Source organism: Escherichia sp. E4742, from assembly GCF_005843885.1.
Classification (GTDB): domain Bacteria; phylum Pseudomonadota; class Gammaproteobacteria; order Enterobacterales; family Enterobacteriaceae; genus Escherichia.
Map to the genome: position 1 here is coordinate 2,127,247 of NZ_CP040443.1, position 57,671 is coordinate 2,184,917.

The window sequence follows — 57,671 nt, forward strand, 5'->3', positions numbered from 1 at the left end:
GATTTCTCAACGATCATGCGCCAGGTTTACCGTTTAATCCTCGATTATTTCTATATTAAGCATTTGTTGAGTGTGACATCGCTGGAAGTAACTCCAGATGAGGCAACGGTACTGAAAATTGTGGCGAGCCTTGCCGAGAAAACCTTGCATTCGCCAATTATCAATCAGCGGATGGATAAAGCGATCGACATGATCAATGCCGGGGACGATCTCTCCTGCCTGCTGTTGATTCGTTAAATTCGCCTGTCGGGGATTGGGTTAAGCGTTTGTCTGACATCTCGCTTCCGCTGTAATAAATATTAAGAACAACTTCGGTAAAGCAGGTTGAATCATGAACAGAAGAAATTATCTGCTTTAAACGGTATTACAAGGGATTGGTGAACGTCAGAAGAGGCATTTTGGCGGAGATCACAGGAGTCGTATTTTATAGTTAACTGCTTTGTTATAAAATAATTTTCTTTACTGATATTTCTAGATGCCCCCTGTTATGCCCCCAAATGATTTTGATTGTGAAGAAGGAAGGATTCAGTGCTACTTTGAGATTCCTGTCACTATAGTAAAGCAGCAATATCTCGTCTACTGAACCTGTAAGTTAGCCTTACAGGTTGTGAGGGGCCTGCTGCAATGATTATGTCAGAAATTAAGTTATCTTGTAGGTAGCGATTCTGGATAGTGTTTCGCAATAATATCATTAAGCCTGTCAACCAGTTCTGGTTTTCTGAACGTGATGTGCGCGGAGCCTTTCTTAAAGTATCTGATGCTGAACATCTCATCTTCATAGCTCTCTTTACCCTGAACAGACTGGATGTGATCATCCAGATGAATAGTGATGTTTTCCCGGTTGTCGGGGATCGGTTTGCCGCTGAACAGATGCAGCATTCTTTCCAGGTCGGCAAGTCGATCGGCCTGTGGGCCGTTGTTCAGATGAAATCCCCATTTGTCCCACCTCACCAGATTGTTGACGATAATTTTACTGCCAAATTTACAGGGTGAATTGTTTTTGTAATCCCAGCTCAGTCCCCTGAAGACGTTGATCACCCCTCGCTCAAACACCTCATCCTTACTCCGGTGCAGTCGTTCGAATGTACTCAGGATATTCGCCTCGCTGATTTCCGGAAAGTTATCGTATTCCAGTGACCGATACCATGTGTCCCGGGCCTGCGCATCCATCAGACTCAGCATCCCGGAACGTTGCATCAGGTCACGCCAGATTTCGCGGTCAAGGTTGCGGGTGATGGCTTTCATTGCTGTTTCAGGTTTCTCCATGAACCAGCATCCGCAGCGAAAATCCTGTTTCATCGCCCAGTCCCGGGCGCTTTTACCACCAATGCTTTTTGTCAGTACTGAGATTTCAGTCAGTTGCCGGATAAGCGTTTCGGTTTGTTGCAGTGCTGCATTCCGTACCGTCACAACGTGTCGGATACTGGTGGAGCAGATAACGTCCGTATGCCCGGTGACCACTTCCGGATGGGAGATTGTGATGTTTGACATTATCGGTTTCCCTTTTGGTTTATAAACGAAAACGCCAGCCGTATTCAGGCTGGCGTCAGGGTAATGAAGCGTGGTGAGTGATATTCACCGGTTCTGGTGCAGAAGCTGCAGATGACGCAGGGTACGGACATCCTCTCTGGCCTGTTCGATACAGGGCAACAGTGCTGCCGAATCCGTTTTATCCTCATCGTTGTCAAAGATAATTTCCGATTCGCAGTCAATATTGTCCTGCAGCCACACAATCAGAATATCCAGCGCCGTTTCTGTGGTTAATGATTCCATACTGTGTCTTTTGTCCAGGTTACCAGTTGAAAGTGGGTAACCCCGGCAGACATCCGGCACTGGTATCCAGATGAATGAGACTGACGCCATAACGCCGGATAAGTGTGACAACCAGACGGCGGAACGTTTTTGACAGCCCCAGGCGTTTAAGCCGCAGAACCGGGTATGACCACGCATCGGTACGTAACAGATAGCCGCTACCTGTGAAATGAATCCATTCTGATTCACCGAAGTCACTGGTCTGGTGTGACAGCGAGTACAGCCAGGCGTTGTCCTTTTCAGTGATATGTGCGGTACTGCAGCGTATGCCGGAAAGAGTCGTAAACGGTGGTGGTGTGCAGGTTGACTGTTGGTCGGATTCCTCCACCACGCGGAGTGAATAATCGTTTTCAGCGACTTTGTTAATCAGTTCAGCGAGCTCAATACCATCGACGTCAACGACAATTCGCCCCATGTTCAGTGCCTGCACGTTAATGCTGTCGGCTTCCAGCGTCAGGGAAAGTTTCATCGTTTCACCTCAGTATGCTTACCCAGGGTAATGTTATTTACCGTTCTGTAATTGTCGCGGGTCATCAGGCCGGTCGCCCGGCGAGCCCGGAGGATATCGATGCTGTTTATTAACTGAGAGCGGGTACAGGTGCTGAATTCCGGCTGGTCGGTTCGTACCAGCGCGTATTTTTCAACGAGAAAGTTCACCGCATCACACAGTGAAATACCTGCCTCAATATGCTGCTCAATCACACGTTCATCAGCGAACGGTGTGTCATTCAGCGTAAGGCCGTAATGCTGGTCCAGCAGTCGGGTGAGCAGTGTCTGCCAGATGGTGACGGGAGACGGGCAGCGCGATGCCTCCCGTACGTGTGTATCGGGTAATGTTTTCATACTGAAGATTTTCCTGATATGCAGATATAAAAAATGGGAAAGTGGCGTGGTGAAAACACCAGGCCGGAGCAGAAGATTATTCTGATGATTTACTTTTTCGTTTCGGGCGTCGGATAAACAGCCAGATAAACGTAACCACAACTGCCGAGGGTATCGGCTGCGCAGGTCAGCCCTCTGGCATACAGCGTGACGGTATGCTGATGGTGGGGATTCAGTTCACCGCTGGTGAGCATGAGTTCCAGTTGTTTCATCAGCAGCGGAAAGGCCTGGTCCAGATGGTACGCATCCGCGTCGCTGAACCGGCCTCTGATACCCGCACGGTCGGCAAGGTAATGCAACCGGTTACCCTCCTGCACCAGACGGGCGCCGAAACAGGGCGTCACGGTGCAGGGGAGCCCCCACCAGGGACGGTCGTGATTGTCGTCGGGAAGCATTGTCCCGGAGAGTATGTCTGACACGATAAAATCCTCACAGAAAATCGGTTAAGAATGGTCCGGTGGTGGCGATAATTCGGCTCATCAGAATGTCCGTCCTGATTCAGTTCAGGGTGACGCTCATCAGCCGGACATACGGGCCAAAACTGTCCTTACGGCGTTCAGCAAAAACGGCCAGCACACCGGGAATATCCTGCACTTCACGACCGGTATACGCCTCAGCACTGCCGTACCAGCGGTACTTACCGGTACAGAACGGAAAAAGACGGGATGCAGGATTTTGTTGATGAATACGCATGGCTTCACCACGGGTGATAATTTTCATGGTGGGATACCTCTGAAGACAGAAGATAAAAGTGAAAACAAGTGTGATGTGGTTGTGACGGTGACGGGTTAAAGCAGACCGTGTTCCGCAAAGGAGAAAACCTGGCTGCCACCGACTATCAGATGGTCCGGTACCCGGATATCAACCAGGGCCAGTGCCTGAACCAGACGTTCAGTAATAAGCCGGTCAGCCTTACTGGGGGTGACTTCACCGGACGGGTGATTGTGTGCCAGCACCACGGCAGCGGCATTGTGGTACAGGGCGCGTTTAATCACCTCCCGGGGATGGACTTCCGTGCGGTTGATGGTGCCGGTGAAGAGGGTTTCACCGGCAATCAACTGATTCTGGTTGTTCAGATACAGCACCCGGAACTCTTCCCGCTCCAGTCCCGCCATGTTCAGAATCAGCCACTCCCGTGCCGCATGCGTGGAGGTGAAGGCCACGCCGGGTTCATGAAGATGGCGGTCCAGGGTTTTCAGGGCCCGCTGAATGAGGCTGCGCTCGCCGGGCGTCATCTCTCCGGGCAGAAAGGAAAGCTGCTGCATTGTGCCTCTCTCCATTCAGTCGATGATGCGCATAATGGCGCTGCATTCCGGATGCTGCAGGGCGTAATCCCGCAGCCGGTAATAATGGACCGTCATGGCATAACATTCCGTACGACAGGCGTGATGGCTGTACGCCATCAGACAGGCGGCAATGCCGGCGGCTTCCGGACTCATTTCAGCGCGGTTACCGTTCATGGCATTGAACAGTCCCCATGTTTCGTCATCATCGTCATCCGGTTCGGGTGCCATAAATGCCCCGCCGTTGTTCAGGGTGTACAGATTCCAGATACCGCCACAGTAGTCTTCGCACAGACGGTCCATCCAGCCGAAGATACGGGGCTCCAGGGTCACCCACTGTGGAATGAGGCCAAAATGCTGCGGCCAGAAGCTGATGCGCTGTTCATCAGGGACGAGGGTGGCAACCAGCTGAGGTTGGTTATTCCCTGGTGCTGTAGCTGAAGAAAGATCAGTTGTGTTCTGAGAAACGACTTTCATGTGTGAAATCCTTACAATGTGAATAAATGAGAGGGAGTAAAGGTCGGGGGGCTGACAACATCACGTTCATCACTGACCGAGAGACCCGGTAATTTCAGGGATGAATGCAATTCGGCTGAAATTCCGGACAGCCGTACGCGTAATCGTTCCGGTCACAGGCGGATGGTCAGATGCCATTGCCTGTACTAAGTCTGCACAGCCTGAGTTCTCCGGGACGATAAAGCAGACGGGTACACCAGGCGCACAGGTCATCATCAGAAATGGAACGACACCCCGGCAGCGCCTCCGGGGCGTCGGGTGATTCAGGGACAGGCTGCATCAGCGCATGCTCTCCAGCAGCGTTTCTGCCATCACCCACAACGCGCGATTGAGCTTAATGTCAGTGTCGATGCTGTGAATGGCTCGGGTATGGATACGTTTTCCTTTTGCACTGTGCCCGGGAATGCCGCCTTTCATCAGATTTTCCTGGATGGTCTGCCAGGCACTCCACAGGTCCTTACCGTAATCCTCCCTGCGTCGTGGTGTCAGAATGTCGGCAGTGGTGACGGGCTGATGTTCGTCACCATAACGGTAAGTCAGGGCTGCCTGTGCCAGCGCCTGACGTGCCGGTGGTGGCAGAACCAGCGACTGCATGGCATCACGCTTTTCCTCAATCTGGTCAAAAACGCCCACCACTTCGTAAGCCCCTTCGATAACTTTTTCCACCACGTTTCCCCGGTGTGGTACCCGGACTTCTCCCAGAGACTGACCACAGACAAGGCCATTGGTACAGATGGCACGAAAATATCCGGGTAACATCTGGTAGCTGGATGAACCGTCATGAGAGTTGAGCAGAATAATTTCAGGGACATGCTGACCGGTTATCTCTCCGTCCCGCCGCAGACGCAGCATGTGTTTTGTGTATTCCCGGCGACTCTGGTCACGCACACGGGTCTGGCAGGCGAAGAATGGCTGAAAGCCTTCCTGCTGCAGTTTTTCCAGGACGGTGATGGTGGGAATGTACGCATACCGCTCACTGCGGGAGGTATGCCGGCCTTCACCGAAAATACTCGGTACGTAGTGCATCAGCTCTTCGTGTGTCAGCGGACGGTCACGGCGTATCTGGTTTACATGACCAAAATGACTGGCTAATCGCATAATTGCTCCTTATGAATGATTAAGCGGTATAAATGAAAAAGCCGCGTCTTCCGGAGAAGGCGCGACCTGATGGGTGAAATGAATGGCGTTTATTGTCTGAGAAGCCCTTCACTGGCGAGCCACACATTAAGCTGTTTTCCGGCGTTAGACTCAAAATTCCAGCACCGCCAGCGCAACTGACCTTCAGCATTACGGATAACCAGCCGGAAATGCGTTCCCTGGTCATCTTCAATAAACACATTGCTGTAAACCGTTGTGACGGCAACCGCCTGTTCGCGTGAGAAAGGGCCTTCGGGCAATAAACGTGATGTACAACCCGGCATATCTGTTACTCCCTGAAAGTAAAAGGCCCCGGTCATAATGACCGGGGCCTGAAGGGGAGTGACCTGATTATCAGAAAGTCACATTCAGCATGGCCTGACCGTTATAGCCTTCAGCGCTGCTGCCGCTGACACTGTGGGCATAACCGGCCTGAACGCCCAGGGTGATATTTTCCCGGACACGGGCTTCCAGTCCGGCCTGCAGGTCCAGTGACGTGCCATTCTGGGACGGTGAGAACGTCATGTTACTGCCGGCTGCGGCTGTACCCATGCTCATGTCACCCCGGGAGCTGAAGGTGCGGATAACAGAAGGCTGTACCCACCAGTTCACCGGCAGTTCACTCACACTGTGTTTTGCACTGTCGCGCAGGGTGTCACGGGATGAGGTGCCTTCACCAAAGCTCATATCGTTGTGGCTGCCCAGACGGAAGCCGGCACGCACATGTTGTGCACTGCCATGCCCGAACTTCACATAACCGGTGTTATCCTGGCCGTCATCCAGGGAGAGTCCCTGCCAGGTGTACTGCAGTTGTGGCTCCAGCATCAGATTGTCAGTGATACTGAAGGGCAGACCGGTTTCCAGTGAGCCCAGCCAGCCCCAGCCCCGGGCGCGGAAGTCGTTATTGTCCGATGACGCTTTCATGCTGTGGCGGGTTCCCTGGGCCACAATGTCAGCCCACAGGCCGGAGGGCGTGTGTACCAGATTCAGGTATCCGCCCAGGCTGCCGGCATCATCCCGGACCGTGCCGGCGCGGGAGCCGTCATCATCCTTAACATCAACGGAAGAATGGCCTGCAGCACCATACACCCCTGTCGTCAGAGACATACCGGCAACCTCTGTTCTGAGCAGGTCACCCTCCAGACGGACGAAGCCATAGCTGCCGCTGCTTTCCGGCGTGGCCCCACGGGCAATACCGCCGTTGTTATCGTGACCGAGATGACCGCCCTGAATGCTGAGACGGACGCTGTTATTTTCACCGCTTACACCGGTCTGATGGCTGCGGGAGCCTGCCAGAATCCGGTCATAGTCCATTGCCTGTATCAGCATGGAGGCATACAGGGGGACTTCAGCACGATAAGCATTTTCACTGCGCAGGTACCAGTCTTCATCGCTGTCACGGTTCAGAGTGTAGTTAAAGGCGCCGGCCTGAAGCGGGCGACTCAGGGCAAACGCACCTTCTTCTGTGGTGGCACCATTCTGTGCATCCACAACCCGGATACCCTGTCCGGAGGTTGCCACCCCGAGGTTACTGTTTCCGACATTTGTAAACGCAAGCCAGGTTTTGCCGGTTGCCTGACCACCATTAATCACCAGCTGGTCAGAGGCATTGCTGCCATCAAGGCGAACACGCATATTGATGGTGCCACCCTGACCGGTGAGGTTACTGGTGGTCAGTTTATGGAACGTTACCGGGGAGTCGCCTTTTGCAACAGCACGGCTCAGCGCGGCTTCTTGTGTCATCTGATTATCAAAGTGAATCTCCCCTGCGTTAACAATATCGCCGGTACTGACCACATCACCATTCAGTACCATGCTGGCGCCTTTACTGAGCTGTGTTCTGCCACTCAGACTTCCCCCGGCTGCCAGTGTCAGTGTTCCACGATGTCCGACAGTGGTGTTGCTGGCCTGTCCCCCGGCATTAACCGTAAAGCTGCCGCCATTTTCCAGCAGCAGGCCGCTGGCCTGACCGGATATGCCATCAATACTGAACTTACCGCTGGCATTGGTCCCCTCAACAGTGGCACCACTGTCTGCAATCAGGGCACCACCGGATGTCATGGTGACACCTGTTGCCTTACCACCGGCAGACACTGCCAGGGTACCGCCGTCATCCACCAGTGTTTTCCAGGCTGAATGGCCCTCCAGTACATCCAGACGACCGCCATTTTCCAGAACGACGTTATCTGCCATGCCATTTCCCACGGAGAAATTCCCCAGACGGTTTGTGCCGGTGACAGTTGCAGCAGTACTGGTAACCAGTGCACCGCCCGTGTTCTGGATGACTGCAGTGGCTTCCCCGCCAGCATGTACCCTCAGTTCACCGTTCTGATTTATGGTGGTGTTACCAGCAGCGCCACCTGCCTTAACAACCTGCCAGCCCCCCTCGTTAATTACCGTGTTCAGCACCAGTCCGTCCTTGTGCACATACTGGTAACCGCCATTCAGTGTGGTATTCAGAGCCCTTCCGTGTACCGACTGGTCACCACCTGCGTAAATGAGAGTGTCACGGGCTATCCCGGAAGATAAGATAATCTGCCGTCCATTTTTGTTGATGGTGGTAGATTCTGCTGTTCCCTGGACCTTCTGACCCGTGTCCGAGTTGTCAGAATCCGGGCCGCCTTCTGAGCCGGTGTTGATGATGGTTCCTGTTGCCAGTCCGCCACTTTTAACGCTCTGGTAACCATCGCGGTTAATAATTGTACCGGTGGCAACCCCGCCTTCATGAACCCACTGCTCGCCTCTGTTAATCAGTGTGGTGTTCACCGCCAGTCCGTTCAGGCTCTGCCCCCCGCCGTCACGAATAACCGTATCACTGGCTGTTCCCCCCTCCAGCACTACCTGACGACCATTTGTGGTGACAGTGGTGTTTCTGGCTGTGCCGCCACTCTGTATCCATTGCCCACCGGTGTTTTCTTCACTGTCCGGCCCCAGTTCCAGCCCGGTACTGATGGTCATTCCGTTGGCTGAACCGAAGACAATCTGGTTGTCGTGATTTGCCAGTGTTCCGCCGTTCACGGTTTCTCCTGCCTGTACAACCGTGTCAGCAGCCAGTGCCGGAACTGACGTGACAGCCGCAAGAGATAGTGCAACCGCCACACCGGCGCGTTTTCCCCGTGAGCGGGCCAGTTCGGAAGCCACCACCAGGGTGCCTGTAATGTGATTCCATACCAGCCTGTAGCTGGTGTTCAGATGTCGTTTCATCAGCTTTTCCTTACAGAGGGTGAATAAAAAAGCCGGTACCCACAAAAGTGGATACCGGCAGGTACAAAATAGCATGGTCAGATAAAGTGGTTTTTCCCGGATATAAATGCTCCCCCTCTCTCATCCGCCAGAGAAGTATCAGTCCGTTGTGTGCAATTCCGTTCTGCATGATGAAGAGATTCAGCTGCCTTTACGCAGGCCATTAACCACTATAAACGATCGATAGTAACGATCGATACCTGTTTAATCGATCGTTTTATTCTATTGATAGCAGGACTGTCACGCAAGAGAAACAGGAGGGTGTGAGGTGTTTGTGTCATGTTTTCAGTTGGTTAACGCAATGTAATCATGCATTTCCCCTGGCAGACTGTTCAGAAGAAAATCCAGTTCCATACCGCGCGGGCAACAGAGACCACCGTGTCACGGACGGCACGCAGAACCGTGCGTGCAACAGAGGCAACACAGACGCTCTCCGCCGTGTCAAATATCCGGTCCACCGCACCGGTAAACTGTTCACGGGCCTGAGACCGGACAGACTCCGTGCGCAGCTCGTCCTGCAGGCGGGTCATCAGGGGGCTGGCGGCATGGTCGGGAAGCGCTGTCATGAGCGCACTGACCAGTGTATCCAGTTCCCAGCCAGTGCGGGCCGATACGGCAACAACCGGATGTACGGGCCGGAACAACCGGAATACCGCATCTGTTTTCTCACGAATGTTCTGTTCTTGTGCGGGAGAAGGCTGAATACCTGCCATATCCCATTCATGGCAGGGCTCCGTTTTGTCGGCCTGCGTCACCACAAACAGCACCTGCTGATGTCCCCGGTGCAGTATGTGTCGCCAGAAATACTCATCCATAGACAGGGCACGGTCATCGGCTTTAATCAGCCACAGTACCAGGTCCAGTTCAGGCAGAATGTCACGGTACAGGGCTTCATACTCTGCATCCCTGTCCCGGCTCTCGCCCACCCCGGGCAGGTCAGTGATAACCATGCAGTGACCATGGCCACTCAGACGGAAGCGCCGCACTTCCCGGGTGCCGGCGTGAACATCACTGACCGGGGTGACCTCCCCCTGAAACAGTGCATTACAGAGTGAGGATTTACCGGCCCCGCTTTTACCCATAATGCCAATCACGGGTTCGTGACTGGTGAGTTTGCGCAGATGTTCCAGGATGTGACGGGAAAGTGAATAAGGCAGGGAGGAGAGCGGTTTTTCAATTGCCTCAATGGCATCAGACGGATTCATACATGTATTCCAGGTGAAAAAAGACAAAACCCCGCGCACCGGAAAGGTGGCGGGGATCCCCGGAGATAATATCTGTCTGAAATTATTTTGAATGTGCTTCAGAATTTGTCGTCAGCCGGGTTTTCTGTTTCTGTGTGGTTGTGTTGCCTGCAAAAATGTTCCTGATAGTACTCATTAATCAGTTTCTCCAGCATATCTCCAATACGCAATCTGTTGTGTTCCGCCATTAAATCGAGCCGGGTTTTAGTTTCGTTTTTCAGATAAGTGTTGATTGCTTTTTTATCTGTACGGGATTTACGTAATTTTTGCTGATTCCAGGCTTTATTCAGATTAAGCAAAAACAAACGTCTGCTGTCAGGTGCATCCCAGACATCGAGAGCTGCCTGTAAAGCCAGAGCGCGTTCTGAATGGCTGACAGGAGAGAACCATTGAGTCAGTAGAGGACCTGTATTCCCGAAAGAACCGAATGTTCCGGACTGGTGTTTTTTCAGAGATTCCCAGGCCCACAATACAGCGTCCACATCGTTATCCGGCAACCATTTTAATGGTAACGGTCTGGCGAAGACTGTTTTCCATTTTTGTTTCAGATTCTCCATCAGTGTTTTTTTTCTGTGCATCACTGGAGGTGCAGGGAAAATAAGCTCATCCATAAATGCGATGATAAGGTTTATTCTGTCCTGATGATTTGTTGGTGACAGACTTAAATTTAAACGCTGATACCAGGTGGTGGAAAGACCGTCACGCAGGTTTTCATTGCTGTAGTCACACATGTATTTTAGCTCAATGTCATCCATGTTGTGGATTGTTGCCCATAACCAGAATGTGGCTCTCTCATTCTTTTTCAACCAGTTGAATGATTCATCGGGAAGAATATTTTCTTCCCGCTTACTCTCCAAGGCGAACATTAAGCTTTTTATGGCAAATTCATTGGGCGCATATTTGTGAATTGCGTTGTTTAATTCATATCTGCAAATTTCGATATCCTGACAGGGGATATCAGGAAAGTTATTAAATTCGGTTTTTAAAACTTTTGCATAAAATTTACACACCCGCAAATCCCGGGTTTTTACAGGTCCTGTGGGGTCGTATGGATATTCTTTAGCCATTATCTGATGTCTCAAACAAACTACGTAGTGATACTTTTAGTAGTGATACAATGGTTTTGTTGTGTTCGTCAAGTCACTTAAAAATCACTCTGGTAGTCATCCTGTAGTGATATTGTGTTAATCCAGGGGCTTTTATAAGGTTTTTCACAGGTTGTATCATGGTGCTCATTGGCGTGTTTTGCTGATGTTTTCGCTGTTGAAAGCTCTTTTAAGCAGGTTTTCCTGTTGTTTGTCAGGGGCAGAGGCGATATGAGGTGGTCAGCACCAACCATCTCTTCGGTAATATTCCGGAAGAGAGTTTTTTACTTTATCCGGTTGCATGGTGATGATGAGAAGTTGTGACAGTGTCGCTTCCTTATTGCCTGCAAAACAGGGGAGGTATCCGTATCGGAGGCTATTAACAGGAATGCGCAGTGTTACCGGGGGATGTATGTATTTTTAATGTACTTTGTCAGATTGATGTATTTTTGGGGCGTGATGAGTGTATTACAACGGAAGCGGTCCACAACGCAATAAAATGTACTGTTGCTTTCAGGAGGGTACAATACACTGACTGAAAACAGTGATGATATCGCCATAATTGTCTGTCCTGATTTATTAAGGTTTGGAGCGAATATTACTGTGCAGAAATCATGTTTTTATACACTTTAGTATACGGTCCGCATTTGAATGTTATCTGACGAACGTATTGGCGGAATTGCAGGAAATCCGGGAGAAACTGCTCAGGATAAATGTTCTGGTTACTCTGAATAAAAGACAAATTTTATGTTGTTATTTTTCAACGGAGCAAATTCTGTAAGGAGAAAGGAAGCGATGCTGTAAAGGAAAGATTATTTCTGTGCAGGCGTGAAAAAACGACTTACAGTTTTTTTCTGGTTAAGTAACTTTTGATGATGTCCCGGTATACATTCAGGGCACGACAGATAGTGCATTGGCTTTTTTATTATCCTTTGCTGGACTGGTATTCAGCACGTAAATCTGGATGAGAGGGGACATATCAGATGTAAGCGGGCGCATGTGATTATGCTGAGTGACAATTCAGAAATCTGAACGCAGAGAATTAATGAGGGGATTTGGCATTTTTTCAGTATGGACAGATGAGCGTCAACAGGCTCTCGTTAACATCTGCGTATTTTCATTGGTGGTATATGTAAATCATGTTGTCAGCGGATGTAGATACGCCAAAAAAGTTATAATGCTTCAGTGTGATACACATATTATTATTCAATGTGAGTTGGCCCCCTGAATCTCCAGACAACCAGTATCACTTAAATAAATGATAGTCTTACTACTGGTTTTTAGACCAGTCATTGGAGAACAGATGATTGATGTCTTAGGACCGGAGAAACGTTAACGGGCAGAGTTCCGCTGTGCTTTGCTGTCGGGGCAGCCGGGAGTATCCTCTGCTGCCCCGGAATTGTACCTTCCGGTATCACTAAAGGGCCATCAGTAGTGAGCAGTATCAACCGTTGTGCGGTATGCCAGAAGTACATACTGATCCATCAGATACGTCAGGGGTTCATTTTCAGTCTGTCGTTCGATGACCCATTCCGCCAGTTCTTTTTCTGATTTGCGCTTCAGATTCTCTGTCCAGTCTTTCAGGCTGTTGCCGATCATTAAGTCATACCAGCACAACCAGACCAGCTTGAGGCGTAGTTCGGTACCACTGAACTGACGAAAGAGGCTGATCAGTCTGTTTGCCAGAGAGTGCTGTCCCAGGCGCTCACATTCAGATAACAGAACACCTTCCAGCATCGGATGATGCACAAGCAAATGCTCAGTGGTACATAAACTCACCACCAAATCATCGTCCAGGGGCGGTATGGCTTTTTTATCATTACCGTTAATGATCCGGTGCAGGCTCTGGGGAACAATGGCGATCTCAGGTTTTTCACCATTGAATGATATCCATCCGGCCATCAGATTATGGAAGTAATAGATGTTCGGATGGCACATCCCCCAGGATACGGCGTGTCGGGTGAAGCCGGTCAGCCATTTCTGGTAGCTTTCGTGCAGCGATTCGTAACGGGTCTGATACTGTGGTTTCATTTTCATACTCCTTACGGGGTATAACAGGCAGCAGAATGCCCCGGCAGGCCGGAAATTGCGTCTGCTGCAGGTGAACGGATAACGGTTAAGAATTACGGACGGGATTGTGCAATACGCGCCTGCAACCAGGCTTCCACTTCGCTTTTCAGCCAGCGGGAACTGCGGCCCAGTTTGATGGGAGCAGGAAAGGCACCATCTTTGATGAGCTTATAAAACCACTTATCGGTTAAGCCGGTCAGTTGAGTGATAAATGCCATGTCGACCATCTGGTCATCCATCAGCGAAACTGGGGTATTCATGAAAATGTTCCTCCGGATGTTGTTAATCTCAACCGGCGTTGGTGATGAAAACAACGCACCACCTTCACTGGCATAACAACCGGGGAGAAACGTAAAAAATGAGTAGGGGAATGTTCCTGCCGGGAGATAAACAGGGAGCATGATGCTGAGATACCCGGTGGCTACCGCGAAACGATGCTTCTCGCGCGTACGCACGACAGAGGAGGTATGATTTTCGGGAGGATGAGGGGAAGAGCCGTCGTTCTGATAATTGCAGAGTTATTTACGGGGCGGTTACGGTGGGGCAGCCCGTGCTTGGTGGGCAGGCGACAGGTACCACCGATGGGATAAGGCTGTCTGATTGGTATTATAAATATATAAGAGAGATCAAATACATGAGTTCATATATGTGAAATAAACACTGTGAGTGTAATCAGTGGGCATGAGAGCGCAGTAGCAACAGATTGCGTTGTACCCACAGGGCTATCCCTGATAGCTGGCGTATAACCTGCGTATATAAAACGTACCTGCAACCCACGTGAACAGAGTGCATTAAGCATCCGCCTGAGCAGTAAGTGTATCCGACCTGGTGAGTGACAGTCTGAGAGAGCGGTTAAGTGCTGGCATGGGAGTAATGAGTTTGGGGAGGGTACCAGAATGCCAGTCTGGTGCGGTATGCTTATAGTATCACGTTAATTGCAGCATAAAGTGATGAGAGGCTAATGGAAGTTAAAACCAAAGAAGACTGGCTGTATCAGTTCCGTCGTTGTTCATCCCGGGAGACGCTGGAAAAAGTGATTTCCCACACTCGTTATAAACTTACCCCTGCGGAGCTGGAAGCCTTCAACTCTGCGGTCGATCATCGGCTGGCAGAACTAACCATGAACAAACTTTACGATCGCGTTCCGGCTTCTGTCTGGAAATATGTCACCTGAACGTTCGGCAATCACAGCGGTATTGCGCCAGGTGTTATTTGCTCTGTGACTCTTTTTGGCTCTTCTCAGGTTGTTAAAAGCTGAATATGTTCCTGTTGTCGGGAGCCAGGATAATACCGGGAACGTTAAGCGGTATAGCGACAACAAAGAATTCGAAATCAAAAGGGAATGGTGTCCGGAGGTGTGGGTGGTCATAGGCTGATTTTCGGGCATTACCGACCTCTGTTGAGGTTTTCTCGTATTTACCGGGGATCCGGTGCGTTACTGTCTGGCACAGCAAACGCAGAGGCGGCGGGGCGTTCTGCCCCGTTGATTCCGGATAATCCCTCCCCTGTAACCTACTGCAACAGTACAAATACACTGACGCCTGAAACGACAGCCAGAATCAGCACAAGCCACAATCCCTGCACACCGTTTTGCGTATCACCATAACGCCCTCCTCACAGTTTTATCCGTAACCGGCTTTTTGCATTAAAAAAACAACGCTGAAAATTCAACCGTCAGCCCGGAGACGACAGTTGGGGTATCACAGAGTGCCTGAGACATTGTCCGGTTGGAGATCACTTCAGGGACTCTGCACATTTTTTACAGCGTGGTTATTCCGTATGAACGAAACCATACGGAGATTTAACCATGACATACGAGTACAACCCCTTCTGGCAACAACGTATCCGTGAGACGGTGCTGCGCGCACTGGATGTTCATCCCCGCCTGACGGCATTGCGGGTTGACCTGCGTCTCCCGGATGTACCGGCAGCAACGGACGCAGCTGTGATATCCCGCTTCATCAATGCCCTGAAAGCCCGAATCGACGCTTACCAGAAGCGTAAGCGCCGTGAAGGTAAACGCGTACATCCCACGACCCTGCATTACGCCTGGGCCCGGGAATTCGGGGAGCTTAAAGGCAAAAAACACTATCACCTCCTGCTGCTGGTCAACCGGGATACCTGGTGTCGTGCCGGCGATTACCGCGCTCCGGGATCACTGGCCGGGATGATTAAACAGGCCTGGTGCAGTGCCCTGGGGGTGGATACCGGATGCTATGCCACGCTGGTGCATTTTCCGGCCTGGCCGGCGGTGTGGCTGGAACGCGATGATGATGCTGGTTTACGGGATATGCTGAAGCGTGCTGACTATCTCGCGAAAGAGTACACCAAAGTCAACGGCACCGGTGAGCGCAATTTTGGCTGTAGCCGGAGTTGAGCACGACTAGTGCGCCAATACCCGGCAAACCAAAAGCATGGGCTGTTGTCTGGCGGCAACGATGTATCCACTCGCCCACTGACTGTTTTTTACGCCAGAGCGCCATTGTGTGACAACCACAGTGCTGTAACAGCAACCAGCCTGCCTTACCCAAACCCCAGTCCAGATTTTAACTGAACCGCCATTCACACCCTGACCACGCTGTCCGTACCGGGACGGCTGTTGCCTGCGTGTCGTCTGGCGGCTGAGGAATATGACTATGTACGCAAAATCCTTTCTCGCACTTGATGGCAACGGACGTCTGACTGGTGCCCGTACCGCACAGATTGCGCCATACGATCGTTATACCTGCCATCTTTGTGGCTGTGCTCTCAGATACCATCCGCAATACGACACTGAACGTCCCTGGTTTGAACACACTGACGAAGGGCTGACAGAGCACGGTCATGAGTGCCCTTATGTCAGACCGGAGCGCAGAGAAATACAGTTGATTAAACGTCTGCAGCAATGGGTACCGGATGCTTTACCTGTAGTGCGTAAAGCCAGCTGGCACTGCAGACAATGTCGCCACGATTATTATGGGGAACGCTATTGTACACACTGTCATACAGGGCGTTTCAGTGAGGAGGCAGCAGCAGGATGAACGGTATAAAAACGGGGCTGGGGATCACGCCGGGTGAGCACATTATCAGTGCAGACTCTGCGCTCAGCAGAAATATCTGGCATTGTTTCTGCCTTTCCTGTCATGGCCGGTTGATTTTGCAGACAGATGCTCAGGAGACGTGGTTTGAGCACGATTTACATGCCCTGACCGCGCAACAGAAGGCAGCCTGCGTGGTGCTGAATCCGGAAAAATCCCATCCTTACATTGAAGATATGGCGATATTTTTATCACCATTATCGGTCGTGCTGGAGTGGCATTGTGTGATGTGCGAGAGGCTTTTTCATGGGAAGAAGTTCTGTGAGGCCTGTGGTTCGGGGATTTATTGCAGAGCGACATGTACGAAGTATGTTTACAGGTACCAGCCAGATTTGCACCGGGACCTAGAGTGAGGGAGATGCAACATAATTACTTGGTCATGCCAGTTATGCCCCTGCCGGATCCGTGCGTGGTCCGGCGCTTTGTTCCGCGGATGGTGGTTCACTGGCTGTGTCTGCTGATGATTCTCTTTATGCACCATTCTGACAGAAGAAAAGAGATACATCGACGAACATAATCACCTGATGGCAAATGTTTGTGCCATTCAACGAAGTTACACAGAATGGTCATTGTCACTGGTTATGGCAGAAATTGCCCGGTAATGACCAGGCAAACCATCTGTATTTCAACGGATTTTTACGAACTGATGAAGTTATGTCAGTTGAAACTTTATACGAGATTGCCTTCAGTACACGGTAAGTGTTAACGGAGCACCGTATTGACGGTTATTTATTGGTGAGTGCTATGTTCCATGGCTGGAGTTAGTCAATATGGTTGGAAGGCCATTCCGGCAGCACGCTCAGGATGTAGCAGATACGCTTCCGGATCGATGCTGTTCAGTCGGCAAGCCCCGATTAGTTCGTATAACAGTGTACCGCGCTCATACCCGATGGCGTACAGTTGACTGATACGTTTCAGGGGCTCTTCCGCTGTCGCACTTTTGGTACTGACGTATACGATACATCATGGATTTTGCGTCGGGCATGAGTCTGGCATCCCTATTCTGTCAGTGTGCCGCCTTCACGTTCGGCACTGAACAGCCGATCGTAACAGCTGAACGCATCTATCTGAGGGGGACCCCGGAATGGGCTAAGGTGTTGCTCCGTATGTTTTCCCTGATGGTCCGGTGAGTAGGCGAATTAGACTACTCAGTTCCAGCTGTTCCGTTTTTAATCGAGAGAGATGCGTTCATTACATTTTGACGGTGTTCCCCCGTCGATCACGGAAGATGAACAGGGGACCGGAGAAGGGATCCTGATCCGGAATATTTGTATCTGTTCTCCCTGTCCATTGAAGGACTTACGCAGCTCTGTCACTTTGGCAACCAGCAACATCTTTGTTCCGGATGGCACAGAGAGTATTGGGGCCTCACTTCCCGTTGTTATTCTTCAGCACAGCTGCTTTCTGGTTATCAACCAGCACCGTTTCACACTGCCACCGATGTAGCTGAAGGCGTGAACCAGTGGCTCGCTGGTGTGCTCTGCATCTTGCTTTGGAGCGGTGAATACATGGAAGCGGTAGGAGAAAACACCTGTGTATTTCCATTACCGTCTTATATCACTGGCGCAGACATTTTTAGCACGACCAGATGAAGACGGGGCTCCAGTGTGAAGATGCAAAGCCTCAGTAATTCAGATTCTGTGTTTCGTACAATAGCACCAATTAAAAATGCTCAGGCCATAAAAAGCCACAAACGCCAGTCTGAAGAGCTTTTGCGTTAATTACTTCAGAGTACTTGCGTTTCAAAACAGCACAGCAATATACATGATAAGATGTATTTGTTTTATTTATTAAATAATCATGATTAATTCACCATGAACTTCCGCGATAAAAAATTTTGGTTAATGCAGAAATAACGATCTTTATAACTATATATTTAGACAAGAACGGTGTTTTATCCTTAATTTGTGATTATTTGCAATTTTTTATTCTAACCTGATTGTTTTTAGCGGTTAAAAAGATCGCTGTTTTGGTATTTTTCAAAATAAAATGCTGTGTATAATGCGAATCAGAATAATGAGAGGGGGCTGTTAATTGAATGTCAGATGCGTTTAAGGAGTTGGTGATATGGTTGTAGCCAAAAAAGAACATAACTTATTCCTGCGTGTTAATCGTGATAAATTAATAGCACGCACTAAACAAGGATGGCTTGTTTCTGGTCTTATACCTGAAGCACAGTTTTGGTTGTTGATTAATGCCTCTTCAATACGTAGCGATAAAGTAGTTAATGCATTATTTGACTTTCTGGTGAACGGTCTTTCCCGAAAAGAGAGTTGTGCCAGATACAATGTAAATAGCGGGCATTTCAGTATTGGACTGGGGCGACTTCAGCAACTCAGTCATACCGCGGCAAAGCTGTCAGTGTTTTATCAATGCTGAAGAAATAAATCAGATATATTTAAATAACTCTTCATGGAACGAAGGTTACTAAATATCAGGTGAATGTGCAGAATCATTGAATATAAGAACTGGGCACTAATTTTTTTGCGGTTGGTTGGCGTTATTTTCTTCAAGCTGAAAATGTATTTCTTCTGAAGGAAATAACTCCAGCTGCGCTGGTTATTAATATTTAATAAAATTTCAGTTTAAAAGGGTTCTTTTTATGAAAAAATCTATTATTGCATCTGTTGTAGCACTGGGCATGGTTTCTGGTCTGGCGCAGGCCGCTGTTAACGAAGTTCAGTTCCAGGGTAATGTCACGACCGTAAGCTGCGACCTTGTACCTTCTGTTGATGGCTCTATGGATCCAAACGGTGTGGGTAAGATTCAACTGGGTGATGTTGCAGCAGGTGGTACAGGTAAAATTGTGAGCTTTGCCTTTAAACCGGCTAAAGGCACACAAAACGAGCAAGCCTGTGACCAGGTTGCTGGTGTTGCGGGTAAGACTCTTGATCTGACCTGGTCAGGTGCCAAGTTTGGTGCCAAGGGTCTTGGTGCGCTCGATGGTTCTGCCGCGTCTGACTCTAACGTTGAAATCAAACCGGTTAACAGCACCAACACTGCTGCCACTTTTGTTAAAGCCAGCGGTGAGAAAAACACCTTTAATACTTCTGTGCTGAAGAGCGGTACCGGTGAAGGCCTGAAATACGAAGCTGTTCTGAAAGCGGGTACGACTCCGGGTGAGTTTGCAGCTGCGGCCACCTTTAACGTGACTTACAACTAATCAGTGTCTGTCTCTGTTTAAGTGACACTGTAATAAAAGGGAGGATTTCCTCCCTTTTTATAACGCGTTAATCAAAAAAAACAATTCGCGTGTTTCTGTTATTTTGCTTATGCGAAAGGGGGGTGTTTTGTCTCGCCAACAGATACTGGGGTTATCTGCGCTGAGTCTGGCACTGTTTTCACAATATTCCATCGCCTCGGATTCAGTACCAACATCTCATGCTGATGATGATACTGAGCTGAACACGGCTTTTTTGCAGGGAACCAGAGTGGTGCCATCTGTACTGAAACCCGGTATGACGTTACCGGCGGGGCAGTACTATGTTGATGTGCTGGTCAATAACGAAAACACGGGGAAAGCCCGGCTGACCATCACACCTGAGGAAGAGCAGGCAGGAATGCTGTGCCTGTCTTCGGAATGGCTGAAAAGTGCAAATGTTCCGGTACGTCTGGACGGGTATGCCAGTGAATACAATGAAAAGGCCGGCTGTTATCAGCTTGCCCGTAGTCCGTATACCCGTGTGGATTTTAACTACGGAAATCAGTCGCTGGTCTTCAGCGTGCCGCAGACCAATATCATTGCCAAAACTGACCCGACCCGGTGGGATTACGGGGTCAATGCGTTTCGCCTCCGGTACGATGCAAACGTTATGGGACAGAGCAGTAACGGTACCAGTGCAAACGGCAGTGGGGACCTGAAGATTAACCTGGGGCGCTGGGTGCTGAGCAGCAGTATGAACGGCAGCCGTGACAGTAACGGTAAAACCGATTTTTCTGTCCGGGATGCCACGATGTCCACCGCACTGAGCTCTGTGCGCGGTGACCTGCGACTGGGGAAATCCTTCACCCGCAGTGAACAGTTTTCTGATTTTGGTTTTTATGGGGCGTCACTGCGTTCCAACAGCAATATGGTGCCGTGGGACGCACGGGGTTACGCGCCGGTGATTAACGGCGTGGCCACCACCACGTCCCGTATCACTGTCACCCAGAACGGGTACACCGTGTACTCCCGGGTGGTCCAGCCGGGGCCTTATGAACTCAGGGATGTCCGTCCGGTGGGGAACGGTGACCTGGAAGTGACGGTGGAGGATGCGAATGGCCGGAAGACGGTGACCCGTTACCCGGTGACCACGCTGCCGACACAGTTACGTGCCGGAGAGATGCTGTATGAGATGTCCGTCGGGCGACGTTCGTCTAGTGGCGACCTGGGTAAACCTTTCGGAGACGGGGACAAAGGGACATTCTGGCTGGGCAGTCTGGGATACGGTCTGAACAGCACCACGGTGAGTTCCGCCGCTATTCTGCATAACCAGTACCGGGCCGGCGGAATGACCCTGACCCAGTCCTTAGGGGTACTGGGGGCCATGTCTGTCGGTGGAGGCCTCTCCCATGCGGAGTATGACAACAAAGAGGTGAAGCGCGGGCACTCTGTCAGTGCCAAATACGCCAAGAGCTTTTCTGACACCACCAACCTGCACCTGATGGCCTACCGCTATCAGAGTAAAGGTTATGTGGAGTTTGCGAACTTCAATCCGCAGGAGCGTTACAGCCATTACAACCAGAAGTCCCGGTATGAGATGCACGTGACCCAGCAGCTGCCATGGAACAACAGTCTCGCGCTGTCAGCCTGGCGGGAGGACTACTGGAACCGTTCCGGGCAGGCCATCGGGGCAAACCTGAATACCGGTTTCACGCTGTTTGATGATGTGTCGTTCACGGTGAATGCGGGCTTTAGCCGTTATCCATACCAGGAGAAAGATGATTATTCCGTGTCGATGACGATGAGCGTGCCGTTCACGGTGGCCGGAGTGCGTCATTACAGTAACTCATCCGTCAGCCACAGTTCGGTCTCTGGTACCCAGTATCAGATGTCGGCTTCGGCATCGCCGACAGAACGGTTCTCATACGGTGCCAGTGCAACGGCCTCCGACAAAGGAACCCGCACTGCCTCAGCCAGCATGAACTATGGCTTTGATATGGTGCAGACGAACGCCGGCGTATCTCAGAGCCGCGACAGCACCAGTTACAACGCGGGCTTCTCCGGTTCGGTGGTGGCCACGGCAGAGAGTGGACTGCTGTTCACCCGGGAGCAGAATGACACGATGGGGGTGGTGCGCATTCCGGATGTGCCCGGCGTGCGGTTTAACGGTTCACCGGAGACCAACCGCAAGGGTTACACCGTGGTCAGCCTGTCTGATTACAACCAGAACAGCATCGACATTGATATGGAAGATGTCCCGGATAACCTGGAGCTGGATGTGACCTCCTACAGTGTAGTGCCGACGGAGAAAGCCGTGGTGTACCGCGAATTCGGGGCGAACTATGTCAAACGTTACTTCCTGCAGGTGAAAGACCGCCAGGGTCAGATACTGAGTGGCGGTGACGCGAAGACAGAGCAGGGGCTGAGTGCCGGTTTCATCACCCGTAACGGGGTGCTGTCGATGAGCCTGCTGATTGAGCCGAAAGAAGTGAAAGTGAGCCTGGATGGCGGCAGAACGTGCCGTATTTCCATGGCAGGCATTAAACCCGGAACAGAGAAAGTGCAGGAGGTTTTCTGTGAATAAGATGGTGAAGTGGGGGCTGACAGCTCTCCTCGCCTTCACCCTGAGCGGCCAGGCCCTGGCCGCCTTCACGGTGAGTGGGACCCGTTTTATCTATGAGGAGGGGAAAAAGAATATCTCCTTCGAGGTAACTAATAATGCCAGTGACACCTACGGTGGCCAGGTGTGGGTGGATAACGTCAGTGAAGGCAACGGGGCGTATATGGTGCCCACTCCACCGTTCTTTAAGGTGAGTCCGAAGCAGAAGCAGATTGTGCGTATCATGAAAGCGGACGGCGGCACCCTGCCGTCAGACCGTGAATCGCTGTTCTGGATGAATATCCAGGAAATCCCGCCGAAGCCGAAAGACGAGAAGAACGTACTGTCGGTGGCCATCAACACCCGGGTCAAGCTGTTCTACCGTCCGAAAGTGCTGGCGGCAGGCCGTAAAGGTGCAGAGAAGAATATAGAGGTGATTCGTCGCGACGGCGCGACGTACCTGAAGAACCCGACCCCGTATTACTTTGCTGTGACCGGCGTGAAGGCAGACGGAAAAGCCGTCACGCTGAGCGACAACGAAAGCCGGAAACTGTCCATCCTGGCACCGTCAGGTGAAGCCGCGGTCAGTAAAATTCCGGTCGGCACGAAGAGCATCAGTGTACAGGCCATCAATGACTGGGGTGGTGTGGAAGATTACGTCCTGAAGGGGTGACAACAGTGAGCAAGCTGAACGGGCTGATGAAGCTGGGGGCAGTATCCCTGCTGTCCCTGGTAATGAGCAGCCAGGCCATGGCCGCCTTTGTACTGAACGGGACGCGTTTCATCTACGAGGAAGGAAAAAAGAACACCTCGTTTGAAGTGACCAACCAGTCAGAGAACACGTACGGTGGCCAGGTATGGATTGATAACACAAATCAGGGGAATGACACCGCCTATATGCTCCCGGTGCCGCCGTTCTTCAAGGTGGCGGCAAAGGGGAAACAGATTGTCCGTATCATGAGGACAGACAGCGCCCTGCCATCAGACCGTGAGTCGTTGTTCTGGCTGAATGTGCAGGAAATTCCACCAAAACCGAAAGGAGAGGTGGAAGGTGGTGTACTGGCGGTGGCCATCAACACGCGGGTGAAGCTGATTTACCGGCCCGAAAGCCTGGTAGCCGGACGTGAGAATGCCGAGAAAGGCATGCAGATTGTCCGGCGCAACGGTGAAACCTGGCTGACCAATCCGACGCCGTATTACTTTGCGGTCACGGCAGTGAAAGTGAACGGGAAGAGTGTCAGCCTGAGTGAGGCTGTACAGGACCGCCTGGCTCAGGTGGCGCCGAAGGCCGAGATTTCCCTGGGCAGTGTTGCCCTGAACGGGGCTGTCTCGGTAGAGGCGGTGAATGACTGGGGCGGGACAGCGGACTACCCCCTGAAATAAGAGCAGGAAGAGAAAGAATGAAAACAGGCAAAGTCTGGCGGCATATCTGTGCAGGCATGCTGGCCGGTGGGCTGATGCTGCCCCTGTCTGTCGTCGGGGCGGTAAATGAGTCGATAAACATTCAGGTGACCATTAATAACCCGCAGCCGAGTTGCAGTATTAATGTGCCGGGAGGCGATATCCGGAATCTTGGGGCACTGAACCGGAGCGGAAAAGATCAGAGTCACAGTGCGTTCACGATAGAGGTTAACTGCAACGGCAACGTTAAGACCAGAATGAAAGCCAACGCCACCAGTGGTGCGGTGCAGAGTGATGGTACCCGTCTCGCAGTAAACATGGGGGGCTCCACGTCTTCAGCAGGGCCTTTTCTGAAGCTGAAAGCGGACAACCGTTTTGTGAAACTGCGGGACAGCGATAACGACTGGTTTTGTACTGCCGGGACGGCAGGCAATACACAACGCTGTTCTGTTACGCCAGTGACCGAATCGAGTAAGCAGACACCGGCAGGGGCAGGAAGTGCCACGGTAGCGTTTACCATTGATTATTTTCTGTAAGGAATAAGCAGGAGTATAAAAATGATGAATAAGTATATGAAGAAGTATAGCTGCCTGGCATTGCTGGTATGCGGTGGTATGGCCTTTCAGGCCGGTGCAAATCCGACGCGGGTTACATTTAATATGTCTGTTCCCACGCCGACCTGCACAATATCAGTTAAGAATAATGCGTCCAACACAATCGCTCTGGGAGAACTGGTGCGGGGTGAAATAAATAAAACTCACAATCCGTTTGTGATCGTTGCCGACTGCAATGGGATGGGGGGGACAGGAAGAAACAGTCTGACGGCCACCGCCCAAACCAACACACAGCAACAACTGATGAATAACAATGTCTGGGTTGCCGTGAAAATGGGAAACAGCGCGATTGACACAACACATGGTCCGCTTCTGCAACTGAAAGCATCAGACAATAAGGCGGATATCATGCTGAACGGTTCAAGACCGTTTTGCACCACATCAGGTGCATTAATGGAATGCTCCATCATACCCGTAACATCCGTGCATAACGGAGCCCCGACAGGCTCAGGCTCAGCTGTCGTGCAGTTTACGATGAATTACAGCGCATAAGGTTTCCGGCAATGAAGATATTCCAGAATAAACGATATCTCTGGCCGGGAATATTGCTGTGCGGGTGTATGACCTTTCAGGCAGGCGCCGTTGATGTTGAATTTCAGATGGCCTATACCCAGCCCACCTGCAACCTGACGTTTGATGGTGGCAAGAGTTCACTGGAGTATCCTCTGGGAACAATATCATCGGGTACTCAAAAGGACAACTATGTGCCTTTTACGATAAATGTCGACTGTCAGGGAAATACAGCAGTAAAAACGGCTGTCACAGCAAAAGTTATTCCCGGAGGGAACGGTTACGACAGTGTTTTACAGCCCGGGAATGACAGCGTCCGGATGCAGGTGGCAGGCGCACAGGGGGTGGACAGTAACTCCCCTGAACTCTGGTTACTGACAGAAGCCGGACAGCGGGTGAAGCTGACGGGACTGGAAAGCGATGCCTTCTGTACCAAAGGGGATACAACGGCTGCAACGCCCAATACCTGCAAGCTGAAACCGGTTGTCACGGTTCCGGCACAGTCTGCTACAGGGAGTTTTGGGGCTACGATGCAGTTTAACGTGGTGTATCCGCTGTAGTGGAAGACACCTGGCAACAGGCCTGGCAATGGCTGTGCCGTCGCCGGCAGAAGTCTCCGCCGGGTGCAGATATCTGGCACCTGCGTTTTCACCGGGAACGGGAATTATTCCGGCTTATCCGGGGGCAGGAGAGTCTGGTGCAGTGGTGTGCCCGGGATGAACTGCAGGATATCATCAGCCACTTTAGGGAAGGCTTGAAGAGCAGGCTCGGTGTTGTGGTCTGTCAGGAGAGTGGATGCGTGCCCGGGGGCAGAATATAAAGAACGGTGCGGGACTGGGAATACGTAACTGACGTATCGAATAGTGAATGGCACAGTGAACATAAACTAAGAACAAATAAATACGGAAACAAATGGCAAACTACACGTTTACGCTCCGGAGTGCACTACTTGTAGCGCTATCGATCGGGACGATACTGGACGCGGGTACTAACTGGGTGAATGCCGCAGTCCAAACTAACCGGATCGAACAAGAAGGACAGTTCGAATCGACGTATACCGTCAAAGTAAAGATGAACATAGTGCGGAATAGAGCGTACCAAGAAAACGGCACTGTATTAAACACGGCCGGGGATGTGACTTTAGTAATTAGGGACGGTGCAGGTGGAGCAAACACGGAGATCACGCCCGGGATATGTTGGACTGGTGCAAACAACATGGGCCAAACATGGGAAGCACTTGGTCAACGGCTTGTACGGCACGAAGGTCGACGGCACGTATATCGATGGTCTCTACGTCACATCGGAGCTGTAGGAGCTACAGGCGGAGGAGCAATGAAATGCGAATATACAGTAAAACTTAAGAACGCTAAAAACCCGGGGATTCAAGTTGTTGTGCCTGAATATTTGTTCGATCCGGCTACAGGCGGAAAACGTGGTGTGTCTAAAATTGTAGGAATGTGGGTAGGTGTGCCCGACAGTGCCCATCAGGTCGCAACTATCGGGACGCCAGGGGGGCAAGTTGACGCGAATACTCCTGACGTAAGGGGGCAGGCGTCGAATATGGGAGAACTGGCACCAGCTATGTCTACGACGGTGATCGCTCCACGAGTATCAGCAACAGTGCGATATGAAGACAACGTCGTGCTAAATGTGGGGGAGAAGAAGGACAACGTATTCGCGATAGACGGGGAAGGCGTCGGAGCCGTGCAATGGAAGTGGTCATATGTGGGCGACACTCGTCTATTCAATTTGGTGGACTCTCGCGGTACGGCTATTCAGCCTAATCAAGATGTTGGATACACGAATCCAGTAGGTGTGCACGCGTATACGTCCAGCAAAGAGTGGGGAAGTAAGACAGGGGCCGTGAACATCACGTATTGGCTACCTTAGCGCGTAAGCATACTGACAGTAGTGATGATGCTATCTGCGATACCCTAAGCCTGTGCCCTGAGCCTATTCCCGGGGCATCATTTTTATGGTGTGGGGACGGTGGCTTTGAGCGTGAGAGAGGGGGGGCGTTTGACTTTTAAGGTTACGAATGTGCCAATGGGGTCGGGGTATCCGAAAATCAGGGTACGCGGTGAATCAGTCACGCTGCCTGACGGCAAAGTGCAACCGCAAGTTGGTTTTGACTATATGGAAATGAATGTCCCAGGGGCAATGGGGGCACTAGCATCACAGGCGTATATCAACAAGGGGGAACCAAACCGACTGGCTATTCAACACAGCAGCCGATAACTCACGGAAACATTACGGTCATCCGGCCTGCCGCTAACTTGACTGTAAAGAGTGTGGACCAGATTACACTGACGCCTGATACACCACGTGAGAGGGCGCTCGAGGTCACTGGGACAGGGGCCGCGAACGGCAGGTGGTATAGCAACGAATCCAACAGCAAAATTAACTTTGTTGACCGACAAGGGGTGGCATGGAACAAAGGGGTGACGAGGCTGGTGATGTCTATGATGTGAATCTGATATCGCCGGGTGCGCTCGGGTAGGGGAGTTGGCAGGAGGCTGTCACTATAGAGTGGGAAATACCATGAGTCCGGCGTGGGGATAGCATGCAGTAAAGGATGTAACGGGGTAGCGGATATGTGCAGCGGTGTGGTTGCTGTGAGTATTAACGACACGTGGAGCAGTTCGAACGGATGGAAGCAGGTGTGCTAGGGGCGAGGTGAACGAAAAGGATGATCCGCAACTCACATAACGTATTGAGTGAACTTCGTGGACGCCGGAGGGATACGACCTGCAGAGGGAGTCGCCATGTCACGAATCTTAAGTTAGGCCAAATCGAGGTAACAACGCTGCTAACGTGGCTCTAAACCAATCCATGATATGAGGTTTGGCTGAGGGCAGTTGGACATCATGCAATCATATCCGAGCACTGCGGACTTCAATGAGCAATGGGCAACGGACAGTAACGACGTAAACAGTGACCGGAAGAGCGATAATCTTTCAATGAATACAACGATATTGGGAGGGTGTAGCAAATCTGCAACAACAAACGGCGGTCAAATGAACAATCAGCAATACAAGACTGGGTATGGGGTGATGAAAAGTTTACGCACTATTCTTATCATGGTTATAGGGGGGCTATTTGCACCTTCGCTGGTCTTGGCCGACAGTCAGGGAGCACCTGAAAAGCCTGCATCTCTGAGTGTCGACCGGGCAGTGGAGCAACCGGCAGTAGTGGAGTTCTTCTCCTTCTACTGTCCGCCCTGCTTCGCGTTTTATCAGCAGTACGGCATTGACAAGGGTATCCGGGACGTCCTGCCTTCCGGCAAAAAAATGGTCAAGTACCATGTGGATTTCCTGGGGCCTCTGGGACCACAACTCACCGACGCCTGGGCCATGGCGCAGGTCATGGGCATTGAGGATAAGGTGGAGCCGCTGCTGTTTGAGGCAACTCAGGTCACCCGCTCCCTGACCACGCCCGACAGTATCCGGGCTGTGTTTGAAAAAGCCGGCGTGTCAGGCGAAGAGTACGACCGCATGATGGACAGTATTCTGGTAAAAGCCAGAGCCGCTGAAATGCGACAACGGTTCAGGGACTATAAGGTGACCGGCACACCGGCCGTGTTTGTGAATGGTCAGCACATTAATAACAGTGATTTCCGCGGTGAGACCCCGGAAGCCTACCGTCAGAAATATGTTGATGCTGTGGAGAAATTACTGAATTCTCTCTGATACCATTATTTATTTCTGAGGGCCTGTAATGTTATGTGGAAAGAGGAAAATACCAGTGCAGATATCTGCGAGCGTATTCTGCTCTGGATGGTGTATCAGCGATTCCGACAGGGAGAAATATTTTTACGCATCCAGAATATTGCCTCAGTCATGAATATGACGGTCAGTGAAATCAGGGAGTACCTTGATATTTTGTTTCTGTCTGGAGTTGTGGGGTGTACACCACTTTCTCCAGGTGCGTCAGAACTGTGGTTTATTACTGAATCTGTCAGTGATTTTATTTGTTCAGGTGTTGTTATCGACGACTGGTGGCAACAATAATCAGGTCGGGTATAACAGAATAAAACCTGACAGGTTGAGTCTGCTTTTATTTTATGCCGGGATAATATAACTTACTAATTTTGTGAGTATATGCTGGCAAGCGGATTATGGAATATGCGGGTCGGATGACACTGCGGTGAACCATTGAGATTATCTGAATAAGGTGTGTGGGTGAATAATGAATAAGGATAATAATGAACAAATTGTTGGGTTTCTGGAAAGCCAGAAAAAATCTTCCCGTAAAACATCCTTCAGTACCCGTGAAATTGCTGATGCGGTCGGGCTGACAATATATCAAGCCCGGTGTTGTCTGGAGATATTGCAGTCGTCCTGCGTGGTGGAAAAAGTAAATTCAGGCCGGGGAAGACCCGGGCAGTGGAAGCTGCTCTGAGAATGTTTTCTGAAAGGATTATTTCCCGGTGATGTTTTTATCTGGCTATTTCAAATATGAAAAGTATGGAGGGTGACAGCATTTTGAATGCAGGACATGTGACTAATGCCAGGCATTTGCCGGTATTAATGTATCACCACGTCAGCAATAAACTCGGGCTGGTCACATTATCCCCCGAGGCCTTCCGGGCGCAGATGAAGTGGCTGGCCGAATCCGACTGTATACCCTCACTGCGGTCAGTGAAGAGCAGCATGTTCTGCGACATGACCAGTATGCGGCGCGTTACAGAGAGTGCTGGATATCAGCAAGTGGTGTGTATGGCGGCAATGGCTTTTTACCGACTATCCGTGCCGCGGCCACGTAAAAGGGCGGAGGATATATCGGCCCGCAAACGGGCGGAATATCTGCCGGAACGGACTGCATTCAGTAAACAGTTGTCATACAGAATAGCAACACATTCTTCTCATACTAAAGATATTAAAAAGTTAAAGAAAAACACAGACCAGTAGCAGATGGACATAAAACATTATTCACTTTCCGCCATGACGTGTGGCCTGTTTTTCGCGCTGTTTCATTTTCCGGCAGTGGCTGATAACAAAAATACATCATCATCCCTGTTACCTTTTTTCAGTGAGCTGGCGGAGGGGTATAACCTGCCGGCGCCGTACGGTGTGGGGGTGAACCATATGGCAATACGGCAGGGTATTCAGGTTGACAGTATCCGCTTCTCAGGTATGAAGCTGGGGCGTCTGCCGGTGGACGGGCTGGTTGACATCCGTGTCGGCAGAACACGGCAAAAAAGCCATACTGAAACCCTCCGACTGGATGCATGGGTGCTGCCTTTTATGAATGTTTATGGTGTGGCCGGGCGAACGAAGGGACATTCTGTATCGGATGTCAGTATCCGGCCTCCGGTATTTACCGGGGGCGCATTTCCGTCAGGTAAAACGCAGGATTTGAATTTCCGCCTGAATTATAAGGGAAACACATATGGTGCGGGGATAGCTCTGGCTGGCGGAATGAACAATATGTTTATGTCGCTGGATGCTAATTACACGCAGACCCGCTTTGATGTGCTTGACGGACATATTAATGCCATGACCCTGACGCCGCGGGTGGGGTATCGTTTTTCACTGCCGGAGACGGCGTATTTTCCTGCGGGCAGTCTGAGTATCTGGGTGGGAAGTATGTACCAGGATGTGCAGCAGGATTTCAGGGGGAAACTGAGCAGGCTTTCCCTGCCATCTCCGGCACTGCAGCTGTGGCTTAAGCGGGTGGATAAAAACGGGGATGCGCGATTTGAGGTCAGGCAGCACCTGAAGCATCCATGGAATGTCATGACAGGAATGCGTTATGACGTAACCCGTCATGCCAGCCTGACCGCGGAGGTCGGCTTTGAAACGCGTAAGAGCATCTTCGTGTCCGGGGAGTACCGCTTCTGAACATAACGGAAAATACGGTATATGGTCGCCTGATCCACTGGCTGGCGGGGATGTTGTGTCTGGTTGTCAGCACGACACTGCCCGTACAGGCGGCCATTCCGCTTCTGTTGTGGCCGGACCGTGGTACAGAGAACGGTGCTGTCTGGCCTGTGATGTCCCCGTTACCGGCCCCTGAGGGACTCCGGGCCTGTTGTGCTCTGGGGTATGACATGCGGGTCAGAATACCCGGGATGGCAGCAGCATTACCCTTTTACCAGGTGGACAATATTGTGAGCGCAGGAACCACCGGAGGGCATCACTACAATGACAGCCTGTTGCCGGTAAGTATAAACGGGGGGGCAGCAGAATATAACGGCATTGTCTGGACTGCGAAAGGCGGATTTGTGGATACAGCACATGTGCGGGATACCGCGGATATGACAGTCTGGATTTTTACGAATCTGTGGCCACGCCTGGGAGACGCATTTTCCCTGAATCCGGGGCGGGAAGAGCTTGTGCAGCGGCGGCTGGTTTTCCGGGCTTTCACGCCGCCATCCTCACCCCGCGAGCGGTATATTCTGGCGGCAGGGATGGCGGCACGACTGGCATGGCAACTGGCGGCCTGGCATGAAATTGCTCAGTGGTATGGTTTTGAATCCGTGCCGGGATTTTCTGAAGAAGTTTCCGCGTTCTCTCCGGAAGACCTGTGGTCCAACATGCTGGGTGCCCGGATTGCTGAGTCCCTGATACTGAGCGGGCATGTGTCCGGCCGGAGAATGTATGAGGTGGCCATGGGGCAGGCATTGCGGCAGGTGCTGACACAGCTGGGCGCAGCAACGCATGCCGGAACCCGAGCCCGCCTCAGACAACTGGACGGGTTATGGTGGGACAGTCGGCGTGTACTGCCGGATAAATGGTTGTTACGCAGACGTAATTACGATATGGCAGATGTGCGTTGTCCGACCCCGGTTCCGGGTGGGGATGCTTCTGTACTGTGTCTGACGCTACCACTGTCGGCAGGGACGATGCCGGCAGCGCTTCAGCTCTGGCCCGGGCAGAAGATGCGGCGCCTGCCTGCCACGACGGGGTTTTATTCTGTGGCGGATTTTTCCCGTCTGGCCGCTATGGCTGAAAGAGCGGACATGTTACAGGCAGTAAACAGATGACAGGAATGGAGACGCAAATAATGATAAAAGCTGTGCATGGTCGTATTCTGGTACTGACGGGGGAATACTCCTGGCGTCTGCCGGAGCATACGGACATGAAGCTGAGGGGATGTTTGCAAAACTGCTGAGCCTGCAGGTGTCGGAGGATATCAGTGCCTCCGGACTGGGGGCCGGAAATAATCGTATCCGAAAATTTTCCATCCCCTGGCACAGCGACTGTCAGCCAGAGAACGGAAAGGTGTGTGCAGGCGTTATGGCCCGGGGAAGTTACATGGATATGAAAACCGACATGGAGGATGGGGATTTGTTTCACTGGGAAGCATATGGTCTGTCGGTGGGGGGAGAGGGAACAGTAAAGCTGTCAGGCGCCGTTTCGCTCAGAGGAGGCGTAAGTGTTGGCTATTCCCGTATATATAACCGCAGTCACATTCAGGATGAGGTGTACAGGTATCCTGCCCTGGAGTGGAGACATAAGAATGTCCTGTTTGTCAGTCCTGAAATTGAAGGGATGATGACAGCCGGTGATTTCAGTCTGCGGACGGGGGGGGGCCTTCCTGTCAGCATCTGAGCGGTCATCCGGAACGCGGGATATCGGCACACGGGCGGGAAGTTATTTCCTTCGGACAGCATACACGTTCCGGAATGCGTTCACTCTGGCTGGACGACGGGGAAATATCATTGTCGGAAATAATACAGGGGGGTTTTATGGTGCCGGTTATCGTGATGACCTGGGATTCAGCCTGGTGAATGAAACACAGCTCCTGGCTGATATTCCCTTTGCCTGGGACAACGCAACAAAGTATATCCGTAGCGGCCCCGGGTTATTACTGACGGATAACGGCTCCGGGGCGTGTCATTCACTTTCAGTCTGAGAATGTGATGCAGGAGAGGGGGGGGCTGAATCAGGTGGAATTTGCTCATGAAATTACATAACGGGCGTATACAGGGATGAGGATATCCCTCACGCATAAAAATAACCCGGTTCTCTTCCGTGCCGGTAACCGTGACCCGGGTACCATGATCGTCCAGATATTGCTGGTCGGGTCCGGGTATGAATATATCATCAGACATAATGATTAAAATCAGAAACGTTCAGGATAAAATTTAAAAATATATACAGAAACGGCGAAGATATAATTCATTTTCACGGGAAGGTACCTGGCATATTATGCCATACCATATTTCCGGGCTGTTCTGTACGAAAAGGTCAGGGGCATAAGCAGGATGACATTACAGAACAAGGTTATTGCCGGTGTGATTGCGTTTGCGGAGCATTTGCTTGAGAGTGAATTGCGGTCAGATATCAATCAACTGGTGAGATATTCCGGGTACAGTCACAGACATCTCCAGCGCCTGTTCAGAAATAAAACGGGGATGTCGGTGGGAGATTATATTCGCCGCAGGCGACTGACGCGGGCAGCAATACTGGTTCGTCTGACCGGATATCCATTACATGACATTGCCATCAGTGTGGGATTTGATTCCCAGCCGTCGTTTAACCGTGAATTCAGAAAAAGGTTTGGTTGTTCTCCCGGAATATACCGGAGCAGACCTGGCTGGGACCTGTCATTACTGACTCCCCGGGCTGAACTGGACGAAACAGGAGTAGTGCAATACAGCACGGGAAAATGTGTCCGTGAATGGCGTGATGTCCGTGTCCGGAAGTTTATCTCGGAAGGGCATATCCCCGTAACCCATGAAAGCCGGCATTATGCGCGCGTGCTGGATACGGTGTTTTCTGCCGTCCGGGAAAATACGGGAGAGGTGACAGTGGTGTCCGGAACGGAACCTGTAAATACCGGTTATCGCATAGTCACATATCTGGTCTGTGATGACGGAGATACAGCACTTTCCTTCGGCGGACGGGAATACCTTAAATTCAGATTCAGAACGTCACGGGAAAGCCATCTGCAGAATATATGTACGTTGTATATGTGCGTCCTGACAAATAAGAAATACATGCCGGCAGATGATGTTCATACAGAAGTTTTCAGTTACAGAGAGGGGGTGTTATGGTGTGAGCTGTTTATACCATTATGGGAGGAAGATGAAATGTCTGTTCTTCGTTAAGCGGGGTATATGTTCTGGTCTGCTCCGTAATAATGGCTAACACATCTGAAATTAAGTGTTTTTTATTTACCGGAAATACCGGGTCAGGCTGTTTCCCGGAGTATGAATATTCATCGGGGAATGTCAGCATTTATATGATAACGGAATGATGGTGTCTGAGAATGTATAAAAGAAAACTGTTGCCTCTTATTCTGGGGCTGCTGCTTTCCGGTACGGCTGTTGCACAGGAATATACAACATATTCAGTACTGGACAAACCGGTGGCTGAAACAGTACAGAACAATGAAACGGTTGTTGAGTTTTTTTCGTTCTACTGTCCTCCCTGTTACGCCTTTTCTCAGGGATACGGTATTGACGGCGCAATAAGAGAGAGTCTGCCTGCTGGCGGGAAAATGGTGAAATACCATGCAGATTTACTGGGCTCGCTGGGGAATGAGCTGACCCGGGCATGGTCAGTGGCCATGCTGAGCGGCCTGGAGGAGAAAGTGGAACCATTGTTGTTTGAGGCCACGATGGTTTCCCGGACACTGCAGACACCGGAGGATATCCGCGCGGTGTTCGTGAAGGCAGGGATGCCCGCAGAAGAGTATGAACGTATGCTTGCCAGCCAGGAAGTGGCAGACATGACAGAGAAGCAGAAACGCCTGTTTAAAGAGTACGGAGTGACCGGAACACCCTCGATATATGTTAACGGCAGATATCATATTGAGAATGGTGCATTTCAGGCTGACAGCGTGGAGGCTTTCCACAAAAGTTATGTTGCAGCTGTGATGTCATTGCTGAACAGAAAGGATAAATAATAACACTGGTGATACCGATGGTTGTATGGGTAAGCGGGGGCAGTTGTTATGAAACGACCGGGGTGATAACTCTGCTGAATGACCGGGGGATTGTGGCCCGGGATTTTCGTGCAGGGCGCCGTTTTTGCGCCGGAGATACCCTGATTCTCTGTCTCAGTAGTGCACCATTGCTGGGGTGGTGCCGGTATCTGAAAACAGCACGCTGGATAGCCGGACGTTATGATATCCGGTTGATTGTACTGTGTCCTGAGGTGGTGTACCGGTCTGGTGTAGTCTGTGGAAGAAATATGGTGGCAGTGAACGGAGAGAGTGAGCTCTTTCAGTTAATTCAGGTATTAACACAGACGGTACTGAATAATTTTCAGAAAGGAGATAAGGAGGATAATCAGAATGTGATGTGGCCAGTTTTTCTGGAGAAGGCCTCAGAGATATTGTTGATTTCACCGTCTTCAGAAACAGACGTTACACGGGCACAGAGAGCGTACCGCCAGAGAAACCTGATGGTTCAGCATCTGGGATTTCCTTCTCTGCTGAAACTGAAAGTTTTCATGGCGGGCGAACGCATCTTCTGTTAATTCGTTTTCGGGGCGGTGTTGTGCATTTTTTCTGTGACGGAATGGTTCAGAATGAGTGATTATCATTGTTCCCGGTGTTCAACGGGGCATCTGAGTGATATTTTCCGCAAAGAAATGAGGATATCTGTTCCGTTTGCCGCATTTCGGTGTGTTTTTTTATTCCTGAAACTGACAGAGAAAGAAAAAATCTGAAAATTTTTACAGAGTTGAAACGGAGCAAAAATGCAGGGGAAAAACTTCTCTGGCTTGTCGTTACTTATGACGATTTGTTCTTACCTTTCATGATGTTATTGCATCATTTATTGCTTCTCAGTTGACTTTCTTCGCACTTGTGTCACCAGTGATAATTCAGTCGATGGCGTATTAATCGGCATATGGCCTGTATCCGACGGCCTCAGACGTCGGGCGTTCAGTCCCGTTTGTAATGTCGATGTCTGGTGCAGAGGGTTATTTGTCTGATACCGAAAACCCACTGACGATGCGGGCAATAAAGACCAGTGAGTAAATATAGCCCGTGAGAATAACCAGAATGGTGGCATTACGGGCCGGCCAGCTGACGGCAACAATATCGCCATAGCCTACGGTCAGAATACTGATGAAAGAATAATAAAAAAGTTCATTCATCATCTGCAACTCATCATTTGACAGCCCACGGAATGCGCCGGGCATATGGTTTTCTATCGCAGAAAACATGAAAAATCCCATATAGCCAATAAGCAGAAAGCCACTCAGCGCAGCGCAGATGGACTCTGTGTTTATCCGGGCGGAGAAAATCACCTGGCGGAACACAATCACTGACAGAATGAGGAAAAAGACCAGATAACTCCCGTAGTACAGCTGTGTCATGGCGTTGATGGGGGGCAGCCAGTGTGTGGTGATAAAAATTATCAGCAACACAATAAATGAAACGACCTGATGGCGACGCTGCAACAGATTAACGCCCGCCACAATCTGCAGAACGGTATTCAGCTCGTATCCTGCAGCGTTCAGTGGAAACAGATTGAGAAAGAAGGTGCTCAGCAGTGCAGTGAAAAGAAAAGCAAATTTGTGTTGTTTCATTATCTTTAACATAAAGGTGCGTATTACCGTAAAGGAGATCGGTTCGTGTCACTTTCACAGAACCGTTTTTAAATTACCTTCACTGCTCTCCTTCGGTCAACGGAGATTGTATTTTCCACATTGACCCTCCTTTAAGTTCGATCTTGATACTGCCATGAACCAGTCGATCCAGGATGGCATCCGCATGTGTGGAGTCTCCGATCATTTTGTACCAGTTTTCCACTGGCAACTGGCTCACTACGATGATTGAGCCTCGTTGGTACATCAGATCCACTATTTCCAGCAGGTCGCTGCGCTGTTCTGATGAGAGAGGCTCTAGCCCCAGTCATCCAGAAGCAGCAGATCGCTATTATTCAGCTAGGTCAGAAGTTTGCTGTATCTTCCATCAGCATGCCCCTGATAGCACTGTTCCATCAGCGCTTTCAGGCGATAATAGTAGACCTTATATCCCTGTCGGCAGACATCATGACCAAGTGCACACGCCAGGAACGTTTTACCGCTGCCGGTGGCCACGGTCAGTAAAATATTTTGTTTCAGGGTTAACCTGTTTCCCTGACTGTAGTGGCACACTGAATTTGGCCACCTGAAAAGAGGTGATATGCTCACCTCAGAACAACACAGGTGCTCCAATGAAAAAAAGAAATTTCAGCGCAGAGTTTAAACGCGAATCCGCTCAACTGGTTGTTGACCAGAACTACACTGTGGCAGATGCCGCCAAAGCTATGGATGTCGCCCTTTCCACAATGACAAGATGGGTCAAACAACTGCGTGATGAGCGTCAGGGCAAAACACCAAAAGCCTCTCCGATGACACCAGAACAAATCGAATTACGTGAGCTGAGGAAAAAGCTACAACGCATTGAAATGGAGAATGAAATATTAAAAAAGGCTACCGCGCTCTTGATGTCAGACTCCCTGAACAGTTCTCGATAATCGGGAAACTCAGAGCGCATTATCCTGTGGTCACACTCTGCCATGTGTTCGGGGTTCATCGCAGCAGCTACAGATACTGGAAAAACCGTCCTGAAAAACCAGACGGCAGGCGGGCTGTATTACGCAGTCAGGTACTTGAGTTGCATAACATCAGCAATGATTCTGCCGGGGCAAGAAGCATCGCCACAATGGCAACCCTGAGAGGCTTCAGAATGGGGCGCTGGGCTCATGAAAGAACTGGGACTGGTCAGTTGCCAGCAGCCTGCGCACCGTTATAAACAAGGTGGTCGTGAACATGTTGCTATCCTGAATCACCTTGGGCGGCAGTTCGCAGTGACAGAGCCAAATCAGGTATGGTGCGGCGACGTGATGTACATCTGGACGGGGAAACGTTGGGCATACCTTGCCGTTGTTCTCGACCTGTTTGCAAGGTTACCGGCAGATGCTGGCATGGATGACTTCGTTTGGGGCATTAAAGCGAATTGGTGTTGAGTGTACAGGCACCTATGGATCAGGTCTGCTTCGCTATTTACAGAATGCCGGGTTAGAAGTTCTTGAGGTGACTGCGCCAGATCGGATGGAGCGACGCAAACGGGGTAAAAGTGACACGATTGATGCTGAATGTGCCGCTCACGCCGCATTCTCCGGAATAAGAACCGTCACACCCAAAACGCGCAATGGCATGATTGAGTCTCTGCGGGTATTAAAAACTTGCCGAAAAACAGCAATATCAGCCCGCAGAGTCGCTCTCCAGATTATCCATTCCAATATTATCTCTGCCCCGGATGAATTACGTGAACAGCTCAGAAATATGACGCGCATGCAGCTTATCAGGACTCTGGGATCCTGGCGGCCTGATGCCAGTGAATACCGCAATGTTACCAACGTTTATCGTATTTCATTAAAGTCTCTTGCTCGACGCTATCTCGAGTTACATGACGAAATCGCTGATTTGGATGTCATGATTGCGGCAATTGTCGATGAGCTGGCGCCTGAACTGATTAAACGTAATGCTATTGGATACGAAAGCGCTTCGCAGTTGCTGATCACGGCAGGAGACAATCCCCAACGATTAAGATCAGAATCAGGTTTGCGGCACTGTGTGGTGTTAGCCCTGTTCCCGTATCTTCAGGAAAAATGAATCGTTATCGACTTAACCGGGGTGGAGATCGTGCTGCAAATAGTGCACTTCACATCATTGCCATCGGACGTTTGCGAACTGACGATAAAACGAAGGAATATGCCGCCAGACGAGTAGCGGAAGGGCATACAAAAATGGAAGCAATACGCTGCCTGAAGCGCTATATCTCACGCGAAGTTTATACATTACTGCGTAATCAAAACAGGCAGATCAACAGCATCCCGATAACGGCTTGACTCTTAGAAGGGCGTCCAGGGCAGCCACTATACAAGCAGGCAGTTCCGACCGTTACTGTGGCGTTACCAGATCAAACAGAGTCTGAGTCGACGAGGAAATTGCTGGGATAACAGCCCGATGGAGCGCTTCTTCAGGAGCCTGAAAAACGAGTGGATACCGGTGACGGGTTACATGAACTTCAGCGATGCTGCCCATGAAATAACGGACTATATCGTTGGGTATTACAACGCGCTCAGGCCGCACGAATATAACGGTGGGTTGCCACCAAATGAATCGGAAAACCGATACTGGAAAAACTCTAAAGCGGTGGCCAGTTTCAGTTGACCACTACAGATACAGAATTTTGCTATCCTGTATGCTCTGTTTTACATGATAATCATGTTTGCCGGAAATAACTTATTCCTGGAATTACATGAATGCCGTGATTTTTCTCTGGATATATACCCCCTGATTTATATAGTAATATAACTATATATTCCGGGAGGTAACTGAACAGGCCTGCAGCAACCACTGACACAGACTCATGATAAAACAGTTCCGGTCTTACTGTTGTCCGGTTCCTGCACGGTGACCGGAGTGTTAGCGGGCACCGGTACATACTGGCGATGTATTGTTACGTTGTGGCGTCATAAATTCACTGTTCTCCCTGTCCGGCACTCAAAGTGATATGGGCAGGATAAAGATATGTTTCTGAGCGATAATATAACGGCACTCAACTATTTCCGGTTCTGTCAGTATCAGGCTGTTTACCACAAAAACCAGGTTATTACGGTTTTTGTTATGTTCCCGGTGGCATGTAATATTAAATGATGCATAGCTGAACTATTATCCTATACTCGTTGTGAATATTAATTCTGGTGATAAAAGCATGCAGGCACCGTTAAAAACATTTTTTATTTCCCCTCCGGAAATACCCACTCAGCACGGCCCCGACAACATCCTGTATGACTTTAATGATGGAGCACGGGTGCTCCTTCCTGAAGGTAAATGGCATGTGCGGCTGCTGGATGCAGATTCCGGAAATATTCTTTTCTGCTGTGACATCAATAATGGCTGGGTGACCAGCAGCAAGAAATATTTTGTGCGCTTCCGTATTCAGGTATTCCGTCAGGGCGAAGATACTCCCCTGCTGGATGAAACGCTGAACCTGACGGACCGTGATGTTCTGATTTCATTCCCCACCGGTACTCTGGGTGACCTGCTGGGCTGGTTCCCTTATGCCGAACGTTTTCAGTCCCTGCATCAGTGCCGGCTGGAGTGCACAATGGCGCAGGACATCATTGACCTGCTGGCACCACAATATCCGCAGATATGTTTCTCCACGCCGGAGAAACCACGCACAACTGAACCTTATGCAACATACCGGGTGGGGCTCTATTTTGGTGGTGACACAAATAACCAGCCGGTGGATTTTCGTCAGGTCGGTTTTCATCGTTCAGCCGGTTACATTCTGGGCGTTGACCCACGAGAAGCACCGGTCCGGCTTGACCTGTCCGCCTCCCGGACTGTCCGGGAGCCTTATGTGTGCATCGCCACACAATCCACCTGCCAGGCAAAATACTGGAATAACGGCACCGGCTGGAGTGAGGTCGTTGCTCACCTGAAATCGCTGGGCTACCGGGTGCTGTGTATTGACCGGGAGGCTCATTACGGTCAGGGGTTTGTCTGGAATCACATTCCCTGGGGAGCGGAAGACTTTACCGGCAGTTTTCCGCTACAGGAGCGGGTTAATCTGCTGCGTCATGCCAGCTTCTTTATTGGTCTGGCCAGTGGGCTGTCATGGCTGGCATGGGCAACCGGTATTCCGGTGGTGCTGATAAGTGGCTTCAGCCTGCCGAACAGTGAGTTTTATACCCCGTGGCGGGTGTTCAACTCCCATGGTTGTAACGGATGCTGGGACGATACATCACTGAATTTTGACCACAAGGATTTTCTGTGGTGTCCGAGACATAAAAACACGGACCGGCAATTTGAATGCACCCGACTGATAACAGGCACACAGGTTAATGGCGTTATCAGCAGACTCCATGCCTCCCTGATGAAGCAGGGAGATAAAACCTGTCTTACAAAAGGAACGAATAATGAACAAGGTTTATAACACTGTATGGAATGAATCCACCGGGATGTGGGTCGTTACCTCAGAACTGACCCGTAAAGGCGGTCGTCGCCCCCGGCAAATCAGGCGTACCGCACTGGCGGGGCTGATTGCTGGCCTGCTTCTGCCATCTGCTCCTGCTCTGGCGGTGGATTATAACAATAATATCCTGGGGAACGAAGGAACGCCCTTCACAATGTTGCTGAATGCCGGTGATACGGCGACAGATACCACCATTAACTATGATGGAGCCCAGTCTGTCTCCAGTGGAGGCAGCGCCACAAATACCACTATAAACGGTGGTTCCCAAAGTGTTTATGGCGGTAGTGCCACAAATACAACCATTAATAATGGAGGCACTCAGCATGTCGTTGGTGGCCGTGTCACGGATACCACCATTAACGATGGCGGCAGGCAATGGCTTGACGACGGAGCCACTGCTACGAACACCATTATTAACAATAACGGCAGCATGAGTGTCAGGGACGGCGTTAGTGCCACAAACACTATTATTAACAATAGAGGCAGTATGGCTGTCGAAGTCGGCGGTAGTGCCACGAGCACCACCATTAACAGTGGTGGTTTCCTGTCCGTCTCCGGGGGCGCCAGTGCAGTAGACATTACCCAGAACAGCGGCGGAGCTATTTCTGCAGACACTTCTACCACCCTGAGTGGCACCAACTCTAACGGCAGCTTCAGTATTGCCGGTGGCAGTGCCGTCAATATGCTGCTGGAGAATGGTGGATACCTGAGTGTTAATAGTGGTCATCAGGCCACAAGCACCACCATTAACAGTGGCGGTGGGCTATCTGTCTACGGGGGCGCCAGTGCTGTTGACATTACTCAGAACAGCGGCGGGTCTATTTCTGCAGACACTTCTGCCACCCTGAGTGGCACCAACACTAACGGCAGCTTCAGTATTGCCGGTGGCAGTGCCGTCAATATGCTGCTGGAGAATGGCGGATACCTGAGAGTTAATAGTGGTCATCAGGCCACGAACACCATTATTAACAATAGCGGCAGCATGGCTGTCGGCCCCGACGGTAGTGCAACGAACACCACCATTAACAGTGGTGGTGGCCTGTCCGTCTCCGGGGGCGGCAGTACAACGAACACCACTATTAACAGTGGCGGTGGGCTGTCTGTCGACGGGGGCGCCAGTGCAGTTGACATTACTCAGAACAGCGGCGGGTCTATTTCTACAGACACTTCTGCCACCCTGAATGGCACCAACACTAACGGCAGCTTCAGCATTGCCGGTGGCAGTGCCGTCAATATGTTGCTGGAGAATGGTGGATACCTGAGTGTTAATAGTGGTCATCAGGCCACGAACACTATTATTAACAATAGCGGTGGTATGGCTGTCGAATTCGGCGGTAGTGCAACGAACACCACCATTAACAGTGGTGGTTACCTGTCCGTCTTCAGGGGCGCCAGTGCAGCTGACATTACTCAGAACAGCGGCGGGGCTATTTCTACAGACACTTCTGCCACTCTGAGTGGTACCAACATTAACGGCAGCTTCAGTATTGCCGGTGGCAGTGCCAGTAATATGCTGCTGGAGAACGGTGGTTCTCTGAGAGTTTATAGTGGTCACCTGGCCACGAACACCATTATTAACAACGGCTGGATGGAGGTCGAGGGCGGTAGTGCCACAAGCACCACCATTAACAGTGGTGGTAAGCAGAATATCTTCGATGGCGGCAGTACAACGAGCACCACCATTAACAGCGGGGGAAGACTGGATGTCTACAACGGCGCCAGTGCAGTTGACATTACCCAGAACAGCGGCGGGGCTATTTCTGCAAACACCTCTGCCACTCTGAGTGGTACCAACATTAACGGCAGCTTCAGCATTGCCGGTGGCAGTGCCGTCAATATGTTGCTGGAGAATGGTGGATACCTGAGTGTTAATAGTGGTCATCAGGCCACGAACACCATTATTAACAATAGCGGCAGAATGAATGTCGAAGGTAGTGCAACGAACACCACCATTAACAGTGGTGGTGGCCTGTCCGTCTACGGGGGCGGCAGTACAACGAACACCACTATTAACAGTGGTGGTTTCCTGTCTGTCGAAAGGGGCACCAGTGCAGTAGACATTACTCAGAACAGCGGCGGGGCTATTTCTACGGACACCTCTGCCACTCTGAGTGGTACCAACATTAACGGCAGCTTCAGTATTGCCGGTGGCAGTGCCGTCAATATGCTGCTGGAGAATGGTGGAGGCCTGAGTGTTAATAGTGGTCATCAGGCCACGAACACCATTATTAACAATAGCGGCAGAATGAATGTTGAAGGTGGTAGCGCAACGAACACCACTATTAACAGTGGTGGTAAGCAGTATGTCTACCGTGGCGGCAGTACAACGAGCACCACCATTAACAGTGGTGGTTTCCTGTCTGTCAACGGTGGCAGTGCAGTTGACATTACTCAGAACAGCGGCGGGGCTATTTCTACGGACACCTCTGCCACTCTGAGTGGTACCAACATTAACGGCAGCTTCAGCATTGCCGGTGGCAGTGCCGTCAATATGCTGCTGGAGAATGGTGGATACCTGAGTGTTAATAGTGGTCATGACGCCAGCGACACAACTGTTGGCAGTGGCGGTATGCTGGATGTCCGGAGCGGCGGTGTACTTCGTGGTACCACCACCCTGACAGATAAAGGGACGCTCGCCGGTGGTACGTTCACAAATGTCACAAATGAAGGAAACCTGTATTTCCTCAACAACAGTGCGGCGACCTTTGCGGGTACCCTGACGGGGAGCGGTACCCTGACCCAGGAAGGCGGAAATACCCGCTTCAGCGGACTGTTGTCTCAGGATGGCGGGATTGCTCTTCAGAGTGGCGCTGCAATGACGATGGTTACCCTTCAGGCGAACGCTAATGTGACGACACAGTCAGGCACCATCCTGACGCTGGATAACGGAAGCATCCTGACGGGGAGCGTTACGGGAGACAACACTGGTGCAGGTGACATGACGGTTAAGGGAGCCTCTGTCTGGCATCTCGATGGTGACTCCACTGTCAGTGCATTAACGCTGGATAACGGGACTGTCGATTTCCGTCCGTCAGCCACCACGCGCCTGACGCAGGCTTTCCGGCCGGTTTCACTGGTGTCTGAAAGTCTTTCAGGTAACGGGACATTCCGGATGAACACGGATATCGCATCTCATACCGGAGACATGCTGAATGTGACGGGGAATGCCAGTGGCAATTTTGTGCTGGACATCAGAAATACCGGTCTTGAACCTGTTTCCGCAGGCACACCACTTCAGGTCGTTCATACCGGCAGTGGCGATGCTGCGTTCAGCCTGAACGGCGGGAAAGTGGATGCCGGTACCTGGGAATACTATCTGAACAAGGAAAATACTGACTGGTACCTGAAAGCTGACAGTAGTCAGCCAGGAACAGATAACCCGGGAACAGATAATCCGGGAACAGATAATCCAGGAACAGATAACCCGGTACCTCCGGTACGCCATACAACAAAATCGGCTGATGCTGTGCTGAATATGGCAACGGCACCGGTCTATGTGTTCAACAGTGAGCTTCAGAGTCTGCGTTTTCGTCACGGCGATGTCATGCAGAATACCCGTTCACCGGGTGGTGTCTGGGGACGGTACACCGGGTCAGATACCCGTATCAGCGGTGGTGCCGGCTCAGGTTATTCACTGACCCAGAGCGGAATGGAAACCGGCGGCGACACCGTATTTGACCTGAATGACAGCAGGCTGGCTGTGGGGGCTTTTGTATCCTATACCGATAACAGCATCAGCCATAACCGTGGTGGCAGCAGTACTGTCGGAAGTACCGGTGGTGGTCTGTATGCAACCTGGTTTAACAATGATGGTTACTATGTGGATGGCGTTATCAAAGTTAACCGTTTCAGGAACGAACTGCGCACCTGGATGAGTGACGGCACGGCAGTGAAAGGCGATTATCATCAGAATGGCTTTGGTGGCAGCCTGGAAGCAGGCAGAACCTTCAGTCTGAATGAAAACACCTGGATTCAGCCTTATCTCCGTAGTACGGCATTCCGGGCAGAATCAAAGGATATCAGTCTGGATAATGGTATGAAGGCGAAAGCAGGGACAACCAAATCACTTCAGGGTGAAGTGGGTGTGAACCTCGGGATGAATCTTGATGTTGCCGGAACTGTTGTCAGACCGTATCTGACGACGGCAGTGAGCCATGAGTTTTCGGATAACAACAGGGTCCGGATAAATGACAGCTATAACTTTACTAACGATATCTCAGGCACCACAGGGAAATACGGTGCCGGGGTGAGTGCTCAGCTGACAGCGAATGCCGGGGTGTGGGCAGAAGCGAGTTACCAGAATGGCGAGAATACAGAATCGCCGGTAACAGGGAGCGTCGGTTTCCGGATTAATTTCTGATACGGAAAAAGGGGCAGTAACGGGCGCTCTTATACCTGTTACTGCCCCTGTCGGCAAAAGGAAACAACACGCGGAAAAACGCCCGCATTCACCATCTTTACACTTGTTATTTTAAATGAACAGGGCCACAACATCCTCAGTGCTGTGGCCAGACAGAAATTAATATCCGGCGCTTCTGAGATGAATACGGGCCACTGATTCATCTTCCGCCCAGTAAATCCGTTCAGCGACCATGGCTTCGGGGTTTAGCTGTACGTCGCGTAGTACACGCTCTTTGAAGCGCAGATAACCGCCTTTATCGATAAGATGGCCCATATGGAGGTAAACCGGTTTACCCCCCAGCATTTCTTTTTCAAACTCAAACGTGCGGCATTCACCCCGTCGATATCTTCGTAGCGGAACCCCGGCATGGTCAGTTTCTGACGGGGCAGATGGATCTGACCGTTACCCCAGGTTTCAGCAATTCCGTAAGCCACCGTCAGCAGGTGCACGGGCAGAATGCCACCGGGTATACGTACGCTGATCATGGCTTCGCCGCAGATGTATTGCTGTGCAGAAGCAGACAGGAGTATCTGACCGGGCGATTAATGTTTTCCCTGTTCATCAGCGATTGATAAAGTTCCGCTTGCTGACTTTTTATACGAAATTTACTTCAGTATGCGCACACGAATTGACTGTCTGACGGATAAAAACTGTTTTACAGAACTGAATGAATCGCACCGTCTTCGCCGTGGTTGTGAATGAAAAATATATCATTGCCATCTCAGCTGTCACGAACGGTGCAATAGTGATCCACACCCAACGCCTGAAATCAGATCCAGGGGGTAATCTGCTCTCCTGATTCAGGAGAGCTTATGGTCACTTTTGAGACAGTTATGGAAATTAAAATCCTGCACAAGCAGGGAATGAGTAGCCGGGCGATTGCCAGAGAACTGGGGATCTCCCGCAATACGGTTAAACGTTATTTGCAGGCAAAATCTGAGCCGCCAAAATATACGCCGCGACCTGCTGTTGCTTCACTCCTGGATGAATACCGGGATTATATTCGTCAACGCATCGCCGATGCTCATCCTTACAAAATCCCGGCAACGGTAATCGCTCGCGAGATCAGAGACCAGGGATATCGTGGCGGAATGACCATCCTCAGGGCATTCATTCGTTCTCTCTCGGTTCCTCAGGAGCAGGAGCCTGCCGTTCGGTTCGAAACTGAACCCGGACGACAGATGCAGGTTGACTGGGGCACTATGCGTAATGGTCGCTCACCGCTTCACGTGTTCGTTGCTGTTCTCGGATACAGCCGAATGCTGTACATCGAATTCACTGACAATATGCGTTATGACACGCTGGAGACCTGCCATCGTAATGCGTTCCGCTTCTTTGGTGGTGTGCCGCGCGAAGTGTTGTATGACAATATGAAAACTGTGGTTCTGCAACGTGACGCATATCAGACCGGTCAGCACCGGTTCCATCCTTCGCTGTGGCAGTTCGGCAAGGAGATGGGCTTCTCTCCCCGACTGTGTCGCCCCTTCAGGGCACAGACTAAAGGTAAGGTGGAACGGATGGTGCAGTACACCCGTAACAGTTTTTACATCCCACTAATGACTCGCCTGCGCCCGATGGGAATCACTGTCGATGTTGAAACAGCCAACCGCCACGGTCTGCGCTGGCTGCACGATGTCGCGAACCAACGAAAACATGAAACAATCCAGGCCCGTCCCTGCGATCGCTGGCTCGAAGAGCAGCAGTCCATGCTGGCACTGCCTCCGGAGAAAAAAGAGTATGACGTGCATCCTGATGAAAATCTGGTGAACTTCGACAAACACCCCCTGCATCATCCACTCTCCATCTACGACTCATTCTGCAGAGGAGTGGCGTGATGATGGAACTGCAACATCAACGACTGATGGCGCTCGCCGGGCAGTTGCAACTGGAAAGCCTTATAAGCGCAGCGCCTGCGCTGTCACAACAGGCAGTAGATCAGGAATGGAGTTATATGGACTTCCTGGAGCATCTGCTTCATGAAGAAAAACTGGCACGTCATCAACGTAAACAGGCGATGTATACCCGAATGGCAGCCTTCCCGGCGGTGAAAACGTTCGAAGAGTATGACTTCACATTCGCCACCGGAGCACCGCAGAAGCAACTCCAGTCGTTACGCTCACTCAGCTTCATAGAACGTAATGAAAATATCGTATTACTGGGGCCATCAGGTGTGGGGAAAACCCATCTGGCAATAGCGATGGGCTATGAAGCAGTCCGTGCAGGTATCAAAGTTCGCTTCACAACAGCAGCAGATCTGTTACTTCAGTTATCTACGGCACAACGTCAGGGCCGTTATAAAACGACGCTTCAGCGTGGAGTAATGGCCCCCCGCCTGCTCATCATTGATGAAATAGGCTATCTGCCGTTCAGTCAGGAAGAAGCAAAGCTGTTCTTCCAGGTCATCGCTAAACGTTACGAAAAGAGCGCAATGATCCTGACATCCAATCTGCCGTTCGGGCAGTGGGATCAAACGTTCGCCGGTGATGCAGCACTGACCTCAGCGATGCTGGACCGTATCTTACACCACTCACATGTCGTTCAAATCAAAGGAGAAATCTATCGACTCAGACAGAAACGAAAGGCTGGGGTTATAGCAGAAGCTAATCCTGAGTAAAACGGTGGATCAATATTGGGCCGTTGGTGGAGATATAAGTGGATCACTTTTCATCCGTCGTTGACATCAGCAGAAGTAAAACGCCCCGTGAACGGCATGAAATATGCGCCGGAGACGGGTTTACTGGTGACCCTACCGGACAGCCTGTTCTGGTTTGGCAGTCAGCGTATTGCGGTTGATATCCTGAGACTAAGACAGAGCGGAATGCCGGTAGTGACAACGACAGTGGAGGTGAACGATAACCTGACGGGAACAAACCGCAAAATACCGGCATACCATCTCTGATACGACCATCAGGGGAAATATTGCTCTGGCTGCGGTATGGCGACATTCTTTATACTCTATTCCCGTGCCTGAAAAAATGTACAAAGGAAACGGGAATGGCAAGGTCCGATTACGATATTATCAATCTGTCTCTGGAACATGAACTGAATGAGTGGCTGGCAGAGAGAGGTTATGCCGGACTGGCGGATAACCGGAACCGCTTGGCAGAGGTGGTTACCCGGAAATTGCAGGACAGCTTTTATGTGAACGTTTCCTGGGATGCGCTGAACACGGCATACAGTGAACACCCGGAGTGGTTTTCAGGGCTTGTCTCCGGGGATGAGAATTAAAAGGCTGATTATGCTGCTATCGGGCAGTGCAGTTGCCTGCAGAGGTTCCGGTCTGTTCTGTTTCTTCCCGGGGCTCAGGTTTGAATTTTCCCAGAAAGTTGTACATTGGCCGCATGCAGGGGGGCGGATAACCCTCCCGCATCAAAACCACCCGGGCTTCCTCAACACTGGTCACGGTGACAAGCGCACCATGATCATCTCTGTATCGCTGATTGATTTTCGGTAATGGAACATCTTCTGACATAGATTTCAGAACGGTAACGGTTAACTAAAATTTCATGTGGTATCGCTGAATCAGAAGACGGCGCTTCCTGATGTGTGCTGTTAATTTGCTGTTTTTACGAAGCATTTTCCCCTTCTTTCTGTGTATTTTATTGCGCTCCTCCTTTCATGTCCTTCCCATATCCTGAAACTCACTTAAATACTGCTGAATCGTTGCATATCGAAATTTTCAATGACTGAAGTCAAAAAATGACATTTCTTGTGCTAACCAACTGTATTAAAAGCATTCAATGGGATAATTTCCTGCATTTTTCCATTAACTATGGTTATAAGTTTTGAGTTGTTCTGATTTTTCGATATAAAACAGAATAAAGATCTGTTCATTTGCGTTATTACGATCGATAAATCTGTCATATTGCTGTCATTCAGATCATTATTCTATAATGATCAAAATTAAGTCAATTCTGAACTGATTTGTTACTCAGCATTCTGGTACCGGTTGATGCGGGTAAATACCGGAAGGGCGGTAGCGTGCCATCGCAAAACATGGTGAGAGGTATCGTCAGGAGGCTGGTGATTGTTGGTATGGCATGAATAAAAGGTTTTTCGTTTGACTGGAAAATTATGTTGCAGGAACGAGAGGGCTGAGGAACAAAGCTTATCCCGGCGCTGTCCGTCCTTGCTGTCACTGACACTGATGTCTGTTTTATTATCGCCTTTATCTCTTCAGGCAGCGGATGTCCGGCGTAGCGGAGATGAAGCATTTATCATTCAGCAGCAACGTCAGGAAGCCCTTGAGCAACAACTGACGCCTTCGGCCCCTGATGTTCGCCTTTCTGCACCTGGCTCTTTTGCCCGTAAGATTAATTTTCCTGTTGAAACGCCCTGTTTTCAGATTAAACAGACAGAACTGGAGGGGGCTGATGCGTTACCACACTGGTTGCCTTTACAAAAAATCGCCAACGGGGCGGTCGGGCATTGCATGGGGGCGAAAGGAATTAATCTGCTGATGAGTACATTGCAGAACCGTCTGGTCGATCATGGTTATGTCACCACCCGGGTTCTGGCACCTTCGCAGGATTTAAAAAGCGGTATCCTCCGGCTGGTTATTATTCCCGGTGTTGTGCGGCATGTGCGTCTGACACCGGACAGTGATGACTATATTCAGTTGTATTCCTCATTCCCGGCACACGAAGGCTCTCTGCTGGATTTACGGGACATTGAGCAGGGGCTGGAGAATATGCAACGACTGCCGGGTGTGCAGGCTGATATGGAAATTGTACCCGGTGAGCAGCCAGGGGAAAGTGACATTCTTATTACCCGCAAACAGGACAAATACTGGCGACTGGGGTTTTCGCTTGATGATTCAGGTACCCGCAACACAGGGCGTTATCTCGGTGGTATAACATTTTCTCTGGATAATCCTTTTTCCCTGAGTGATCTGCTGTATGTTTCTGCCACCCATAATTTTCCACATTACGGGGGTAAGGGCAGTAAAAACTACACGGCCCATTACTCTGTGCCTTTCGGCTACTGGCAGTTTTCCGTCACCGCCAGTGATTACGATTACCATCAGACGGTAGCTGGTGCGGTTGAGGATTACCAGTACAGTGGCGAGAGTCAGAATCTGGGCATGCAGCTGAGCCGGGTACTGCACCGTAACGGGACGCAGAAAACGGTGCTGACTTACGATGTTCAGGCCCGCAGGTCGCGTAACTACATTAATGATACGGAAATCCAGGTACAGCGCCGGCAGACGGCGGCCTGGCGACTTGGGCTGCAGCACCGTCATTATATTTCTCAGGCCACACTGGATGCTGGTGTCAGCTGGCAACGGGGAACCCGCTGGTTTGGTGCACAGCCGGCACCGGAGGAAATCTTCGGTGAGGCAACGGCGCTCAGTAAGATCCTGCAGATGAATGCGTCCTTTAATCTGCCCTTTACACTGGCAGAGCAGCCCTTCAGTTATTCCTTCCGGTATCAGCGTCAGCTGAGCAATACCCCGCTGACTCCACAGGAACAGTTTGCCATCGGTAACCGCTGGACGGTTCGTGGTTTTGACGGGGAGCGAACGCTGAATGCCAGTAACGGCTGGTATATCCGCAACGACCTGGCCTGGCGTACGCCACTGCCGGAGCAGGAGTTATATCTGGGAATGGATTACGGCGAGGTGGGGGGAGCCGGCAGTGAATACCTGGTGGGACGTCATCTGGCCGGTGGTGTTGTGGGGCTGAGGGGGCAACTGTTCAGTACGGATTATGACGTTTTCATCGGTCGTCCGTTTTCAAAACCGGCGGGTTTTATGACGAGTGATGTGACAGCCGGTTTTAATCTGTTCCGGGATTTCTGAGAAAATTTCATGCGTAACGGGAAATATGACGTTCTGAGTCCCCTGTATTCCGGTGAGCCGGTCAATGAGGCGGAAGTCCTGGGGGCGGCCGTGTGGCTGTGGATGTACTCCCCCCTGCATCGTGATGCGCCATTGCATACCCTGCCGGACCTGCTGCTGCCGGTGATTAAGCACCGACAGTATGTGATAACAACAGAGCAGGGGCGACCTGTTTTCTTCATGAGCTGGGCCTGGCTCAGCCAGGAGGCAGAGGCGCGTTATCTTACGCAGCCGGCAATTCTTATGCCTCAGTCGGACTGGAACAGTGGCGACCGGATGTGGGTCTGTGACTGGGTTGCCCCTTTTGGACATACCCCGGATATGAGTCGTCTTGTCCGGCAGGATATTTTTCCCCGTCAGTGCTGGCGTTCGTTATATCACCGGGGACATGAAACCGGGTTACGGGTGATGAATTTCCGGGGTGCACAGGTCAGTCGTGAAGAGGTGCGCCAGTGGCGTGTGCAGCACCCGCTTGCTGTGGATGTGCCGGAGAGATAAGTCAGGTTTATCAGAATGAACAGAAATTGTTACCGCATTATTTTTAACAAAGCCCGGGGAATGCTGATGGTGGTGGCAGATATTGCCCGTTCCGGTCGCGCCGGTACATCACTGTCCTCCCGCACAGGATATCCACACAGGCAACGTATCTGCCGTGTCACGCCGCTTGCATTCTCTTTGTGGCTGGCTTCGGGGATGGTGCATTCTGTCAGTGCTGCAGGCATTGTCGCAGACCATGGCGCACCGGGGCATCAGCAACCCACGATTACGCAGACGGCCAGCGGCATTCCGCAGGTGAATATTCAGACGCCTTCTGCCGGCGGGGTTTCACATAATACATACGGCCAGTTCGACGTCGGTAACCAGGGCGTCATTCTGAATAATGCCCATAACAATGTGCAGACTCAACTGGGTGGCATGGTGGCCGGGAACCCGTGGCTGGCGAAGGGAGAGGCCAGAATCATTCTTAATGAAGTGAACAGTCGCAATCCCAGCCAGTTGAACGGTTTTGTTGAGGTTGCCGGGAAAAAGGCGCTGGTGGTGATTGCGAACCCGGCCGGCATCAGTTGCGACGGGTGCGGTTTTATTAATGCGAACCGGGCCACGCTGACCACGGGGCAGCCGCAGATGAAAAACGGCAGTCTGACCGGATTCAGTGTTGAACGTGGTGAGATTCAGGTTACGGGCAAAGGTATGGATGCTTCGCGCACGGATTATACCGATATCATTGCCCGGTCTGTGAAGATTAATGCGGGTATCTGGGCGCAGGATCTGAAAGTGACCACAGGACGTAACAATGTGGATATCGCGCACGGGCAGATTGAGAAAAAGACCGGTGATGTCTCTTCACAGCCTCAGATGGCACTGGATGTGGCCAGTCTTGGCGGAATGTATGCCGGAAAAATTCGCCTTGTCGGTACGGAAACGGGGGTGGGTGTTCGTAACGCCGGTCATATTGGTGCGCAGGCAGGGGCGGTTACCCTGACGGCTGACGGACGTATTGAAAACAGTGGCAGTATCAGTGCGAAAACGGATGTGCATCTGGCGACAACCCGGGAGCTGCATAACAGTGGTTCTGTTTATGCGGGGCAGGATACGCAGATACAGAGTGATGGTGTCTTCACCCATACAGGCTCTGTGGCATCACGTCGCAACACCCGGATTCAGACAGCGCGTCTGACCGGCGGTGAGCGGAGTCTGCTGGCCGCCGGGGTGAAAGATGACGGACGTCTGGCGGCAGCGGGCAACCTGACTGTCAGTACCACCGGCGAACTGGCGGCACACGGACAGGTTCTGTCCGGTGGGGACATGCAACTGAAGGGGCAGGGGCTGGATTTAAGCAACAGCCGGATACAGGGACAACATACTGAGCTGGATGCAACCAGTGGAAATCTGTCCACACAGAATGCGCAACTGAGTGCCGGTACGCTTTCCGCCCGGACTGCCGGGCAGTTCAGCAATAATGACGGCACGATAAATGCCGACACACTGCAGATATCAGCACAGAGCCTGTCAAACCACAGGGGTAAACTGATTCAGACGGGAACAGGGGATTTTTCACTGAACCTGCCGGGAGGTGTGGATAACCGGGAAGGGCTGCTTGCGGCAAATGGCGCGGTGCGCCTGGATGCACTGAGCCTTGATAATCGCAAGGGGAAAGTGCAGGCGGCGCAGTCAGGTAGTCTGCAGGTGAGGACAACCGGCGCCGTGGATAACCAGCAGGGAAGTCTGATTGCCAGCCGTGACATCCTGATTAATACACAGGCGCTGAATAACGACAACGGACTGATTTCAGCTGCTGCCGGAACGGGCAGGATAAAAACACAGCAGGCTGTCAGCAATACTGAGGGACGAATGGAGTCCGCCGGCAGGCTGGATATTTCGGCAGGGAGTCTGAATAACCACCAGGGTACGGTGGTGTCTGACGGGCTGTCTGTGACGCTGGATGGTGCGCTGGATAATACGTCCGGCAGACTGCTTTCACAGAAAACGCTGTCTGTGTCAGGCAGCGAACTGGTCTCTGATGATGGTCTGATTCAGTCCGGCAGTGACATGACGCTGGATGTACAGAACGGGGTTCTCAGTAACCGGAACACGAAAACACGGGGTGGTATCAGCAGCGCCGGTACCCTGACAGTGCGGGCCGGTATGCTGAATAACCAGCAGGGATTTATGGCGGGTCAGAAGGATATGACCCTGAACACCGGAACGCTCGATAACCGTCAGGGCGTGCTGGGGAGTAAGGCGTCATTGCAGATATCGTCAGGTACGCTGATGAACCAGAAAGGCGCACTGAAGGCCGGGACGGATATGTTGCTGAGTGGTGGTGATGTCAGTAATCAGGAAGGGACGCTTGCCGCCGGCAGAGACCTGAATGCGCACCTGAATGTGCTGGAAAATCAGCAGGGGACGGTGGTCAGCAACGGTAACAGCAGGCTGGATGTCACCCGCTCTGATAATCAGGGTGGCAGACTGGTGGCACAGCAGTCACTGACCCTTTCCTCGACGGATATCATCAACGATGCCGGCGGCCTGATACAGAGCGGTGCATCGCTGAATCTCCGTGCTGACACACTGAGTAACCGTAACAGTGGTGACCGGGGCGGTGTTATCAGTCAGGGGCCGATGACGCTGAATGCCGGCACACTGGACAGCACTGCCGGTGTGCTTTTGTCGGGAGATGCTCTGTCCCTGACTGCAGGCGTGGTTAACAATACATCCGGTCAGGTGGTGGCAAACGGTCTGCTCGGCTGGAACAGCCAGGCGCTGAACAATCAGTCAGGTCTTATTCAGGGGAAAGGCATCAGCATTAATACCGCAGGCCAGACGCTGGATAACAGAGGCGGTACGCTGAACAGCCTGCAGGAACTGACTGTCAGTACCGGAGCAATGGATAACCGGGGTGGGACCGTGGGGACGAAAACGACAGCTGACCTGAGCACCACCTCGCTGGATAACCGTGAGGGTGGCCGGCTGGTCAGTGAAGGTGAACTCCGTCTGCATACGGGAGGCCTGCAGAACAGCCATGGACAGATACAGTCTGTGGGCGACATTCTGTTCGACAGTGTACGGGGCGTTGTGGACAACGTCTCTGGTCTGATTCGCAGTGGTTCTGCCATTACGCTGAACGCCCTGCAGTTTATCAATCGCCACACGCAGAATACCGGCCAGGGGCTGGAAGCGCAGACAATACACATCACGACGCAGGACCTTGATAACCTGGAGGGCAGTATTCTGGCAGACAGGGCGCTTACGGTTATGGCAGACAGGACGCTCAGTAATAATGATGGCGTGCTCTCTTCCGGCGCGACATTGTCTGTCAGTGGCCGTCAGCTGACGTTTTCGAACCGTGACGGCGTGGTTAAGGCCGGGCAGTCAGTATCTGTGGATGCCGGTCAGCTCGGTGGTGACGGGAAACTGCTTTCGCTGGGCGATATGACGCTGAAAAGTAACACAACGTTCAGCAACAGTGGTCAGACTATTGCGAACGGAAACCTTACGCTTTCCGTTAATGGCGATGTCTCTAATACCGGCAGCCTGCTGGCAGGCAGCCGGCTTGACCTGAACAGCATCCGCCTTGAAAACACAGAGAAAGGTGAAATCAGTGCCGGGCAGACCTGGCTTAACGTGACGGACACACTGCTGAACCGTGGGCTGATTGACGGGAAATATACGCATCTTCAGGCGAACACCCTGACGAATTCCGGTACCGGGCGAATCTACGGCGATGCTGTTGGTGTCAGTGCTGCCACATTTAATAATCTGGAAGAAAATGGCGTGGCGGCGACGCTGGCCGGGCGTGAGCGTGTGGACTTAGGGGTACAGACCCTGAATAACCGGACGCACAGCCTGATTTACAGTGCAGGTGATATGCATACTGGTGGCATGCTGGATGCGAATGGTGCCGCCACGGGGAAAGCCGGTGTACTGAATAATCACAGTGCCACTATTGAAGCCGCCGGATATCTGGTACTGAGTGCCGGACAAATCAATAACGTCAATGACCATTTCACCACGGAGCGCGTGGTGGTTTCCACGGAAAAGGTGACTGAGTATCAGCTCAGCGGCTCAGATAAACGCTGGAGCGCCGGTGAACCGGGCGTTTATGTGGATAACGATTCCAGTAACTCACTGAAAAAACTGCATACACCGGAAGGCGCCAGAGATAAATTCACGCAGTATGATTACACCCGTACCGTGGAAGAAACCCGGGTAAAAGAATCCGACCCGGGGAAAATTCTGTCCGGTGCCGGCATGACGATTGTGGCAGACAAACTGCTTAATGATAAGAGTCAGGTTGTTGCAGGTGGCCTGCTGGATATGCAGGCCGGTGATGTGGAAAACGTCAGTGTCAGCGGAGAGCGCCATGTTACGGACTCAGGAACATCCACGTATTATTACCGTATCAGGAAAAAAGGAAAGGATAAGCAGGGGGAGAAAACCTCTCAGTACACTCCGCCCACTGTAATTCAGACCATCACGCTGAAGCCGGGAGAGCTCACCAGCCACGGACAGGTTCAGGGCAGCCAGGTCACGCTTTCTCCCCTGAAGCCACAGGGAACGGATGTACAGACAGGACTGACCGGAAATGTGGATGCGACAGTAGCCGCTACTGACCAGATACCGCTTCGCCCGGTGGTGTCAGCCGGTGAACCGGTCATTCTGTTGCCGGGGCAGCAGTTTGAAGTCAGCGCACCTCAGGGCAGTATCCATGTTGCCGGGCCGGATACCCGTCTGCCGGACAGCAGCCTGTTTAAAACAAATCCGGCAGTGAATGTGCCATATCTGGTTGAAACGGACCCGCGTTTTACGAACCAGAAGACGTGGCTGGGCAGTGATTACATGCAGAAGGCGTTTTCTCAGAACGGGGATAACATGCTCAAACGCCTGGGTGACGGCTTTTACGAACAGCGTCTGATTCGTGAGCAGGTTGTCGCTCTGACCGGGCAACGGTACCTGGACGGATACAGTAATGATGAAGAGCAGTTTAAGGCGTTAATGGATGCGGGTATTGCATTTGGTAAGCAATACAACCTGACACCAGGTGTGGCGCTGACTGCTGAGCAGATGGCGTTACTGACCGGTGATATTGTCTGGCTGGTTAACACCACGGTGACGCTGCCGGACGGCAGCACGCAGACGGTTCAGGTACCTCAGGTGTATGCCCGTGTAAAACCCGGTGATGTGAACAGTGCCGGTGCGCTGATTGCCGGCAGGGACATGGTGATGAAGCTGGATGGTGACCTGTTTAACAGCGGTAAACTGGCCGGGAAGCAGACCGTGCAGCTCAGTGCAGAAAACATTCACAACCAGGCCGGCACCATTCAGGGAGCAAATGTCAGCCTGATGGCCCGGACGGATATTAACAGTACCGGCGGGCTGCTGCAGGCCACGGACAGCCTGCTGGCGATGGCCGGACGGGATATCAGTCTGACCACCACCACCCGTACGGCACAGAGTGACGCCGGACAGAACCATTTTGAACGTACCAGCATCGACAGTGTGGCTGGCGTATATGTGCAGAATGACCAGGGCAGACTGGTGCTGCAGGCCGGACGGGATATGAATCTGACGGCAGCAACGGTGGTGAATCAGGGTAAGGACAGCCTGACGCAACTCAGTGCGGGCAGGGATATGACGCTTTCCACAGTGACCACATCCGCGCAGGACCATATTACCTGGGATAAAAATAATCGTCTGTCGCAGGGCGTCACACAGAGTACGGGCAGCACGCTTGCCGGTAACGGTGATGTCACGCTGACCGCCGGACGGGATATGACGTCACAGGCGGCATCGCTGTCAGCTCAGAAAGGCCTGGCCCTGATGGCGGGTCATGACGTGACGCTGACCGGCGCACAGAATACCCGCTCGCTGGATGAATACCATAAAGTGACCGGCAGCAGCGGGATGTTATCGAAAACCACCACAACCACGCATGATGTCACTGACCGCCGGACCATGACGGGCAGTGAACTGAACGGGGATACGGTCAGTATCGGCGCCGGACATAATCTGAACGTCACGGGCAGCAGTGTGGTCGGGGATAACCGTGTCTCCCTGGCTGCCGGAAATAACCTGAGTATAGGAACGTTGACAGAAAGCAACCGTGATACACACCTGAAACAGGAGAAAAAATCCGGGCTGATGAGCTCCGGAGGTGTGGGATTCAGCATGGGCAGCCAGAGTCTGAAAGTCACGGACGCCGCAACAGACACCACACAGAAAGGCAGCACGGTGGGGAGTGTTCACGGTGATGTTTCCCTTCAGGCAGGTAACCGGTTGACCGTCAACGGCTCTGACCTGATTGCCGGCAGGGACATGGCACTCAGCGGTAAGGAGGTCAGCATTACCGCCGCCACAGACCAGCATGTACAGACA

General features: G+C 51.4%; 51 protein-coding genes and 16 pseudogenes (2 of these 67 only partly in view). 43 read left to right on the top strand and 24 right to left on the bottom strand.

Going from position 1 to position 57,671, the window contains the following annotated elements:
* On the top strand, positions 1-237 hold the end of the coding sequence (gene fliB / locus FEM44_RS10360) for a flagellin lysine-N-methylase (RefSeq protein ID WP_135523325.1). The gene continues 981 nt to the left of window position 1, outside the view; only the last 237 of its 1,218 coding nucleotides appear in the window; its start codon lies off the left edge, out of view; it ends in the stop codon at positions 235-237.
* A gap of 408 nt (positions 238-645) precedes the next feature.
* On the opposite strand, the gene FEM44_RS10365 is transcribed toward fliB, so the two are convergent.
* The 15 genes from FEM44_RS10365 to FEM44_RS10445 form a co-directional block, all read right to left on the bottom strand.
* Positions 646-1,491, bottom strand: a complete 846-nt coding sequence (locus FEM44_RS10365; RefSeq protein ID WP_135523372.1) for a DUF4942 domain-containing protein — start codon at positions 1,489-1,491, stop codon at positions 646-648.
* An 84-nt stretch (positions 1,492-1,575) separates the two neighbouring features.
* Positions 1,576-1,773 (bottom strand): DUF957 domain-containing protein, encoded by a 198-nt coding sequence (locus FEM44_RS10370; RefSeq protein WP_135523324.1) that lies wholly within the window; start codon positions 1,771-1,773, stop codon positions 1,576-1,578.
* Between the two features lie 19 nt (positions 1,774-1,792).
* Positions 1,793-2,281, bottom strand: coding sequence for a DUF5983 family protein (locus tag FEM44_RS10375; protein WP_135523323.1), 489 nt, complete (start codon positions 2,279-2,281; stop codon positions 1,793-1,795).
* The gene (locus FEM44_RS10380) at positions 2,278-2,655 is read right to left on the bottom strand and encodes a TA system toxin CbtA family protein (protein ID WP_001604178.1); all 378 of its coding nucleotides are present in this window, start codon (positions 2,653-2,655) and stop codon (positions 2,278-2,280) included. Before FEM44_RS10380 ends, FEM44_RS10375 begins: the two co-directional genes overlap by 4 nt.
* Positions 2,656-2,744: 89 nt before the next feature.
* Positions 2,745-3,113: a type IV toxin-antitoxin system YeeU family antitoxin gene (locus tag FEM44_RS10385; RefSeq protein ID WP_135523322.1), complete on the bottom strand. Its 369-nt coding sequence runs from the start codon at positions 3,111-3,113 to the stop codon at positions 2,745-2,747.
* 79 nt (positions 3,114-3,192) lie between these two features.
* Positions 3,193-3,414 carry a DUF987 domain-containing protein gene (locus FEM44_RS10390; protein ID WP_135523321.1) on the bottom strand — a complete coding sequence of 74 codons (222 nt, stop codon included), beginning with the start codon at positions 3,412-3,414 and terminating at the stop codon, positions 3,193-3,195.
* A gap of 68 nt (positions 3,415-3,482) precedes the next feature.
* Positions 3,483-3,959: a JAB domain-containing protein gene (locus tag FEM44_RS10395; protein WP_001384029.1), complete on the bottom strand. Its 477-nt coding sequence runs from the start codon at positions 3,957-3,959 to the stop codon at positions 3,483-3,485.
* A gap of 15 nt (positions 3,960-3,974) precedes the next feature.
* Positions 3,975-4,454 (bottom strand): antirestriction protein, encoded by a 480-nt coding sequence (locus tag FEM44_RS10400; protein WP_135524061.1) that lies wholly within the window; start codon positions 4,452-4,454, stop codon positions 3,975-3,977.
* Between the two features lie 318 nt (positions 4,455-4,772).
* Complete coding sequence (locus FEM44_RS10410) at positions 4,773-5,591, bottom strand: DUF932 domain-containing protein (RefSeq protein ID WP_135524062.1); 819 nt, start codon at positions 5,589-5,591, stop codon at positions 4,773-4,775.
* Between the two features lie 89 nt (positions 5,592-5,680).
* A complete protein-coding gene (locus FEM44_RS10420) occupies positions 5,681-5,914 on the bottom strand; it encodes a DUF905 family protein (RefSeq protein WP_024193317.1) in 234 nt (77 codons plus the stop codon).
* 70 nt (positions 5,915-5,984) lie between these two features.
* Positions 5,985-8,834 (bottom strand): calcium-binding autotransporter Cah, encoded by a 2,850-nt coding sequence (cah, locus tag FEM44_RS10425; RefSeq protein WP_135524063.1) that lies wholly within the window; start codon positions 8,832-8,834, stop codon positions 5,985-5,987.
* A gap of 371 nt (positions 8,835-9,205) precedes the next feature.
* On the bottom strand, positions 9,206-10,078 hold the full coding sequence (locus FEM44_RS10430; protein ID WP_135524064.1) for a GTPase family protein: 873 nt from the start codon (positions 10,076-10,078) through the stop codon (positions 9,206-9,208).
* A 98-nt stretch (positions 10,079-10,176) separates the two neighbouring features.
* A complete protein-coding gene (locus FEM44_RS10435) occupies positions 10,177-11,184 on the bottom strand; it encodes a hypothetical protein (RefSeq protein ID WP_135524065.1) in 1,008 nt (335 codons plus the stop codon).
* A 1,446-nt stretch (positions 11,185-12,630) separates the two neighbouring features.
* Positions 12,631-13,239: a hypothetical protein gene (locus FEM44_RS10440; protein ID WP_064717899.1), complete on the bottom strand. Its 609-nt coding sequence runs from the start codon at positions 13,237-13,239 to the stop codon at positions 12,631-12,633.
* An 86-nt stretch (positions 13,240-13,325) separates the two neighbouring features.
* Complete coding sequence (locus FEM44_RS10445) at positions 13,326-13,532, bottom strand: helix-turn-helix transcriptional regulator (RefSeq protein ID WP_001095912.1); 207 nt, start codon at positions 13,530-13,532, stop codon at positions 13,326-13,328.
* A 701-nt stretch (positions 13,533-14,233) separates the two neighbouring features.
* On the opposite strand from FEM44_RS10445, the gene hha reads away from it, so the two are divergent.
* From hha to FEM44_RS25985, 5 genes and pseudogenes are all read left to right on the top strand, one after another.
* Entirely contained in the window at positions 14,234-14,446 is a 213-nt protein-coding gene (hha, locus tag FEM44_RS10450; protein ID WP_000453333.1) for a hemolysin expression modulator Hha, read from the top strand.
* Between the two features lie 633 nt (positions 14,447-15,079).
* Positions 15,080-15,649 carry an inovirus Gp2 family protein gene (locus tag FEM44_RS10460; protein WP_001603511.1) on the top strand — a complete coding sequence of 190 codons (570 nt, stop codon included), beginning with the start codon at positions 15,080-15,082 and terminating at the stop codon, positions 15,647-15,649.
* A 259-nt stretch (positions 15,650-15,908) separates the two neighbouring features.
* Positions 15,909-16,292: a putative zinc ribbon protein gene (locus tag FEM44_RS10465; RefSeq protein ID WP_171022601.1), complete on the top strand. Its 384-nt coding sequence runs from the start codon at positions 15,909-15,911 to the stop codon at positions 16,290-16,292.
* Complete coding sequence (locus tag FEM44_RS10470) at positions 16,289-16,702, top strand: putative zinc ribbon protein (RefSeq protein WP_135524067.1); 414 nt, start codon at positions 16,289-16,291, stop codon at positions 16,700-16,702. The genes FEM44_RS10465 and FEM44_RS10470 overlap by 4 nt, the downstream gene beginning before the upstream one ends.
* A 5-nt stretch (positions 16,703-16,707) precedes the next feature.
* Positions 16,708-16,951, top strand: a pseudogene (locus tag FEM44_RS25985) (hypothetical protein).
* 159 nt (positions 16,952-17,110) lie between these two features.
* On the opposite strand, the pseudogene FEM44_RS10475 reads toward FEM44_RS25985, so the two are convergent.
* From FEM44_RS10475 to FEM44_RS10480, 3 pseudogenes are all read right to left on the bottom strand, one after another.
* Positions 17,111-17,488 (bottom strand): annotated as a pseudogene (locus FEM44_RS10475) (IS66 family transposase); the annotation flags it as partial.
* Between the two features lie 55 nt (positions 17,489-17,543).
* Positions 17,544-17,710: pseudogene (gene tnpB / locus FEM44_RS25480) on the bottom strand (IS66 family insertion sequence element accessory protein TnpB); the annotation flags it as partial.
* A 10-nt stretch (positions 17,711-17,720) separates the two neighbouring features.
* Positions 17,721-17,875: pseudogene (locus tag FEM44_RS10480) on the bottom strand (IS21 family transposase); the annotation flags it as partial.
* Positions 17,876-18,416: 541 nt separating this feature from the next.
* Here FEM44_RS10480 and FEM44_RS10485 point away from each other — a divergent pair.
* The 19 genes and pseudogenes from FEM44_RS10485 (at position 18,417) to FEM44_RS10570 (ending at position 32,171) form a co-directional block, all read left to right on the top strand.
* Positions 18,417-18,728 carry a PapB/FocB family fimbrial expression transcriptional regulator gene (locus tag FEM44_RS10485; RefSeq protein ID WP_135524068.1) on the top strand — a complete coding sequence of 104 codons (312 nt, stop codon included), beginning with the start codon at positions 18,417-18,419 and terminating at the stop codon, positions 18,726-18,728.
* Positions 18,729-18,951: 223 nt separating this feature from the next.
* Positions 18,952-19,512: a fimbrial protein gene (locus FEM44_RS10490; RefSeq protein ID WP_135524069.1), complete on the top strand. Its 561-nt coding sequence runs from the start codon at positions 18,952-18,954 to the stop codon at positions 19,510-19,512.
* A gap of 109 nt (positions 19,513-19,621) precedes the next feature.
* Positions 19,622-22,075, top strand: a complete 2,454-nt coding sequence (gene pefC / locus FEM44_RS10495; protein ID WP_135524070.1) for a PefC/AfrB family outer membrane usher protein — start codon at positions 19,622-19,624, stop codon at positions 22,073-22,075.
* On the top strand, positions 22,068-22,763 hold the full coding sequence (locus FEM44_RS10500; protein ID WP_167850693.1) for a fimbrial chaperone: 696 nt from the start codon (positions 22,068-22,070) through the stop codon (positions 22,761-22,763). Before pefC ends, FEM44_RS10500 begins: the two co-directional genes overlap by 8 nt.
* Positions 22,764-22,777: 14 nt before the next feature.
* Positions 22,778-23,473, top strand: coding sequence for a fimbrial chaperone (locus FEM44_RS10505; protein ID WP_167850696.1), 696 nt, complete (start codon positions 22,778-22,780; stop codon positions 23,471-23,473).
* Positions 23,474-23,490: 17 nt separating this feature from the next.
* Complete coding sequence (locus FEM44_RS10510) at positions 23,491-24,027, top strand: fimbrial protein (RefSeq protein ID WP_135524071.1); 537 nt, start codon at positions 23,491-23,493, stop codon at positions 24,025-24,027.
* Positions 24,028-24,048: 21 nt separating this feature from the next.
* Positions 24,049-24,597, top strand: a complete 549-nt coding sequence (locus FEM44_RS10515; RefSeq protein ID WP_135524072.1) for a type 1 fimbrial protein — start codon at positions 24,049-24,051, stop codon at positions 24,595-24,597.
* Positions 24,598-24,608: 11 nt separating this feature from the next.
* Entirely contained in the window at positions 24,609-25,175 is a 567-nt protein-coding gene (locus FEM44_RS10520; protein ID WP_135524073.1) for a hypothetical protein, read from the top strand.
* A gap of 28 nt (positions 25,176-25,203) precedes the next feature.
* Positions 25,204-25,335, top strand: coding sequence for a hypothetical protein (locus tag FEM44_RS25750; RefSeq protein ID WP_276606511.1), 132 nt, complete (start codon positions 25,204-25,206; stop codon positions 25,333-25,335).
* A gap of 612 nt (positions 25,336-25,947) precedes the next feature.
* A complete protein-coding gene (locus FEM44_RS10525) occupies positions 25,948-26,505 on the top strand; it encodes a hypothetical protein (RefSeq protein WP_135524074.1) in 558 nt (185 codons plus the stop codon).
* A gap of 129 nt (positions 26,506-26,634) precedes the next feature.
* Complete coding sequence (locus FEM44_RS10530) at positions 26,635-26,853, top strand: hypothetical protein (RefSeq protein WP_135524075.1); 219 nt, start codon at positions 26,635-26,637, stop codon at positions 26,851-26,853.
* Between the two features lie 779 nt (positions 26,854-27,632).
* Positions 27,633-28,304, top strand: a complete 672-nt coding sequence (locus tag FEM44_RS10535; protein WP_167850694.1) for a DsbA family protein — start codon at positions 27,633-27,635, stop codon at positions 28,302-28,304.
* A gap of 33 nt (positions 28,305-28,337) precedes the next feature.
* Positions 28,338-28,625: a hypothetical protein gene (locus FEM44_RS10540; RefSeq protein ID WP_135524077.1), complete on the top strand. Its 288-nt coding sequence runs from the start codon at positions 28,338-28,340 to the stop codon at positions 28,623-28,625.
* A gap of 178 nt (positions 28,626-28,803) precedes the next feature.
* Positions 28,804-29,016: a FaeA/PapI family transcriptional regulator gene (locus tag FEM44_RS25755; protein ID WP_135524078.1), complete on the top strand. Its 213-nt coding sequence runs from the start codon at positions 28,804-28,806 to the stop codon at positions 29,014-29,016.
* Positions 29,017-29,114: 98 nt separating this feature from the next.
* Positions 29,115-29,231: pseudogene (locus FEM44_RS10550) on the top strand (polysaccharide deacetylase family protein); the annotation flags it as partial.
* The gene (locus tag FEM44_RS10555) at positions 29,216-29,380 is read left to right on the top strand and encodes a hypothetical protein (RefSeq protein ID WP_240726917.1); all 165 of its coding nucleotides are present in this window, start codon (positions 29,216-29,218) and stop codon (positions 29,378-29,380) included. The pseudogene FEM44_RS10550 and the gene FEM44_RS10555, both read left to right, overlap by 16 nt.
* A gap of 148 nt (positions 29,381-29,528) precedes the next feature.
* Positions 29,529-30,458, top strand: a complete 930-nt coding sequence (locus tag FEM44_RS10560; RefSeq protein ID WP_135524079.1) for a hypothetical protein — start codon at positions 29,529-29,531, stop codon at positions 30,456-30,458.
* Between the two features lie 50 nt (positions 30,459-30,508).
* Positions 30,509-31,603, top strand: coding sequence for a DUF4056 domain-containing protein (locus tag FEM44_RS10565; protein ID WP_135524080.1), 1,095 nt, complete (start codon positions 30,509-30,511; stop codon positions 31,601-31,603).
* A gap of 109 nt (positions 31,604-31,712) precedes the next feature.
* On the top strand, positions 31,713-32,171 hold the full coding sequence (locus FEM44_RS10570; protein WP_135524081.1) for a hypothetical protein: 459 nt from the start codon (positions 31,713-31,715) through the stop codon (positions 32,169-32,171).
* A gap of 341 nt (positions 32,172-32,512) precedes the next feature.
* On the opposite strand, the pseudogene FEM44_RS25490 reads toward FEM44_RS10570, so the two are convergent.
* Positions 32,513-32,674 (bottom strand): annotated as a pseudogene (locus FEM44_RS25490) (DUF4222 domain-containing protein); the annotation flags it as partial.
* Positions 32,675-32,827: 153 nt separating this feature from the next.
* Here FEM44_RS25490 and FEM44_RS10580 point away from each other — a divergent pair.
* The 3 genes from FEM44_RS10580 (at position 32,828) to FEM44_RS10590 (ending at position 35,048) form a co-directional block, all read left to right on the top strand.
* Positions 32,828-33,673, top strand: a complete 846-nt coding sequence (locus FEM44_RS10580) for a helix-turn-helix domain-containing protein (protein WP_135524083.1) — start codon at positions 32,828-32,830, stop codon at positions 33,671-33,673.
* Between the two features lie 161 nt (positions 33,674-33,834).
* Positions 33,835-34,473, top strand: coding sequence for a DsbA family protein (locus FEM44_RS10585; RefSeq protein WP_135524084.1), 639 nt, complete (start codon positions 33,835-33,837; stop codon positions 34,471-34,473).
* Between the two features lie 17 nt (positions 34,474-34,490).
* Positions 34,491-35,048 carry a hypothetical protein gene (locus FEM44_RS10590; RefSeq protein ID WP_135524085.1) on the top strand — a complete coding sequence of 186 codons (558 nt, stop codon included), beginning with the start codon at positions 34,491-34,493 and terminating at the stop codon, positions 35,046-35,048.
* 447 nt (positions 35,049-35,495) lie between these two features.
* Here the strand turns inward: FEM44_RS10590 and FEM44_RS10595 are convergent, their stop codons facing one another.
* Together FEM44_RS10595 and FEM44_RS10600 are read right to left on the bottom strand one after the other, a co-directional pair.
* Positions 35,496-36,119, bottom strand: coding sequence for a potassium channel family protein (locus tag FEM44_RS10595; RefSeq protein WP_135524086.1), 624 nt, complete (start codon positions 36,117-36,119; stop codon positions 35,496-35,498).
* Between the two features lie 67 nt (positions 36,120-36,186).
* Positions 36,187-36,665 (bottom strand): annotated as a pseudogene (locus FEM44_RS10600) (ATP-binding protein); the annotation flags it as partial.
* Between the two features lie 71 nt (positions 36,666-36,736).
* Between FEM44_RS10600 and FEM44_RS10605 the strand changes: the two are divergent.
* From FEM44_RS10605 to FEM44_RS10625, 5 genes and pseudogenes are all read left to right on the top strand, one after another.
* Positions 36,737-37,492: pseudogene (locus FEM44_RS10605) on the top strand (IS3 family transposase); the annotation flags it as partial.
* Positions 37,452-38,416, top strand: a pseudogene (locus FEM44_RS10610) (IS110-like element ISEc21 family transposase); the annotation flags it as partial. The pseudogenes FEM44_RS10605 and FEM44_RS10610, both read left to right, overlap by 41 nt.
* Before the next feature lie 16 nt (positions 38,417-38,432).
* Positions 38,433-38,741: pseudogene (locus FEM44_RS10615) on the top strand (integrase core domain-containing protein); the annotation flags it as partial.
* A gap of 544 nt (positions 38,742-39,285) precedes the next feature.
* A complete protein-coding gene (locus FEM44_RS10620) occupies positions 39,286-40,515 on the top strand; it encodes an autotransporter strand-loop-strand O-heptosyltransferase (RefSeq protein ID WP_135524087.1) in 1,230 nt (409 codons plus the stop codon).
* Complete coding sequence (locus FEM44_RS10625; RefSeq protein WP_138158982.1) at positions 40,499-44,914, top strand: AIDA repeat-containing protein; 4,416 nt, start codon at positions 40,499-40,501, stop codon at positions 44,912-44,914. Before FEM44_RS10620 ends, FEM44_RS10625 begins: the two co-directional genes overlap by 17 nt.
* A gap of 159 nt (positions 44,915-45,073) precedes the next feature.
* Here FEM44_RS10625 and FEM44_RS25990 read toward each other — a convergent pair.
* Both FEM44_RS25990 and FEM44_RS25995 read right to left on the bottom strand, forming a co-directional pair.
* Positions 45,074-45,277, bottom strand: a pseudogene (locus FEM44_RS25990) (sulfite reductase subunit C); the annotation flags it as partial.
* A gap of 14 nt (positions 45,278-45,291) precedes the next feature.
* Positions 45,292-45,441, bottom strand: a pseudogene (locus tag FEM44_RS25995) (sulfite reductase subunit C); the annotation flags it as partial.
* A gap of 327 nt (positions 45,442-45,768) precedes the next feature.
* Between FEM44_RS25995 and istA the strand changes: the two are divergent.
* The 4 genes and pseudogenes from istA to FEM44_RS10650 all read left to right on the top strand — a co-directional run bounded on the left by istA (position 45,769) and on the right by FEM44_RS10650 (position 48,184).
* Positions 45,769-46,791 carry an IS21-like element IS100 family transposase gene (gene istA / locus FEM44_RS10635; protein WP_023278042.1) on the top strand — a complete coding sequence of 341 codons (1,023 nt, stop codon included), beginning with the start codon at positions 45,769-45,771 and terminating at the stop codon, positions 46,789-46,791.
* A complete protein-coding gene (gene istB, locus FEM44_RS10640) occupies positions 46,788-47,570 on the top strand; it encodes an IS21-like element IS100kyp family helper ATPase IstB (RefSeq protein WP_135521029.1) in 783 nt (260 codons plus the stop codon). The genes istA and istB overlap by 4 nt, the downstream gene beginning before the upstream one ends.
* A 72-nt stretch (positions 47,571-47,642) precedes the next feature.
* Positions 47,643-47,855: pseudogene (locus FEM44_RS10645) on the top strand (hypothetical protein); the annotation flags it as partial.
* A gap of 95 nt (positions 47,856-47,950) precedes the next feature.
* A complete protein-coding gene (locus FEM44_RS10650) occupies positions 47,951-48,184 on the top strand; it encodes a hypothetical protein (RefSeq protein ID WP_135521050.1) in 234 nt (77 codons plus the stop codon).
* A gap of 16 nt (positions 48,185-48,200) precedes the next feature.
* Here the strand turns inward: FEM44_RS10650 and FEM44_RS10655 are convergent, their stop codons facing one another.
* Entirely contained in the window at positions 48,201-48,428 is a 228-nt protein-coding gene (locus FEM44_RS10655) for a DUF4222 domain-containing protein (RefSeq protein ID WP_135521033.1), read from the bottom strand.
* Positions 48,429-49,103: 675 nt separating this feature from the next.
* On the opposite strand from FEM44_RS10655, the pseudogene FEM44_RS25500 reads away from it, so the two are divergent.
* The 6 genes and pseudogenes from FEM44_RS25500 to FEM44_RS10670 form a co-directional block, all read left to right on the top strand.
* Positions 49,104-49,694 (top strand): annotated as a pseudogene (locus FEM44_RS25500) (POTRA domain-containing protein); the annotation flags it as partial.
* Positions 49,677-50,756, top strand: a complete 1,080-nt coding sequence (locus FEM44_RS10660; RefSeq protein WP_240726772.1) for a ShlB/FhaC/HecB family hemolysin secretion/activation protein — start codon at positions 49,677-49,679, stop codon at positions 50,754-50,756. The pseudogene FEM44_RS25500 and the gene FEM44_RS10660, both read left to right, overlap by 18 nt.
* A gap of 9 nt (positions 50,757-50,765) precedes the next feature.
* On the top strand, positions 50,766-51,293 hold the full coding sequence (locus FEM44_RS10665) for a toxin-activating lysine-acyltransferase (protein WP_135521035.1): 528 nt from the start codon (positions 50,766-50,768) through the stop codon (positions 51,291-51,293).
* 66 nt (positions 51,294-51,359) lie between these two features.
* Positions 51,360-52,493 (top strand): annotated as a pseudogene (locus FEM44_RS26000) (filamentous hemagglutinin N-terminal domain-containing protein); the annotation flags it as partial.
* Positions 52,494-52,616: 123 nt separating this feature from the next.
* Positions 52,617-52,982: pseudogene (locus FEM44_RS26005) on the top strand (hypothetical protein); the annotation flags it as partial.
* A gap of 165 nt (positions 52,983-53,147) precedes the next feature.
* A protein-coding gene (locus FEM44_RS10670) for a polymorphic toxin type 25 domain-containing protein (protein WP_441316616.1) crosses the window boundary here: on the top strand, positions 53,148-57,671 show its 5' portion. Its footprint extends 2,451 nt past the window's final position; the window shows 4,524 of its 6,975 coding nt (coding positions 1-4,524); its start codon is at positions 53,148-53,150; its stop codon lies beyond the right edge, outside the window.

Excerpts from the sequence above, each read along its gene's own strand:
- FEM44_RS10365 (WP_135523372.1), bottom strand. The coding sequence starts at position 1,491 with ATGTCAAACATCACAATCTCCCATCCGGAAGTGGTCACCGGGCATACG.
- FEM44_RS10370 (WP_135523324.1), bottom strand. The coding sequence starts at position 1,773 with ATGGAATCATTAACCACAGAAACGGCGCTGGATATTCTGATTGTGTGG.
- FEM44_RS10375 (WP_135523323.1), bottom strand. The coding sequence starts at position 2,281 with ATGAAACTTTCCCTGACGCTGGAAGCCGACAGCATTAACGTGCAGGCA.
- FEM44_RS10380 (WP_001604178.1), bottom strand. The coding sequence starts at position 2,655 with ATGAAAACATTACCCGATACACACGTACGGGAGGCATCGCGCTGCCCG.
- FEM44_RS10390 (WP_135523321.1), bottom strand. The coding sequence starts at position 3,414 with ATGAAAATTATCACCCGTGGTGAAGCCATGCGTATTCATCAACAAAAT.
- FEM44_RS10395 (WP_001384029.1), bottom strand. The coding sequence starts at position 3,959 with ATGCAGCAGCTTTCCTTTCTGCCCGGAGAGATGACGCCCGGCGAGCGC.
- FEM44_RS10400 (WP_135524061.1), bottom strand. The coding sequence starts at position 4,454 with ATGAAAGTCGTTTCTCAGAACACAACTGATCTTTCTTCAGCTACAGCA.
- FEM44_RS10410 (WP_135524062.1), bottom strand. The coding sequence starts at position 5,591 with ATGCGATTAGCCAGTCATTTTGGTCATGTAAACCAGATACGCCGTGAC.
- FEM44_RS10420 (WP_024193317.1), bottom strand. The coding sequence starts at position 5,914 with ATGCCGGGTTGTACATCACGTTTATTGCCCGAAGGCCCTTTCTCACGC.
- cah (WP_135524063.1), bottom strand. The coding sequence starts at position 8,834 with ATGAAACGACATCTGAACACCAGCTACAGGCTGGTATGGAATCACATT.
- FEM44_RS10430 (WP_135524064.1), bottom strand. The coding sequence starts at position 10,078 with ATGAATCCGTCTGATGCCATTGAGGCAATTGAAAAACCGCTCTCCTCC.
- FEM44_RS10435 (WP_135524065.1), bottom strand. The coding sequence starts at position 11,184 with ATGGCTAAAGAATATCCATACGACCCCACAGGACCTGTAAAAACCCGG.
- FEM44_RS10440 (WP_064717899.1), bottom strand. The coding sequence starts at position 13,239 with ATGAAAATGAAACCACAGTATCAGACCCGTTACGAATCGCTGCACGAA.
- FEM44_RS10445 (WP_001095912.1), bottom strand. The coding sequence starts at position 13,532 with ATGAATACCCCAGTTTCGCTGATGGATGACCAGATGGTCGACATGGCA.
- hha (WP_000453333.1), top strand. The coding sequence starts at position 14,234 with ATGGAAGTTAAAACCAAAGAAGACTGGCTGTATCAGTTCCGTCGTTGT.
- FEM44_RS10460 (WP_001603511.1), top strand. The coding sequence starts at position 15,080 with ATGACATACGAGTACAACCCCTTCTGGCAACAACGTATCCGTGAGACG.
- FEM44_RS10465 (WP_171022601.1), top strand. The coding sequence starts at position 15,909 with ATGTACGCAAAATCCTTTCTCGCACTTGATGGCAACGGACGTCTGACT.
- FEM44_RS10470 (WP_135524067.1), top strand. The coding sequence starts at position 16,289 with ATGAACGGTATAAAAACGGGGCTGGGGATCACGCCGGGTGAGCACATT.
- FEM44_RS10485 (WP_135524068.1), top strand. The coding sequence starts at position 18,417 with ATGGTTGTAGCCAAAAAAGAACATAACTTATTCCTGCGTGTTAATCGT.
- FEM44_RS10490 (WP_135524069.1), top strand. The coding sequence starts at position 18,952 with ATGAAAAAATCTATTATTGCATCTGTTGTAGCACTGGGCATGGTTTCT.
- pefC (WP_135524070.1), top strand. The coding sequence starts at position 19,622 with ATGCGAAAGGGGGGTGTTTTGTCTCGCCAACAGATACTGGGGTTATCT.
- FEM44_RS10510 (WP_135524071.1), top strand. The coding sequence starts at position 23,491 with ATGAAAACAGGCAAAGTCTGGCGGCATATCTGTGCAGGCATGCTGGCC.
- FEM44_RS10515 (WP_135524072.1), top strand. The coding sequence starts at position 24,049 with ATGATGAATAAGTATATGAAGAAGTATAGCTGCCTGGCATTGCTGGTA.
- FEM44_RS10520 (WP_135524073.1), top strand. The coding sequence starts at position 24,609 with ATGAAGATATTCCAGAATAAACGATATCTCTGGCCGGGAATATTGCTG.
- FEM44_RS25750 (WP_276606511.1), top strand. The coding sequence starts at position 25,204 with ATGGCTGTGCCGTCGCCGGCAGAAGTCTCCGCCGGGTGCAGATATCTG.
- FEM44_RS10525 (WP_135524074.1), top strand. The coding sequence starts at position 25,948 with ATGAAATGCGAATATACAGTAAAACTTAAGAACGCTAAAAACCCGGGG.
- FEM44_RS10535 (WP_167850694.1), top strand. The coding sequence starts at position 27,633 with ATGAACAATCAGCAATACAAGACTGGGTATGGGGTGATGAAAAGTTTA.
- FEM44_RS10540 (WP_135524077.1), top strand. The coding sequence starts at position 28,338 with ATGTGGAAAGAGGAAAATACCAGTGCAGATATCTGCGAGCGTATTCTG.
- FEM44_RS25755 (WP_135524078.1), top strand. The coding sequence starts at position 28,804 with ATGAATAAGGATAATAATGAACAAATTGTTGGGTTTCTGGAAAGCCAG.
- FEM44_RS10560 (WP_135524079.1), top strand. The coding sequence starts at position 29,529 with ATGGACATAAAACATTATTCACTTTCCGCCATGACGTGTGGCCTGTTT.
- FEM44_RS10565 (WP_135524080.1), top strand. The coding sequence starts at position 30,509 with ATGTTGTGTCTGGTTGTCAGCACGACACTGCCCGTACAGGCGGCCATT.
- FEM44_RS10570 (WP_135524081.1), top strand. The coding sequence starts at position 31,713 with ATGTTTGCAAAACTGCTGAGCCTGCAGGTGTCGGAGGATATCAGTGCC.
- FEM44_RS10580 (WP_135524083.1), top strand. The coding sequence starts at position 32,828 with ATGACATTACAGAACAAGGTTATTGCCGGTGTGATTGCGTTTGCGGAG.
- FEM44_RS10585 (WP_135524084.1), top strand. The coding sequence starts at position 33,835 with ATGTATAAAAGAAAACTGTTGCCTCTTATTCTGGGGCTGCTGCTTTCC.
- FEM44_RS10590 (WP_135524085.1), top strand. The coding sequence starts at position 34,491 with ATGGTTGTATGGGTAAGCGGGGGCAGTTGTTATGAAACGACCGGGGTG.
- FEM44_RS10595 (WP_135524086.1), bottom strand. The coding sequence starts at position 36,119 with ATGTTAAAGATAATGAAACAACACAAATTTGCTTTTCTTTTCACTGCA.
- FEM44_RS10620 (WP_135524087.1), top strand. The coding sequence starts at position 39,286 with ATGCAGGCACCGTTAAAAACATTTTTTATTTCCCCTCCGGAAATACCC.
- FEM44_RS10625 (WP_138158982.1), top strand. The coding sequence starts at position 40,499 with ATGAACAAGGTTTATAACACTGTATGGAATGAATCCACCGGGATGTGG.
- istA (WP_023278042.1), top strand. The coding sequence starts at position 45,769 with ATGGTCACTTTTGAGACAGTTATGGAAATTAAAATCCTGCACAAGCAG.
- FEM44_RS10650 (WP_135521050.1), top strand. The coding sequence starts at position 47,951 with ATGGCAAGGTCCGATTACGATATTATCAATCTGTCTCTGGAACATGAA.
- FEM44_RS10655 (WP_135521033.1), bottom strand. The coding sequence starts at position 48,428 with ATGTCAGAAGATGTTCCATTACCGAAAATCAATCAGCGATACAGAGAT.
- FEM44_RS10660 (WP_240726772.1), top strand. The coding sequence starts at position 49,677 with ATGGAAATTGTACCCGGTGAGCAGCCAGGGGAAAGTGACATTCTTATT.
- FEM44_RS10665 (WP_135521035.1), top strand. The coding sequence starts at position 50,766 with ATGCGTAACGGGAAATATGACGTTCTGAGTCCCCTGTATTCCGGTGAG.